Source organism: Hyphomonas sp. BRH_c22 (genome assembly GCF_000961795.1).
Taxonomy (GTDB): domain Bacteria; phylum Pseudomonadota; class Alphaproteobacteria; order Caulobacterales; family Hyphomonadaceae; genus Hyphomonas.
On record NZ_LADU01000030.1, the window covers coordinates 1 to 49798 of the forward strand.

The following is a 49798-nucleotide window of genomic DNA, read 5'->3' on the forward strand; positions in this document are numbered from 1 at the left end:
AAGGCCTTCCGCGGCGCCCTCGCCCTGCCCGCGCCGGTCCGCGTCGCCGATCTCGATGCCCGCATCGCCGGCGAAGTCCAGTCCGTGCTGACAGGTCAGGCCGTGCGCGAAGCACTGGACCCGGCCAGCCTGCCCGATGGCGCCTTCTTCGCGTCCGGTGGAACGGCCTTCCTCAAGCAGGGCCAGACCGGGCGGCCATGGTCATTTGGCGGCTATGGCGCCCCCACACCCCTGCCCCCGCAGGCCACACGCCTCACCCCTCAGGCCACCTGCACCGCCCTTGCAGCGGGCTACAGGCCCGCGCTTCACGCCACGGCGGCCTGACTGCGCAGAGGGCTCAGGAGGATTTCAGCCGGTCGCTCACCAGGCCCAGCGGCAGGGCGGTCGTCCGCTTCGCCACGCGTACCACAATGCGCGACTGCACGTCCGACACCAGCGCTGAGCCCAGCAGCTTGTCACGCAGGAAATTGTCATAGGCGTGCATGTCCGTCGTCACGACATGGATCATGTAGTCCACCGCGCCGGTTACCGTCATGCACTCGATCACTTCCGACCAGTTCTGGACGATGGATTCGAAGGCTTCGAGATTTTCCCGGCTCGGCAAGGCCAGTTTGACGCTCGCCATTACTTCAAAGTTCAGGCCGAGGGCAAAATTATCCAGCAGCGTAACGCGCCCGGTAATGAAACCGGCCTCTTCCATACGCTTGATCCGACGCCAGCACGGCGAAGAAGAAAGTCCGACCCGATCCGCAATATCTGCAACTGAAAGACTCGCGTCGCGTTGGATAATATCGAGGATTCGGGCATCGATCGCATCAAGATCTTGGGCCAATTTTCTGCATCCCTCCCGGTTTCAAGGCATATTATGCCTCGAATTACACGGAACGGCGCAAGAAAGGCAAGCAATTTCGTTCGAAATGCCCAATAATCTGCCTTAATGCTATTCAGGATGACACATCCATGAAACACCGTGAAGTTACGCTGGACGACAAATACGAGCTTGTCGAGGGCAATGCCTTTATGACGGGCATCCAGGCCCTCGTCCGCCTGCCGCTTGACCGCAAGCGCCTCGACCGGGGCGCCGGCTACAATACGGCCGGCTTCATTTCCGGCTATCGCGGCTCGCCGCTCGGCGGATATGACCAGCAGTTGCGGGCCGTGCAAGGCCTGCTCGACAGCCATGACATCAAGTTCTGGGAAGGCCTGAATGAAGACCTCGGCGCCACCGCCGTCTGGGGCAGCCAGCAGCTCGGCCTGTTCCCCGGTGCCCGCTATGACGGCCTGTTCGGCATCTGGTACGGCAAGGCCCCGGGCGTTGACCGCACGGGTGACGTGTTCAAGCATGCCAATGCCGCCGGCACGTCGGCGCTGGGCGGCGTGCTCGCCATCATCGGCGACGACCATAATTGCAAATCCTCGACCCTGCCGTCGCAATCGGAATTCGCGATGGCGGACGCAGAGATTCCCGTCCTCAACCCCGCCTCGATCCAGGACGTGCTCGACTATGGTATCCATGGCTGGAACATGAGCCGCTACAGCGGCGCCTGGACCGGCCTTGTCGCCCTGGCCGACACGATGGATTCCGGCGCGGTCGTCAATATTGATCTCGACCGGTTCAGCTTCGTCGCGCCCTCCTTCCACCTGCCTGAATCCGGCGTGCACATGCGCCGCGGCGACACCCCGCTGGAGAAGGAAGCGCGCCTGCGCCATTTCAAGCTGCCCGCCGCGCAGGCCTATGTCCGTGCCAACCGGCTCGACCATGTCATCCTTCCCTCACCGAAGCCCCGTATCGGCGTCATCGTCACCGGACAGGCCGCCCGCGATGTGTTCGAGGCCCTGGCCGCCATCGGCCTTACGCCGGAAGAGGCAGGCCGCCTCGGCCTCACCGTTTTCAAGGTGGCGATGCCCTGGCCGCTGGAACCGGAAGGCGTGCGGGAATTCTGCGCCGGTCTCGAACGTGTTGTCGTCATCGAGCACAAACGCCCGCTGATCGAGGAACAGCTGAAGGCTGCCCTCTATGACCTGCCGGATGCAAAGCGCCCGGTCGTGGAAGGCAAGCGCACCGCAGGGGGCCAGCCGCTCCTGTCCGACGTCGCCTCCATCACAATCCCCGAAATGGCCGCCGCGCTGATGAAGATCATCCCGGCAGGCTGGGACACGTCCCGCGCCGATGCCTATTTCGACCGCGTCGGCCGCGCTGGCGAGGCGGCGCGCAGCAATGCGTCGCCCACCATCCGCAGCCCGCATTTCTGCTCCGGCTGCCCGCACAATACGTCCACCACCGTGCCCGAAGGCTCGCGCGCGCTGGCCGGTATCGGCTGCCATTACATGGCGAACTTCATGCCCGACCGGAAGACGGACATGACCAGCCAGATGGGCGGCGAAGGCATCGCCTGGGTCGGCCAGCATTGGGCCACCGATGAAGACCATGTCTTCGTCAATCTCGGCGACGGCACCTATTCGCATTCCGGCAGCCTCGCCATCCGCGCGGCCGTCACGTCCGGCGCGAAGATGACCTACAAGATCCTCTACAATGACGCGGTTGCCATGACCGGCGGCCAGCATGTCGAATCCGGCCAGACACCTGCGCAGATCGCCCAGCAGGTCGAGGCCGAAGGCGTCGAGACAATCGTCATCGTGACCGAAGACACCACCCGTTATGCCGGCGTGAAACACCTGCCCCGCCGCGTGAAGATCTATGACCGCGAAGACCTTGAGGACGTGCAGGTCATGCTGCGCGCCACGCCCGGCGTCTCGGTGATGATCTATGACCAGATGTGCGCCACCGAGAAGCGCCGCCGCTCCAAGCGCGGCCTCATCGCGCCCGACCGCGTGCGCGTCATCATCAACCAGGAAGTCTGCGAAGGCTGCGGCGACTGTTCGGTCAAATCGAACTGCCTGTCGGTGGAGCCGGTCGAGACCGAGCTCGGCCGCAAGCGCCGGATCAACCAGTCGACCTGCAATACCGATCTCTCCTGCCTCACCGGCTTCTGTCCGAGCTTTGTCACCGTCAAGGATGGCGAACCGGCCTGGACCGGCGAAACCCGCCGCGCGTTCGACGCCTCGAACCTGCCTTTGCCCGAGACACCGCCCCTCGCCACCCCCTGGAACGTCCTGTTCACCGGCGTTGGCGGCACAGGCGTCACCACTGTCGCCGCCGTGCTGGCCATGGCCGCCCATGTCGACGGCAATGCGGCCTCCTCGCTCGACATGACGGGCCTTGCCCAGAAGGGCGGCCCTGTCCTCTCGCACATCCGCTTCGCGCGCGAACCGCAAGACATCTCCACCGGCCGCGTTCCGCCCGCCAGCGCCGACCTCATTATCGCCTGCGACCTCGTCGTTGCGGCGGGCGGTGACGCGCTCCTGCTGATGGACCCGGGTCGCACGGCGGCCTATGCCAATTCCGACGTGACACCGACCAGCGAATTCATCCGCAACCGGTCCAAGCGTTTCGAGAGCGATCTCCTCGCTGCCCGCGTCAAGCGCCAGGCCCGCGATTTCGGCGCCTTCGATGCCGAGGCACTCGCCGTCGGCTACCTGCATGACGCGATCTACACGAACATGATCATGGTCGGCTATGCGTGGCAGAAAGGCGCCGTGCCCGTTTCGCTGCGCGGCCTTTACCGCGCGATCCGCCTCAACGGCACCAAGACCGATGACAATATGGCCGCGTTCAATATCGGCCGCATCGCTGCCGCCGCGCCGGAACGCCTCGCCCAGCAGCATGACCCGCGCGGCCATCTTGAGCCGAAAACGCTGGACGAACTGATCGACGACCGCGCCGCCCGCCTCGTCGCCTACCAGAACGAGGCCTATGCCCAGACCTATCGCGACGCCGTTGCGCAGGTCCGCGCGGCCGAGGAGGCTGCCGGCCTCGGAGACAAGCTCTCGCGCACGGCTGCGACCTATGCCTACAAGCTGATGGCCTACAAGGACGAGTATGAAGTCGCCCGCCTCTACACCAATGGCGCATTCGCCACCCAGCTCGCGAGCCAGTTCAGGGGCGGCAAGCTGCACTACTGGCTGGCGCCGCCCATGATTTCGAAGAAGGACAGCCACGGCCACCTGAAGAAGAAGCATTTCGGCGGCTGGATGATGCTCGGCTTCAAGGTTCTGACGAAACTGAAGGGCCTGCGCGAAACGCCGTTCGACCCGTTCGGCCGCACCGAAGAGCGCCGCATGGAACGCGCCCTGCGCGACACCTATCTTGAAACCCTGCACACGCTGGCCACCGGCCTGACCGCGAAGAACCACGCGCTTGCCGTGTCTCTTGCCGAAATTCCCGACGACATTCGCGGCTATGGCCACATCAAGGACGCCGCCGTGGCCGTCGCCAGCGAAAAGGAAGCCGCGCTGTGGAAGGGCTGGCCGACTGGCGACATGCCGAAAGAGAAGACCACGCTGATCGCTGCGGAATAGACCGGCTTAATCCGCCTTGGTGACCTCCACGTCCACGATGCGGCCCTTCTTTTCGATCTTCTTGAGCTCGCGCTCAAGATACTTGACCTTGACCGTCTTGCGGATGTGTTTCGTGCGGCCGGAACGGGTTTTCAGCGTGACGTCCAGATGGGCCATCTCGTCCTGCCCGTCCAGCACATCGCCCGTGGTCCGCACCGCAGTGCCCCCGACATAGACCACGCCCTTGCCCGCCACCTCCGCCGCATCCACAGCAAGACCCACAGGCACCGTGACGATCTTGGTCGCGATACAGGCTGGCAGCGAGAGGAAGAGTGGCACAAGCAGGAGCGCCTGGAACGGTTTCATGGGCAGGGTCACTTTCCGGTTTAATGGGAGCCTAGGCGGCCCGTGTCTGGCGTCCCAGATAAAACCCCGTTACCGCGCCAGCGCCTCGTCGATCAGTCGGGCCGTATTCCCGGCGCCATAGAGCGCCGCGAAACTGCCAAAGCGCGGCCCCTGGCTTTGCCCGAGCAGCACTTCATAGAGCGCCTGGAACCATTCGCGCAGGTTCTCGAAGCCATGGTCCTTGCCGATGGAGAAGGTCAGCGTCTGCAGGTTTTCCGGCGTCGGCTCCTCATCGAAAGCTGCCAGCCGCGCAGAGAGGTCCGCCATGGCGGCGCGCTCCTGCTCCGTCGGCGCACGGTATGTCTTCGCGGGCAGGATGAAGTCCTGATAGTAGCGCATGGCATAGCCTGCGAGACTGTCGAGCAGCGGATGCGTCTCGGCCGAGGCCTCCGGCGCATAGCGCGAAATGAAGCCCCAGAGCTGGCTCTTGTCCTCCGGATTGGCCACGGCCACGAGATTGAGCAGCAGCGCAAAGCTGACCGGAACATCCGCCTTCGGCGGGTTGCCGGAATGAATGTGGAAGACCGGGTTTTCAAGCTGCCGGGCCGGTTCCTCGTTCGGATAATTTTCGAGGAAGGTCAGGTACTCGTCCACGGTTTTCGGGATCACGTCGAAATAGAGCTTCTTCGCCACGCGCGGCTTCTGGAACTGGAACAGGGACAGGCTCTCGTCCGGCGCATAGGCGAGCCATTCTTCAACAGAGATGCCATTGCCCTTGGACTTGGAGATCTTCTCGCCCTTCTCGTCCAGGAACAGTTCGTAGACATATTGTTCCGGCGGACGGTGGCCGAGTATGCGGGCGATCCTGGAATAGATCGGCGCATTGGCCTGATGGTCCTTGCCGAACATTTCGAAATCGACGCCGAGCGCGGCCCAGCGCATGCCGAAATCCGGCTTCCACTGCATCTTCACATGCCCGCCGGTGACCGGCAGCGTTACCTCGCTGCCATCCTCGTCCTCGAAGGTCACTTCACCCTTGGCCGCATCGACATGCTTCATCGGCACATAGAGGACCCTGCCCGTCGTCGGCGAGATCGGCAGGAAGGGCGAATAGGTTGCCTGCCGTTCGGCGCCAAGTGTTGGCAGCATCACCGCCATGATCTCGTCGAACTTTTCGGCCGCGCGGCGCAGCATCGGATCGAAGCGGCCGGACTTGTAGCATTCGGTCGCCGAGACGAATTCATACTGGAAGCCGAACTGGTCGAGGAAGGCACACAGCCGCGCGTTCATGTGCGCGCCATAGGAGGCATGGGTGCCAAACGGGTCCGGCACCGAGGTCAGCGGCAGTTGCAGGTAGTCTTCGAGGCTTTCAGGGTTTGGCACCGTTGGCGGCACCTTGCGCATGCCGTCCATGTCATCGGAAATGCAGATGAGGCGCGTCTGTATCTTGCCACCTGTCAGCACTTCGAACGCATGGCGCACCATTGTCGTGCGCACGACTTCCCCGAATGTGCCGATATGTGGCAGGCCTGACGGCCCATAGCCGGTTTCGAACACGACGGGATCGCCCGTCTTGCGCTCTCCCGCCTTGACCTGCTGGCCGACCCGCTTTTCCAGCGCGCGCGCCAGTTCAAACGGCCAGGCCTTGGCAGATTGGGCGAGCGTGGACAGTTCGGTCATGTCGGTCAGGTTCCGTGGCTGTTTCAAGCGGACAGCCTGTAGTCACAGGCCCGGCAGGGGTCAACTCGGACACGACGCCTGATGCGTAAAACGCGCTTGACAATCATTCGCAAGTTACTGCAAATGGTTCTCATGATCATCTGTGTCTGCAACCGTATCAATTGTTCCAGCGTCCGCGCCGCGGTCGATGCCGGTGCGCGCAGCCCTCAGGCCGTGCAGGCACATCACGGGTGCAAGTTCAATTGCGGAAAATGCAGCTGCTCGATCGGCGAGATCATTTCGCAGGAAATGGACCGCAAGGCGCCATCGCCTGCCCTCATGGCCGCTGAATAAATCATCTGGTTGAGACTGCGTTTCAACACGATGTGAGACTGTGTCTCACTTGCAGATGAACTTGTTTTTATTCGAGAATTCGTTGCTATCGCCGAGCGATTCACCTATTCCGCGAACAGACCCATTACTTGCGCAGGAGTGCCCCATGAAAGGCGACACCAAAGTCATCGAGTTCCTGAATCTCTGTCTCAAGAACGAGCTGACAGCGATCAACCAGTATTTCCTGCATTCCCGGATGCTCAAGGATTGGGGCGTGAGCAGGCTCGCGGAATACGAACACAAGGAATCGATTGAAGAAATGCATCATGCCGACTGGCTGATCGAGCGCATTCTCTTCCTCGGCGGCCTGCCCAACCTGCAGGACCTCGGCAAGCTGCACATCGGCGAGAGTGTGCAGGAAATGCTGGAATGCGACCTGAAGATGGAAATGATGGCCATCCCCCTGCTCAAGGACGCAATGGAACATGCCGAAAAGGTTCGTGACTATGTCAGCCGCGACCTGTTCGGAAAAATCCTCCACAATGAGGAAGAACATGTCGACTATCTCGAAACCCAGTTCGACCTGATCGAACGCATCGGCATCGAGCGCTACACGCTGCTGCAATCCGAAGCGAACGGCTCCTGACATAAAAAAGCCGGCCCTACATATGGGGCCGGCTTGATGTCTTCCTGGCGCCGCGCGCTAGTTGAACGTGTCGGTCGGATTGAGCCTTGCGTGGATCGGCCACTTGGCAAAAGCCAGGTAGGCAAAGGCAATCAGGTTCACGAGCGGGATGAGCATCAGCAGCGACCATGCGCCGTTGAAGCCCGCCTTGCTCCATATCTTCCAGTAGCAGACGATGAAGAAAATGATCATCGCCAGGTAGATGATACCAATGACCACAAATGCGGCTGAATTTCCGGAATCCATGGGTGCGTCCTCCTCTGCATGGCCCGGGGCGGATGAAACCAAGCTTTGCGGCATTTGCCAAGCGCCTTGCCGGGGCGACGGGCCGCTCTGCAGGCGCTAAATGCTCACGGGACGGAATGATGAGGCCTGCGCCATGGCCCATTCAGTGGCGAGATTGGTATCATCCGGGGCGTCAAGCAACGCGTCCCTTTCAAGCAGGTCATAGGCCTGGTGGGCCGGCTGCACCAGGTCCTCCGTAACCCGGTGCATGACGTGGCGCGGCGTCAGCTCTGAGGGATGATGGCACCCGGCCGCGCCAACAACTTCCATCAGGGCCTTCACCGTGTTGCGGTGAAAATTGTAGACGCGTTCCGCCTTGTCGGCGACGACGAGCCCGCGCTGGCGCCCCTTGTCCGTGGTCGCAATCCCGGTCGGGCAGGTATTGTTGTGGCAGTTGAGCGACTGGATGCAGCCAAGCGAGAACATGAAACCGCGCGCCGTATTCACCCAGTCGGCTCCGAGCGCCATGGATGATGCCAGCGCAAAGGCGCTCGTCTGCTTGCCTGCACAGGCAAGACGGACATGATCCTTCAGTCCCGTGCCGATCAGGGCGTTGCGTGTCAGAACCAGTCCCTGACGCAATGGCGCGCCGACATGGTCCAGGAATTCTGCCGGCGCAGCGCCCGTGCCGCCCTCCCCGCCATCCACGACCATGAAGTCTGTCCGGATGCCTGTCTCGAGCATCGCCTTGCACAGCGCCAGGATCTCCCAGCGATTGCCGACGCAAAACTTGATACCGACCGGCTTGCCGCCTGACAGATCCCGCAGGCGCGCAACAAAGGCCATCATTTCCAGAGGTGTCGAAAACGCCGAGTGTGCGGGCGGAGAAAAGCACGTCTCGCCAATCGGTATTCCCCGAGTCGCAGCGATCTCGGCCGTTACCTTCGCGCCCGGCAGAACGCCGCCATGGCCGGGCTTGGCCCCTTGGCTCAGCTTGATCTCGATCATCTTGATCTGAGGGTCTTTCGCAACGTCTTCAAAACGCGCTGGATCAAACGAGCCATCGCGCGCGCGGCAGCCGAAATAGCCAGAGCCGATTTCCCAGACAAGATCAGCGCCGCCTGCGCGGTGATATGGCGATACGCCGCCCTCGCCGGTATCGTGGTAGAAGTTCCCCTTCTTTGCCCCGGCCGACAGCGCTTCGATCGCATGCGCACCCAGCGCGCCGAAACTCATGGCGGAAATGTTGAACACGCTGGCAGAGTAAGGCTGCGCCGTACCCGGCGCACCGACGCTGATACGCGGGCAGTCTTCGACATTGTGCTTCGCCGCGATTGAATGCGCGAGCCATTCATAAGGCGGCTTGTCGATGTCGAGCTGGCTGCCAAACGGTTCGACCGACGACACGTTCTTCGCGCGCCGATAGACAAGCGCGCGTTGCTCATGATTGAACGGCCGGCCCTCCGTGTCGCTCTCGACGATGTAGGACCGGAAGAAAGGCCGCAGCTCTTCCGCAATCCACCTGATATGCGCAAGGATCGGGAAGTTGCGCCACAAGGTGTGACGCCGCTGAAAAAAGTCATAGAGGCCAAGCAGCGCCAATGGTGACGCTATCCCTCCCAGCACGACCATCAGGGGCGACAGGCTTCTGCCTGTCATCAGGGCAAGAACAAAACTGATCGCAAAAAGGAGAATAAAAGCGGATGGCAATAGGCGCGTCATTGCGTTTTCCTGAGTCGGAGAGAATAGTCAGAAGCATGCCAACCCTAGCCTGCCTTGGATACGCCACAAGGGAAGATATGCGCTAAGAGCTCCACCCATCCTGTCACGGAAAGGCCGAACACATGAAACTCCTTATGCCACTCGCAGCGCTCACCCTGCTTGCACTGCCCGCCTTCCCCCAAATCGCTACCAGCATCCCAAGCCATGACTATCAGGAAGACATGTTCGTGACGCCTTACTGGACGCGGCAGCCCGTGATTGAGGCAATGGGCCAGGCGAATATGGAGGTCGCCCCGAACCGTGCAAACTTTGACGTCACTTATCTTGAAATCGACAAAGATGCGAATGACGCCATGAAGCTGGCTGTCGAAAGGGGGCGGCTGGCCTATGACACGATCAAGGCCGTCGCTGGGGACAGCGCAATCGTTCAGACATCCGTCGACGTGCGCCCATACTACGAACAGTATCGCGACAAGACTGGCAACCGGATTGAAAATGAACGCGCTGACAAGGTGAAAGGATACGAAGCCCGAGTCAGCGTGTCAGTCGAGGTCGATGATGTCAGTCTTGCTGGAAAAGCACGTGCGGGCGCTTTGGCCCTTGGCCCGGAAAACGCGTCGCGGCTGAATACATTTCTGCAAGCCACGACCGAGTTGAACCGGGCGGCCTATGAAGAGGCCATAAAGGACGCCGCCCTGCGCGCAGGGGCCAGTGCGGCCGCGTCCAATGCGACGCTTGGGCGCCTGCTGGTCGTGCAGGAGGGGAACGGACCTTGTCTTGGCAAATGGTCGAACACTCCAGGCATGGTAAGCCGCAGCCCATCTCCGGCTCCGGCAAGAGAACAGGAAGAGTATTCAACATCGCGCTTGCAGACGGTAACTGTGACGGCCTCGAAAATAGGTGGCGAAGAAGTGACGATCACGCAAGCCGACATTGATGCGCTGAACCTGCCATCGGATGAACCTAAACAGACGATCTCCTCAAGTGTGTGCACCATCTACGCAGTAAAGGGCGATTAATTCATTCCGTCTACAGATTTTCCCGTTGAGGCATTTGCTTTAATTCAGCTGCCGGGGTTGCCGACCTGTGGAAATCACGTTTAAAGCACCATACGCATCAAGAGATTCGTGTAGTCAGATTACGTAAGACAAAAACCGCCCGCTTCCGGGCCCATTGAGGAGACACTCCCATGGCAAAAGCAACCAAGCCAAAAACCAAGAAACCCGCCGCCGCAAAGAAGGCAGCACCTGCACCGAAGATCGCTGCGCCAGCCAAGGCGCCAACAGCGAAAGAAGTGCTGATGGAAAAATACGTCACCGACCTGAAAGAGAAAGTCGGTGAAGCCCGTCCCGACATGGCGCTGCTCGAGGCTGCCGTGAAGGCGTCTGGCCCAACCATCTACAAATCGGACACGGCAACGATCGCCGCTTCCGACAAGGACGAACTTGCACGCGTTCGCAAGGGCTTTGTCGCGAAGAAGCTGGGCGTCACGGACGAAGCCAAGGCAGATGCCGCCATTGCTGACGCCATTGCGAAGTATGGCAAGTCGGTTCGCGCCAAGCACCGCCCTGTCATGTACTACCTGATCGCCAAGGCGCTCAAGAAAGGCTCAGCCCTCAAGGGCTAGCCGTTCGATCCGCTCGCGGAAAAATAAAAGCCGGGCACAGCATGGCTGGCCCGGCTTTTTCATGTCTGGATTCGAAGGGGGATCAGAAACCCTGTAGCCGCGCGTAGCGGTCGCGATGCCAGCTGGCGCTGCCATAAAGTGCTTCCTGTACACGCGCGCGTTTCATGTAGAGGCCGGGATCGGCCACGTCGGTCATGCCGATGCCGCCGTGCATCTGGACGCATTCGTTCGACACAAGGTGCACAAGCTCGCCCGCCTTTGCCTTGGCAAGGCTTGCCAGTTCGGCCACGTCACCCTTGCCGGAATCAACGGCGGCCAGGGCCGCAGCCACGCAGGACCGGGTCATTTCCAGTTCGACGAACATTTTGGCGGCGCGATGCTGCATCGACTGGAACGAGCCGATCAGCTGGCCAAACTGCTTGCGGCTCTGCAGGTATTCCAATGTCATCTCGAATGCGGCCGCAGACGATCCGAGCATCTCGGCGGCCAGGCCAATGGCGGCACGGTCCAGCACCGGTTCCAGCACATCCGCACCTTCATCGACGGGGCCAATCACAGCGCCTTCCTTGACCATGACATCCTCGAACGTCACATGCGCGGCGCCATGGGAATCGACCGTTTTCAGTTCCTGCACCGTCACGCCCTTGGCATTTGCCGGCACGAGAAACAGGGTAATGCCGTGGCGGTCGCCAGCCTCTCCGAATGTGCGGGCAACGACGATGAACATTTCGGCATCATGGCCGCCGGGCACGAAACGCTTCATGCCGTTCAGCGTATAGCCCTGGCCATTGCGTTCGGCCTCAGTCGCGACATTCAGCGGCGAGAAATGCGCGGACTCGTCAAGCGCCAGTGCGAAAGTCGTCTCGCCGGTTGCGATCTTTGGCAGCCATTCAGCCTGCAGCGCCTTGCTGCCGCCGAGCTGGATGGCTGACGCAGCGATCAGGGCCGTCTGCAGCAATGGCGTCGCCGCCAGTGTGCGCCCCTGCGCTTCGAGGATCTGTCCAAGACCCACGAGGCCAAAATGCTCGCCGCCCGGCTCGTCCGGAATGATGACACCGAAGAAACCAAGCTCTGCCAGTTTCCTGCGGGTGTCAGCGTCGTGGCCATTGGCACCCTTGTCGCGCAGGGTGCGCAAATGGGTCACTGGCAGCTCATCGCGTACAAATGCCAGGGCGGTGTCGCGCAGCATTTCCTGGTCTTCAGTCAAAACGAAGCTCATTTCGGCCCTCCAATGGACATTACTTTGCGGGGCGCGTCTTGCCATGCCATGGCGTCTTCCAGACGGTCATTGCCCCAGAACATTTCGCCGTCACCGGCAAAGAAAGTTGGCGAGCCAAACACGCCGCGGCGGATGGCTTCTTCTGTATTGGCCTTGAGTTCGGCCTTGATCTCGTCAGTGCCGGATCGCGCCAGCACCGCGCCTGAATCCTGCCCGGCCGATTCAATGCAGCGGGCGATGACGTCCGGTTCGGAAATCAGCGCGCCGCGCGCGAAGTTCTCAGTGTAGACCGCCTTGACGAATGCAGCGCGCGCTTCCTTCGCAAGCGCGAGCGTACAGCGCGCCGCGAGAAGTCCACTCTGCGGGAACGCCACAGGCGTCTGCAGCGGCAATCCCTCTTTCGCGCAGACGCGCGCAAGATCGCGCCACATGTATCTGCCCTTCACGGGAACGGCATTGAACGGACTGTCGGTCAGCCCCTGCTGCGCATGGAACAAGGGCCCGAGCAGGAAGGGTGTCCACTCGACCATGTGCCCCGCCTTGCTGGCGAGCGCCTCTATCCGCATCGCTGCCGGATAGGAATAGGTCGATGCAAACTCGAACCAGAACTCGATCACGCCCATGGCTACTGATGGTCTTTCAGTCCCAGAACGCGCTTGGCGATGACATTCAGGTTGATTTCGCTGGTGCCGCCCTCGATCGAATTGCCTTTTGAGCGCAGCCAGCCACGGGTGGCCTTCATCGCGCTTTCGTCAAAGCCCTCCCCTTCCCAGCCGAGGCCTTCCGAGCCGAGTGCCTCGATCAGGAGTTCATGGCGATCCTGGTTCATCTTGGCCGCGCCGTATTTCAGGATCGAGGCTGTGTGGCCAACCTGCTGGCCGGCCTTGGCCTGTTCGGTCTGGCGCTGGACGGTGAGATTGAAGGCCTTGGCATACATCTTGTGGTCTGCGATGCGTCCGCGCAGATCGCCATCGGCGATCCGGCCTTCGCTGTCCGTGCCGACATGCATCTTGGCATATTCTTCCGGGCCGAGAATGCCAGAGCCGCCGGTGCCGCCAAAGCCGCCAGCCGAAATCGACGAGCGTTCGAACTGGAGCAGGCGTTTGGCAATTTCCCAGCCGCCATTCACCCGGCCGACCAACTGGTCCTTGGGCACTTTCACATCGGTGAAGAAGGTTTCGCAGAAGGGCGACGAACCGGAGATCAGAAGGATCGGCCGTGCTTCAACGCCCGGGCTCTCCATGTCGAACAGGATGAAGCTGATGCCTTCATGCTTTGACGATGTGTCGGTGCGCACAAGGCAGAAAATCCAGTCGGCCTGATCAGCATAGGAGGTCCACACCTTCTGGCCGTTGATCAGGTAATGGTCGCCCTTGTCTTCGCACCTGGTCTGCAGGCCGGCAAGATCGGAACCGGCGCCCGGCTCTGAATAGCCCTGGCACCAGCGCGTCTTGCCTTTGACGATATCCGGCAGGAACCGCTTCTTCTGTTCCTCATTGCCAAACTCGAGCAGGGCTGGACCGAACATCCACAGGCCGAAGGAAAAGAGTGCAGGACGCGCCCGGATGCGGCGCAACTCTTCCTGCAGGACACGGTTCTGTTCCTTGTTCAGTCCGCCGCCGCCATACGCAGCTGGCCATTCCGGGGCCGTCCAGCCCTTCTCGCCCATCCGTTCCAGCCAGATCTTGGAGTCCGGGTTGACGAATTCTCCCTTCCTGCCGCCCCAGACGATTTCCTCGTCTGTCATCGGCGTGCGCATTGAAGGCGGACAATTCGCTTCCAACCAGTCACGCACTTCGGCGCGAAACGCGTCCAGATCTTCGGTGACGTCATAGGCCATGGCGGCGACTCCTCAATTGTCAGGCATTGTGTCTGAGGAGACCCTAGTTCTCCATCGCAGGCTCGCCAAGCCTGACGCCGGGTAAAATTGGCCGTGCGGGCTTCGGGCGTGCGGGGGCGCCATGCGGGGTCTTCGCCCAGAAATGCGGCGCGTGGCACAGACCATAGATGGCACGGGCCATCGCGACGGATTGCAACGGCCAGTAAAACGGCGATGTCAGTGCGGACAGAACCTTCCCTGCTGTCGGCCTGCCCGGCGCCGCAAGGCCCGCGCCGATACCGCAGGCATAGGATACCAGCATCAGGCCCATCCCCAACGGACCCAGCGTCAGTCCCGGCACCAGGCCGCAGACCAGGCACCAGACCGCCCAGGGCCCGTGCACTCTCGCAGACAGGATCGCTGCCCCAAGCGTCAGCTGCATGGATACAAAGCCGGCGACGCCCATCTCCCTCATCGAACTGCGCGGCCGCAGCATCAGGACGAGCCGGGTCTGCAGGAAGCCCTTGAGCCAGCGCGAACGCTGCGCCAGCCACACGCCAAACTGGTGCGGCGGCGCCTCCAGCGTCGGCGGCGAAATCATGCCGACGCGTGCGCCGCGCCGGGCGAGGCGCAGGCCGAGGTCGGCATCCTCGGTGACGTTCCATGCGTCCCAGCCTCCACGAGCCGGTCGCGCCGGAAATGGTTGCTGGTGCCACCCAGCGCAATCGGCCTGGAACGCCCTCTTGCAGGCAGACAGCCGATAAGCACAAGCGCGACTCGAAAGGCGAGGATGGCGGCAAACAGGATGAGGCCAAGCCACATCAGGATGCTGACCGCAGCGAGCGGGGCCAACAGGCCTGCAAGGCCGGCCAAAACCAGAATCCGCCTGGCAATCACAACCTGCGATGGCCGAAGAGCGATGCGGGCGGACTGTCCGGGAAACGCCCGGCCAAAGCCAAATGCCGCTTCATCCGCCACACGCGCGTCCGGCTCCGGCAGGGTCACAAATCCTTGCCGGGCGGTCCATTTCGCTCGAATGAAAAGAACCCATCCGCACCCATCACCGTAGAAAAGGCCTGTGGATAAGTTCGGCTACAACCCAGAAGCAGTAATCGTTTCGGTTACGAAACAATCTTCTAAAAAATCGCTCCGGTCGAACGCTGATGCAGAAAAAGCTTGAGCGTTTGCTAGAATGTTCTATGTTTGTTCCATGACTGACCTGCACGTTGTCTGGTTCAAGCGCGACCTCCGGGTCCACGATCACGCGCCACTTCTCGCAGCAGTGGCCAGCGGCGCGCCCGTGCTGCCGCTTTACATTTTTGAACCCGGCTTCTGGGCACAGGCCGAACATTCCCGGCGTCAGTTCGATTTCCTGATGGAAAGCCTCCAGAGCCTGGACGAAGCGCTGAAGGCGCGGGGGTCGGCATTGTGCCTGCGCGTCGGCAGCGCGGCAGACGTGTTGGCCGACCTTCACAAGCGGCATGGTCTCGCTGCGATCCACGCGCATGAGGAAACCGGCTCACAATGGACCTATGACCGTGATCGCGCTGTACAGCGATGGGGCCTCAAGGCAGGCGTCGCGTTCCGCGAGCAGCCGCAGAACGGCGTTGTCAGGCGCCACAATGACGCCGAGGCCTGGAACCGGCACTGGGAAGCTTTCATGAGCCTCCCGCGCCCGAAGGCGCCCGAGAGTCTCATGGCCGCGAACGTACCGGCGGGCGAATGGCCCATCGCAGAGGATTTCGGCCTGCCGCAGGATCCCTGTCCCGGTCGCCAGCCCGGGGGCCGGGCCGAAGGGGTTGAACTGCTGCGCTCTTTCCTTGCCGCGCGCGGCCGGCGCTATCGCATCGACATGTCGAGCCCCCAGGCCGCCACCGGCGCGTGCTCGCGCCTGTCGCCGCATTTCGCATTCGGCACCGTATCGATCCGGGAAGCCTGTCAGGGCGCGATGCGCGCACGGGCCGACCTGGAACTTGATGGCGATTCAACGTTCGCTGCATCACTGGACGCGTTTCTGTCGCGACTTCAATGGCATTGCCACGACCTTCAAAAGCTCGAGAACCAGACTTCGCTGAGCGGACGCAACCTGATGGGCGAACCCGATGTGCGGCGCGACGTGTTCTCTGACGGTGACCCACGTCTCGAAGCATGGATCAACGGCCGCACGGGCTTTCCCTTCCTTGACGCATGCATGCGTTCGCTCAACCAGACCGGTTGGCTCAACCACCGCGCACGCGCCATGGTCATGGCTTTCGCCTCACAGCATCTCTGGATGGACTGGCGCCATCCCGCCGCACGTCTCGCTGCCCTTTTCACCGATTTCGAACCGGCAATCCATTATCCCCAGGCGCAAATGCAATCAGGCGCAACCGGATCGGCTATCCCGAGAATCTACAATCCTGTGAAGCAATCTCTCGACCACGACCGCGACGGCACGTTCATCCGGCATTGGGTGCCGGAGCTGGCCACGCTTGCGACGGCCCACATTCATGCGCCGTGGGACGCGCCCAAGGCTGAACTGGCCCATGCCGGGATCGTTCTGGGGCAGACCTATCCGATGCGCATCGTCGATCACATGGCGGCGGCCCGGGAAGCCCGGGACCGAATCTATTCGGGCAGGGCGCGCCCCGCCCGGTCCCATGGTGCCGTGCCGGAAGCGGCACGTTCCCGGCAGCCCAGCCCGGCCAGGAAACAGAAAGCGGTCGCCCCGAGCCGGGCTCCGCAGCAACTCGCCTTTGATCTTCAAATGCCTGACAGGGCCGATTCGGGTCATTCTCCGTCCGTCTGAAACAGAATCAGGCGCGAAGTTTTCATAATGAATCCGATTTAACGGGCCTTGAACCGGCTCCCCATGCTACCATATCGAAAAACAACGAGGCATAAGTCCCGGATTTATCTAGAATTTATCTTTTTTCGATAAATTTTTATTGCTTTTCGATAATTCCTATCCTATCTTGTTTGTGTCGACGGCGGAATGGTTCGCCCAAGACAGTCAAACCAAGCAAGAAGGACTAGAAGAACATGCCCCCCCGCGCCCGTCTTAACGACATCGAAACCCCTGCCCCGGCCGCCAAGATGGCTCATGCCATCCTGACCGGCGCGGCAACCGCCCGGTCAATGCCGGCCAATGATGTCAGCCTCGGGGGGCGACCTGCCTTGCTCGTCCGCCGCCGCCGCCGCCTCGCACGCCGCGAAGCCCGCTGACACGTCTGCACCTGACCGGCGCTGCGCCATCTGCCCCTCGGGGCGCAGCGCCGGTTTTTCTTCCCAAACAATAAAAAGGACCAAAGAGATGAAACGCCCCCTTATCGCCGCCGCCTTGGTCGCTGCCTTCCTTGCCGCTCCGGCGCTCGCTGCGAGCAATGACTTCGAGATGGCGGTCACGTTTGACCGCGCCAATGCCGAAACGCCTGAAGGCGCATCCGTGGAGTACAGGAAAATTCGTGCGGAAGTCGTCGAACGCTGCGCGGCTGAACACGCAAACTTCCAGGTTGGACAGGATCTGGCTACGACGCTTTGCACCGCGCAAACGATGAACAAGGCCATTAGCGCGATCAACATTCCCGCGCTGACGGAAGTTCATGCCGCCAGAATGGCTGGCTGAACACGACAGGAGCCGCGCTCTCCGGCGACGCCGCCTCTCCCCTGACCCCGCTCGCCTGTGGCTCCCGACGCCATCCTGCTTCTTCTCCAACAAGCAGGGTGGCGTCCTCGTTTGCGGGATATATCAGGCTGTACCGGCTTCCCGATAGTCCCTCGCCCGCAGGACATCCGCCAGCCGGAAATGCACCGGCAGAAATGCGCCGTCTTCATCGGCCTCGAACAGGGCAGCGCACGAGGTCGGGAATTTTTCCAGCAGGCGTTCTGAACTCGTGAAGTCGCTGCTGCCACCTTCCCGCATGATATTCAGAGCAAAATCGTGCAGGCCCGGATTGTGGCCGATCACCATCAAGGTCGACGCACTGTCATTCTGCCGAACGGCATCGGCGATACCGCGGAGGCCCGACAGGTAGAGCGACTCCATTGGCCGCACGCGTTCCCCTTCGACCACTTTGGCAACTTCGGAACAGGTCTCGCGAGCCCGGCGGGCCGTCGACACCAGAATGCGAGCCGGACTCCAGCCCTGCGAGACGATTTCCTCGGCGATGCGGCGGGCATCCAGATGTCCCTGTTCGGTCAGCGCCCGGCCGAAATCGTCGATGCCCTCGGCCCAGGCCTCGGTCTTGGCATGCCGCATCAGGATCAGGCGTTTCATGGGCGCTTCTTGCTCGCTTTGCCGGGACCATTAGAAAAACTGATCGACACCTTCAGGTGCCGCGCATTGGTTATGCTGACCTTAGGCACCATTTTCGCTCCAGAAATCAAGTGATAGGAGTTTGAATAATGAGCCTTCTGATTGGCGATGTAGCCCCCGACTTTGAAGCCGACACCACGGAAGGCCGGATCAAGTTTCACGAATGGGCTGGGCAGGACTGGGTTGTGTTCTTCTCCCACCCCGCTGATTTCACCCCTGTCTGCACGACAGAGCTCGGCTACACAGCAAAGCTGAAGGATGAATTCGCCAGGCGCGGGGCCAAGGCGCTGGTTGTATCCGTCGACAGTGTTGAGGATCACAAGCGCTGGATCAAGGATATCGAAGAGACCCAGAATGCCAGCGTGCAGTTCCCGATCATCGCCGATACCGAACGCAAGGTCGCCACACTGTACAACATGATCCACCCGAATGCCGACGCAAAGGTCACAGTGCGCGCGGTCTATGTGATCGACCCAAACAAGAAGATCCGCGCCTCGATCGTCTATCCGCCAAGCGCCGGCCGCAACTTCGACGAGGTCCTGCGCCTGATCGACAGCCTGCAACTGACCGACAATTACAAAGTGGCGACGCCCGTGAACTGGCGCGATGGCGAGGACGTGATCATCGTGCCGTCCCTGACCGATCCGGACGAGATCGAGCGGCTGTTCCCGAAAGGCTACAAGGCCGTGAAGCCCTATCTGAGATACACGCCGCAGCCCGGCAAATAGCGGCGGCTTCACCCCCTTCCCACCCTCCCACCGCCACCCGGACCTCCATCGCTTTCCATACGCGACTGCCACCTTGACGATCCTGCAGGCCTAACCGCTAGTAGGGTAAAAGGCGGGAGAGCAGGATGGGCAAGTTTACACGGCGGGCCGTGCTGGGTGCGGGTGCCGCGCTTGTCGCCGGAGCCGCCTATGGTGTCCATTCACTGCGCAAGCGGCCAAGCGCCGCCCCGCTTGGATTTGAGCTAAGTGCAGAAGAGCGCGACCGCGGAGCGGCTTTCCTGAAAGCCCATCCAGCCGTGGATGCCCATGCCCATCCCGGACAGACATTCGTCCGCGGTGGCAGTGGCCTGCCGCCCTTGCTGCAGGTCTATTCTGCCAAGGGCACTTTCGAGGCACGCACCGTGCGCGACATGGTCGAAGGCGGGCTCGCCGCATCCAGTTTCGCTGCAGTGGCCGATTTCAACGTGCTTGACCTGTCAAAGGAAGAAGGGCTCATCGAGCGCCGTGATTTCAATGAAGGCGAGGCCTGGGCGAGCTACAAGATCCAGATCGCCAATCTGAAGAAACTGGCGAGCGACGGACTGGTGACGCCCCTGTCCGCGCCGGGCGAAATTGACGCCGTGAGGGCGACCGGCCGTCCGGGCGCGATCTGGACTGTTGAAGGTGCAGATTTCCTTGGCGGCTCCAGCGATCGGCTGCAGGAAGCCCATGCGGATGGCGTGCGCTCGATCACGCTGGTGCACTACCGCGCCAATGAGATAAGCACTCCGATGACCGACGCGGGCGATGATCGCACGCTTTCACCAGCAGGCGAATCCATCGTGCGCGAAATGAACAGGCTCGGCATGCTGATCGACCTCGCCCACATGCCGGAGACCGCTGCGCGCCGCGTTCTGGCGCTCACGGACAAGCCCGTTATGTTCTCGCACACGCACATCAACAGCGCGGACATGAGCCATCCCCGCTTTATTTCGGCAGGCCTGGCCCGGGACGTCGCCGCGACCGGCGGGCTGATCGGCGCCTGGCCGAGCGGTATCGGCATCAGCGACCTGTCCGGTTATGCCGACCGCATCTTCCAGCTGATCGAGGCCGTTGGCATCGATCATGTCTGCATGGGCACCGACATGGATGCCAATTACAAGCCGGTCTTCGACGATTACCGCCGCCTGCCGGACCTTGCCGGCCTGCTGCTGAAGCGCGGCATGGGCGAGCCGGAAGCAGCGCAGTTCTTCGGTGGCAACCTGCTGCGCGTATGGCAGCAGGGCATGGTCGCCTGAAACCCGTGACGTGTGAACAGCGGACCGGCCGTGTGCAGGCGCCTGAAACGTCCTCTTGAGTCCGGCCCCCGAAGCAGGCAAAGAGCTTTCCCATGACAGACACACTCCCCGACCGCCTGAGCGTCAATCCGAAAAGCCCTTACTATGACGAGGCCCTGCTGCTGCGCGGCGTTGGCGTGCGTTTCAAGGGCGAAGAGAAAACCAATGTCGAGGAGTATTGCGTCTCCGAAGGCTGGATTCGCGTCTCCGCCGGCAAGGCCGTCGACCGCAAGGGCAATCCCCTGACAATGCTGCTCAAAGGGCCGGTCGAAGTCTGGATCAAGGACGACCAGGCCGAAGCCTGATTGCGCTAGAGCGCCAGTTCCATCTTGCCGTTCACAAGCCGCGTGTAGTCGTCGACCAATGCGTGGCTGATTTCGGCCGGCTTGTAGGTATGCGCGCCGATCTCCGCAACCGGCGTGATCTCGGCGGCGCTGCCCGTGATGAAACATTCCGAAAAGCTCGCCAGCTCGTCCGGCATGATCGCGCGCTCGATGACTTCAATCTGGCGGGCCCTGGCGAGCTTGATCGCCGTCTGGCGCGTCAGCCCGTTCAGGAAGCAGTCAGGTGTCGGCGTGTGCAGGACATTGTCGCGCACGAAGAAGATGTTCGCGCCTGTCGCTTCGGCAACCTGTCCCCGGTAATCGAGCATCAGCGCGTCAGCATAGCCTGCCTTTTCGGCGGCATGCTTGGACAGAGTGCAAATCATGTAAAGGCCGGCCGCCTTGGCGTGGCATGGCGCGGTGTCGGGGGCCGGGCGGCGCCACTCGGCGTGCGTCATCCGGATGCCCTTCATCTTGTCGGCAAAATAGTCGCCCCAGGCCCAGACGGCCACGGCGAGGTGGATCGTGTTGTTCTGCGCCGAAACGCCCATCATCTCCGATCCGCGCCAGGCGATGGCGCGAACATAGGCGCTGTCCAGCCCGGACTTTGCCAGGGCTTCCCGCTTGGCCTCTTCCAGCTGCTCGACGGTAAACGGGATCTCAAACCCCATGATGCGGGCGGAATTGTGCAGGCGCTGCGAATGGTCGAGAGAACGGAAAATCCTGCCGCCATAGGCCCGCTCGCCTTCGAACACCGCGGACGCATAGTGCAGCGCGTGCGTCAGGATGTGTACCTTGCTGTCACGCCAGGCGACGAACTCGCCGTCCATCCAGATGTACCCGTCGCGGTCGTCAAAAGGGATACTTGCCATGGATTTCAGCGCTCCTCGCTTGCACTTTTTATGTATTCGCGTTCATTTCAGACTATGGCCCCTGACGTCAACCTGAACAGACCATTCGATCCGCGCCTTTTCCTGATGGATCAGGAACTTGACCGCGGCGTCGGCCTGCTGCTGGCGGGTGGGCGCGAACTCATGTCTGCCGCAGAATCGGCCCGCAGGAAAGCCGGACTGAGCAAGCCAGAGATGCAAATTCTCATATCGATCCGGTATGAACCCGGCCGGACCGTGAGTGAAATGCGCGAAGCGCTGGGCATGACGGTACCCACTTTTGCGCGTCTGATCGGCGAGCTCGACACCCGCGGCCTGATTGAGCGCGAACGCGAAGAACGGGACGGACGCCGCCGCACACTGATCCTGTCGGATGCCGGGGTCACGCTGACCACCCCGATTGCCATCGTCCTGCGCGAACGCCTGCGCCTCGCCTTCCGGGCAGCGGGCCCGGACTCTGTGGCCGGCATGCGGCTCGCGCTTGAGGCGCTGTCCAGGTGAGACGGTCATGAAGGATCCTGCCCACATTCTCGTTGTCGATGACGATGACCGCATCCGCGACCTTTTGAAACGGTTCCTGGCGCGTGAAGGCTACCGAGTCACGACCGCCAGCGATGCCGCATCGGCGCGCCGCATGCTGTCCAGCATGGCGTTCGATCTGGCGATACTGGACGTCATGATGCCCGGCGAGGACGGCCTCTCCCTGCTGGCCGGCATGCGCGAAGGCAAGCAGAAGGATACGCCCGTCATGCTTCTGACCGCCCGGGACCAGGCGAGCGACCGCATAGCAGGCCTGAAAACCGGTGCAGACGACTATCTGCCAAAGCCATTTGAGCCTGAAGAACTGGCCCTGCGCTGTGCGGCCATCCTGCGCCGCTCGCAAAAGGACACGCCGCCCGAAGAGGTCGAAATGTCGGGTCTCGTGTTCAATGCGGCCCGCGGGGAATTGCGCGAAGGCGACAAGCGCATCCGTCTGACCGATGCCGAACTGCAATTATTGACCGTGCTCGCGGCGAAAGCGGGTGAGCCCGTTGACCGTGAAGACCTTGCTGCACTCACATCTGCAGGGATGGAACGCTCTGTCGACGTGCAGGTCACCCGGCTGCGCCGCAAGATCGAGCCCAACCCGCGTGAGCCCATCCATATCCAGACCGTGCGAGGCATTGGCTATCGCCTGATGCCGGATTGAGACGCCGCATGCTTCGTCTGAGAGACATCACGCCGCGCGGGCTGTATGCGCGCAGCCTGCTTTTGGTTGTCGTGCCCGTCGTGCTGATCCTAGCGCTGATGACCTGGTACTATTACAATAGCCATCTCGCCGAGGTGAACCGCAAGCTGGCCCAGTCGATCGCCCGTGACGCTGCGCTGATCCAGTCCTATTGCGATGCCCGCCCTGACACGCCCATCACGCGCGAGCGCCTCGAAGGCGACCTCGACGTGACGTTCGAATGCGACCATGTCGATCCGGAGTCAGGCGCCCCGGATCTGACGCGCACCTTTGCCTATGGCCGAACCCTGCGGGAGGAACTCGAAACACGCCTGGGCGTACCGGTTGACGTCAGTCTCGACCCGGCGACCATGCTCCATTTCCGCTTCCCTTCCGGCAACGATACCGTGGAAATCCTGATCGAACGCAAACGGGCCCTGACGGTGAACTCCCACTTCTTCATCGTCTGGGTGATCGCATCCTCCCTGCTGATGCTTGGCCTCGCTGTCGCCTTCCTCAACCAGCAGGTCCGCTCGATCCTGCGCCTCTCCGAAGCCGCGCGCGCCTTTGGACGGGGGCGCGATGCCCCGGGCTTCCGGCCGTCCGGGGCGACCGAAGTGCGCGATGCCGCCCGCGCGCTGCTCGACATGAAGAGCCGCCTGACCGCATTTGCCGACCAGCGAACAGCCATGCTGGCGGGCGTCAGTCATGACCTGCGTACGCCGTTGACGCGCCTCAAGCTCTCGCTCGCCATGATGGAGCCGACCGAAGAACTCCGCGCCGCCCAGTCAGACCTTGATGACATGGCCATGATGCTGGACGAATACCTGACCTTCGCCCGCGGCGAGGAGGGAGACGAGGCCGTCACGCTGGACCTCGCCCAGCTCGTCCGCGAAGCGGCCTCGGGGTTTGGGGCGCATGTCGCCGTTGTCGGCCCGGACGCCATGCGCGTGACCGGGCGCCCCCTCGCCCTCAAGCGGGCAATCAACAACCTGATCTCGAACGCGGTCAGATACGCGACCGACATCCGTGTCACCCTGGTCGACGGCCCCCACGCTGCAGAGGTGCACGTTGACGACAATGGCCCCGGCATCGCCGCCGAGCGCCGCGAAGAGGCGTTCCGCCCATTCTCACGACTGGACGAAGCGCGCACCCAGAACACGTCGGGCACCGGACTGGGACTGACCCTTGCGCGCGACACGGCAAGGGCGCATGGAGGGGACCTGCGCCTGTCGGACAGTGTTCTCGGGGGATTGCGTGCCAGTTTGCGCCTGCCTCATTAGCCGGAACGCATTGCAAGACAGCACCCCTTTTCACGCCCCCGTCATCTGGAGACACCATGTCGACATCCGCTGCCAAACTGATCATCCGCAACGCAACACCCGCCGATGCAGGTGCGATGATCAGCCTGTCGGAACGCATTTACGGCCCTGGCATGGGCTATACGCGCGACAACCTGCTCGGGCATATCAACCGCTTCCCCGAAGGCCAGTTCGTGGCCGAATACGAAGGCAGGATTGTCGGCCATTGCGCCACATTCATGATCAATTCCGAAATCGCCTTCGCCCCGCATACGTGGGACGAAATCACTGGCGTCGGGTTTGCCGCGCGGCATGATCCGGAAGGCGATGTGCTGTATGGCATGGACGTCGGTGTCGATCCGGAATTCCGCCGCCTGCGGATTGGCCAGCGTTTCTACCGGGTTCGCCAGGAATTGTGCCAGTACCTCGAACTGAAGGGTATCGTGTTCGGCGGCCGCATGCCCGGCTATGCCCGGCGCGCCAAGGAGTATCCGAACCCGGCCGATTATGTGGCCGCAGTGGTCGGATCGAAACTGAAGGACCAGGTGATTACCTTCCAGCTCCGGCAGGGATTTGAACCGATTGGCGTGCTGAAAAACTACCTCGATGGCGACACGGCCTCGATGAACCACGCCACGCACATGTTCTGGAAGAATCCGCTGGCTCAGGAAGAAATCAAGGCCAAGCCAAGCCTCGGTGGCACCCATCTGCCTGAAAGCGTCCGCATAACCACGGTCCAGTTCCAGATGCGGAAAATCCAGGCGATCAGCGAATTTGAGACCCAGGTCGAATATTTTGTCGACATCGCATCTGACTACCGGTCGGACTTTGTCGTCTTCCCGGAACTCTTCACACTGCAATTACTGTCGCTGGAGAAAACACCTCTGGCGCCGATCGACGCCATCGAGAAGATCTCCGAATATACACCGCGTTTCATCGAATTCATGGAGAAGCTCGCGGTCTCCTACAACATCAACATCGTTGGCGGATCGCACCCGAGCAAGATGCCGAATGGCGACATTCTCAACATCTCGTATGTCTTCCTGCGCGACGGATCGGTCCATACGCAGCAGAAGCTCCACCCCACACCGTCCGAACGGCGCTGGTGGAATATCCAGGGCGGCAAGGGCAACACCGTCATCCAGACCGATTGCGGCCCGATCGGCGTGATGATCTGCTATGACAGCGAATTCCCGGAACAGGCCCGCCACCTCGTCGATCAGGGCGCTCTCATCCTCTTCGTACCGTTCTGCACGGACGAACGCCGCGGATACCTGCGCGTGCGCTATTGCTGCCAGGCCCGCGCAGTCGAAAACCAGTGCTATGTCGTCATGTCCGGTGTCGTGGGCAACCTGCCGAATGTCGAGAACATGGACATCCACTACGCTGAAAGCTGCATTCTGACACCGTCAGACTTCCCGTTCTCGCGTGATGGCATTGCAGCCGACACACCGGCCAACACGGAAACGGTTGCCCTTGCAGACCTGTCCCTCTCCGACCTGCTGACCGCACGCCAATCCGGCGCCGTGCAGAACCTCAAGGACCGCCGTTTCGACCTGTACCAGGTGGCGTGGACCAAGGGCAGCTGACGCTGAGGCAACCTGAAAGTACGCTGTTTTCTGACGCGATTTTACCAACCTTACATACATTCAGCCTAGTCTTCGGGGAGGGTGACCCGTGGACCAGCAGAATGACCGAAACAGCATCGACGCCGCCTGAAACGGATTGGCGTTCCCTCGACAAGTTGCAGGCAGGATTCACGGTCTTCCGCCCCGATCTGAGCCTGTTGTTTGCGAACAAGACTGCGCGGTCTCTCTGGCCGATCATGTATTCCAGCATGGATGATGGCGCCTCTCTGTTCGATGCCGTAGGCCTGCAGATACGCAGCCTGTTCCCGCGCCTCAACGAAGCCACTTTCCAGGTCCGGCAATCGCTTGTGATGGATGCGATCCGCAAGTGCAGCGACCTCGATATGGTGACGGCGACCGGGCGGCATGTTGTGACGACCTATTCCCGGCTCGACGATGGTCTCGTGGTCGGTATCGCCCACGACGTCACCGACCTGGTGAAACGGGAAGTCACGTTGAAAGACGCCCGCCGCGATGCGGTGACTGCCAGCGAAGCAAAATCTGAATTCCTCGCCACAATGAGTCACGAGATACGCACGCCGCTGAATGGTGTCATCGGCATGTCTGAAGCCTTGCAGCACAGGCAGCTGGGTGCTGTCGAAAGGGAAATGGTCGACACGATCGTGGACAGTTCCCACACGATGCTCGTTCTTCTCAATGACATCCTCGATATGTCGAGGATCGAAGCGGGACGGCTCGATATCAATCCTGTCGTGGAAAACGTCCGCGAGCGCATAGGCTGGCTGAAACGCACCTATACACCCATTGCGCGCAAGAAGGGCCTCACGCTCGAGGTCGTATTCGATCCCCAGCTTCCGGAGTTTCTGGCCTTCGATACAATCCGTGTGCGCCAATGCATCGACAATCTGGTCTTCAATGCGCTCAAATTCACATCGAAAGGCGGCGTGACGATCGCCGTCATGGCCGGCGGCATGTCGCGGGACGGCCGCATCACGCTCACCGTACACGTCTGCGATACAGGCATCGGCATCGCGCCTGAACAGCGCGAGCGTGTGTTCAGCAGTTTCGAACAGGCCGACGGCTCCACCAGCCAGCGATTTGGCGGATCGGGCCTCGGACTCGCGATTTCACGCAAGCTTGCCCGCCTGATGGGCGGAGACATCACTTGCACCAGCGAGCCGGGTGAAGGATCGGTCTTCTCGCTTTCTTTCGAGACGCGCCTCGCCGACACGCCGAAAGAGGGTACGGCCTCATTGAGGGTCAGTCCCCTGCGGGAGACTTTTTCGCTCAAGGGCATCCGCGCGCTTGTGGCTGATGACAATGAGATCAACCTGCGGGTCGCGCGCGCAGCACTCGAACCGCTTGGTGTCGAGGTTATGGACGCAGCCAGCGGCCAACAGGCCCTCGACATTCTGGCCAGGAATGAGGTCGACATCGTGCTCCTCGACTCCCACATGCCCGGCATGGATGGGCCGGAAACCCTGAAACATATCCGGCAAAGCGGCATGCCCTGGTCCATCGTACCCGTGATCGCGGTGACCGCTGACGCCATGGCAGGCGACCGTGCGAAATATCTCGCGATGGGTATGGACGACTATATAGCCAAGCCGATACTCGAGCGCGATCTCATGACAGCGCTGTCGCGGATCAAGAGCAAGCTGCGCACACGATCAAGCCGCCGCTCGCCGGCTTTCAGCGACATTGTCCTTGACGCATCAACCGCATCCAACCTCCACAAGCTGCTGCTGACCACCTGATCCCGGCCCGGTCCGGCAGGCAATCAGCCCAGCTTGCCGGCCAGCGCGTCCATGAATGCCGCCAGTTCCACATCCTTGTCCGACACACCGTCCACATCGTGCGTCGTCAGGGTCACCTCGACCTTATTGTAGACGTTGAACCATTCGGGATGGTGATCCATCGCCTCGGCCTTGAGGGCCACCGATGACATGAATCCCCACGCCGTCTTGAAATCGGCAAACTTGAACGTCTTCTTGATGATGTCGCGGTCGCCGCTTCCCGCTGCCCAGCCGTGTAGTTTTCCGAGCGCAACACTCGCGCCGATCCTGCCTGCCATAGACTTATTCCTCTCCGTCGAGGCCGAGCACGAAATATACCCAGCGACCATCTTCCGCGATTGCGGTGCGCATGCCCGGATACCCTTTCCCGTCGCGTATAAGGGCAATGCCGTCATCACCGATCAGTTCCCTCAGCCGCTTGCGGTCCTGAAACGACATCTTCTCGGGGATCAGGTCTGCCGCATCGCGGGCGGCAAGGTCCGGCCAGACATACCAGCGTTCACCATCCACCTCCCGCACGCCAGCCGGTTCATCGAGCAACTGACGAAGCTTGAGGTTGGGATCAAGGCCTGTGCGCCGCAGCAGGTCCCAGAAATCCTTGTGCGGCTGTCCGCTGAAATTGGAGATGAACCCCTCGCTGGCCGCCGCCGTTCGCGCCAGGCCGCCCAGTGAGCCAGCCTTGGCATGTCTCAGCAAGATTTCGCGCGTTTTGCTGACCTCACCGGAAATCTCGACAGGCTCGGGTGCGACAGGCGCCCGTGTCAGGCTTTCCTCTGGAATAGCCGGCACCGGCTCATCGCCGCCCCGGCTGCATGCGGCGAGGCCAAGGGCCGCGACCGCAAGGAGGACGCTACGCCAGCGCATAACCGGTCACGGCCTCGAGGTCGCTCAAGAGCTGGTCCTCGCCGATCACCTTGATTGTTGTCATACCCATCTGGCGTGCCGGTTTCAGGTTGATGCCCAGGTCATCCAGATAGACGCACTCTTCAGGTGCCACGTCGAGTGCCTCGCACATCAAGGCATAGATACGCGGGTCCGGCTTGCGAATGCCGAGCTTCGAGCTTTCGATGACATGATCGAACCGGGCGAACACTTTTTCCAGTTCTGCCGCCTTTGCGGCATCGTTCGTCATCGAGGCGCCCTTGCCGATGGGCGCATTGTTCGTGATGCAGCCGACCTTGCCCTTCGCCTTGCAGGCGTCCAGCGCAGCGACGACCCGGGGGCGCAGCGATCCCGACAGCAGGGACAACACGTCGCGGCCCGGCACTTCATGCCCCAAAGACCGCGATTCAGAGCGGAACATTGTATCGAAACCGGCTGCATCCACCTCGCTGCGCTCGAGAAGCGCCCAGGCGTTTTCAAGTGGATTCACTGCATTTACCGAGCGGATGAAGTCCCTTGGCAGGCTATTTTCCTCTTCGTATCGCGTGAAGGCATCGAAGGGAGAGGAGGTAAAAACGCCCCCGAAATCCCAGATTACTGCTTTGAACGTTTTATCCATGCGGCAGCTTTAGCCTTCCTCAAATCGAGTTTCAAACCTTGAACATTGCTTGGCCGTATCTAGGGTGCCCGTCAATCACATCGAAACTGCAAAGGAATGGCAATCATGGGCGTGCTTGAAGGCAAAACAGTACTCATCACAGGCGGCGGCAACGGTATCGGGCGCGAGACCGCGCTGCTCGCGGCACGCGAGGGTGCCAAAGTGGTTGTCAACGATCTCGGCGGCGGTCTCACGGGCGGTGACGAGGGTGACGCCGGACCGGCCGAGAAAGTCGCCGCCGAAATCCGCGCGGCGGGCGGCGAGGCCGTGTCAAATTCGGAGAGCGTCACCGACATGCGCGCCGTCGAAGGCATGGTCGAACAGGCGAAGGACACGTTCGGCTCGCTCGACGCCATCATCAACCCGGCCGGCATCCTGCGCGACGGCATGTTCCACAAGATGAGCGAAAATGACTGGGACAGTGTCATCGACGTGCACCTGCGCGGCAGCTTCAATGTCACGCGCGCAGCCATCGAGCTGTTCCGCGAAAAGGAAAGCGGGGCCTTCGTGCTGTTTACGTCCACATCCGGCATCATCGGCAATATTGGCCAGGCCAACTATGCCGCCGCCAAGATGGGCATTGTCGGCCTCTCGCGCATCATCGCCATGGAAGGCGAACGCAAGAATGTCCGCTCCAACGTCATCGCACCTTTCGCATGGACCCGCATGATCGCCTCCATCCCGGTCAAGGATGAGGCCGGCGCCCAGCGTGTCGAGCGGATCAAGAATTCCATGCGCGCTGACCAGGTGGCCCAACTGGCCGTCGCGCTGTGCGCCGACAAGGCCAAGCATGTCAGCGGCCAGATTTTCATCGTGCGCGGGAATGAAGTGATCCTCTGTGACCAGCCCCGGCCGGTCAAATCGCTCGCCCGTATGGAAGGCTGGACACCTGACAGCCTGATCGACAACGCCTTCCCTGCCATGCAGGGCAGCTTCACCGATCTCGGTGCATCGGCCAGCGTCTTCCCCTACGACCCGGTCTAGGCACCGCCGCGGCGACCCGCCCTATTGGGGTGGGTCGTCCGCCGCAGGTTCAGGATCAACGACGATGTCGTCGCGCGGACGCAGGTCCACGGGGCCGGACGGTTCGCCGGGCGCATCAGTCCCGGGCCCTGATGGCGAGGCAGGCACGTCCTCGGGCATGGTGAAGGGCTCAGGCTCTTCGGTCACCTCCGGCGCGGGTTGCGCGAAGGACTCGTCCGCTGCATCCAGCACTTCGCTCAGCGGGTCATCGCCCCCGACTTGAGGGGCCGGACCGCTCTCGTCCGGCACCGGCGCCGGCTCAGGCGGCAGGTCCGGCATCACCTCGGGTGGCGGCGGCGGAGTGCCTTTGACGGGCGGTAGCGGCGCAGGTCGCTTGTCGCCGAACACGCACGCATCCAGCCCCTGATTGCGCACAACGCGCATGCGCGCCTGAAGGGTGCCGGCACGGCTGGAGACATATGGCCCCGGCGGATCAACCCGCCACTTGTTCGGGCTGGGCAGTACGGCCGCCAGCAAGGCGGCTTCGCGTTCTGTCAATGCTGCTGCAGATTTGCCAAAGCGCGCCTGCGCAGCTGCTTCCGCTCCGAAGATGCCATCCCCCCATTCAGCGACATTGAGATAGACTTCCATCACGCGCCGCTTGCCCCAGGCATGATCAATGAATGTCGCCATCCACATGTCACCGGCCTTGCGCGGCGCGCCGCCGCCATTCCAGAAGAACACGTTCTTGGCTGTTTGCTGGGTAATGGTCGACGCGCCACGCGCTTTCTTTCCGCGCTGATATTCGTCGATCGCCTTCTCGATGGCATCCGGATCAATGCCGTGATGCTCGCAGTAGCGCGTGTCCTCTGCGGCAATCACGGCGCTGACAAGATGTGGGGAAATGTCTTCGAGCGGGGTGATGTCCCGGCGGATCGTTTCGCCGCCTGCCGCCCGCTGCACCATCAGGATCGTGCCGGGCACGGGCAGGAAGATCAGCGCAGCCGCATACAGGTGCAAGGCCACGAACAGGCCAGCGGCCAGCTTTACCAGCCGCCCGAGCCAAACGCGCACTGGTCCCTTGCCGCCTGTTCCAACCGTCATGCTGCTTCGTCCCATTCCGCCACAACGCCCGGATCACGCTCGCGATCCCGGCGCTCAGACTTCTCGGTCTGAAATCTGTCAGGATCAAGACGGCTGAGCGCCCATACCGCTGCCCCGCGCACCTCCGGCGCCGTATCGTCGAGCAGGCGCAGCAGCGGTGGGACAAGCTGCCTGTCGCCCGAATTGCCGATGGCAATGCAGACATTGCGCACAAACCGGTTGCGGCCGCTGCGCTTGACTGGCGAACCGGAAAACACGTCACGGAACGTGGCATCGTCCAGTGCTGCCAGTTCATCGAGGCCAGGCGCTTTCAGTTCCACCCGCGCATGCAATGCCGACTCCGAGGCCGCAGCGGCAAACTTATTCCACGGGCAAACCGCCAGGCAATCGTCACAGCCATATATGCGATTGCCCATCGCCCGCCGGAATTCACGCGGAATCGGTCCGGCATGCTCAATGGTCAGGTAGGAAATGCACCGGCGCGCATCGAGCTGGTAGGGCGCGGGAAAGGCCGCGGTGGGGCAAACATCAAGGCAGGCCCGGCAAGACCCGCAATGGTCGGTTTCCGCCATATCCGGAACCAGTTCGGCTTCAGTCAGCATCACGCCGAGGAAAAACCAGGAGCCCAGCTCGCGGCTGACCAGGTTCGTATGCTTGCCCTGCCAGCCCATGCCGGCCTTTGCCGCCAGCGGCTTTTCCATCAGCGGCGCCGTATCAACGAAGACTTTCACCTCCGCGCCGGTCTCCGACACGAAGGCGCGCGCCAGCTGTTTCAGGCGTGACTTGAGCAGGTCGTGATAATCCTTGCCCCTGGCATAGACTGAAATATTGCCAAGGCTGCGCTCGGCCAGCATCTCCATCGGATCGAGTCCCGGCCCGTAATTCAGCGCCACAACGACAGCTGATTTCGCATGCGCCCACATGGCTGTCGGGGCCTTGCGCCGCTCCAGCGTCGTTTCCATCCATTCCATCTGGCCATGACGGCCTTCCGAGACAAAGGTCTCCAGCCGCTCGCCTGCCGCCCAGGGCTCATCGGCACGGGCGATACGCACGCTGTCAAAGCCGAGCGCGCGCGCCGTCTCTTTCAGGAAGGCTTCGGGCGAACCGGCGAGGGGATCAGAAGTCGAGGTTGGCATAATGGGCCACCGGCCGGGTCCCGTCGATGCGGTCACCCAGCAGCGGGCGGAAACTCGGGCGGGACTTGATCCGGCCATACCAGGTCTTCAGGTCCGGAACGGCATCCCACTCGACATCGCCGAAATAGTCATAGGCCGACAGGTGCGCCGCAGCCGACAGGTCTGCAATCGACAGCGTCCGACCAGCCAGATTGCCATTCAGTTCCACCATGCCGTTCAGGAATGTCAGCCGCCCCCGCAAGGCATGCGCGCCCCGGCGCAGCTTTTCCGAATCCGGCTGGCGGTCCCGCCGGACCCATTGCATCACGCGCTCTGTCAGCAGCTTGTCTGTCACCTCTTCACACCCCGCCTCGACCCAGGCCCAGAGACGCCGCGCCTCTGCGCGCTCATTGCGGTCTGTGGGCCACAGCGCCGGTGCCGGCTGAAGCTCTTCGAGCTGCTCGCAGATCGCGCGCGTCCCGCAGGCAAACAGCTTTCCGGCTGGCGTGGTTTCGACCAGTGCGGGCGCGACAGCGCCATGTGCGAGGGCCGCCACATCCGGATGGGGCGCCCAGGGCGCAGAAGCATACGACTCAAATGCTTCGCCCTTCTCTCCGAGAACGAGACGCACCAGCCGTCCGGCTGGATCAAGAGGCCAATGATAGAGCCGTTTCATGATGGCGTTCACTCATAGCAGGCTTATCGCGCCTGTTAAGCAAAGCCTTTGCGGCTGCCGTCACCTGCGCTCCGGCCCTGTGTATAACTCGCCAGCTCTTACCGTCCCATGAATTGCCGCACGGCATCGGTCGACAGCGTGAATTTCGCGAACGACCAGTCCTTGCCCTTGGTCAGGGTGCCAAGCGTCGTCAGCAGGTGACGGCGGGCGTCGGTGCGCTCGCTGAGCCAGACATCAACGCCGCCGCTCGCAATCGCTTCCTGCGCGGCGCTGGCCTGCAGGCGCACCAGCTCACTGACCAGGCGCCGTCCGGCCACGCGATCCCAATAGCCCGCCTTGGCCAGGCCTTCACGTGCCGATGCCCGCAGGCGATCCAGCCGCAGGGAATCGCCAATGGCATAGAACGCCGATCCTGCCTTGGGCACGTCAACAGAGGCCGTCTTGGCAAGGTCGATGACGACGAGACCCTGCGAGAAATGGCTCATCGCTGCGGTCCACCGTGCCAGTGCTTCGGGCGCGCCGCGCTTCACGAAGCCACGGGCCGCGCGCTCGATCCTTGCCGCAGGGAACGGGGAATGCACAGTTGAGAGCGCGGTCTTGAATTCGTTCAGCGGCGCGTGTGTCCGGGAAACGGCCTCGCCTACGGAAACGCCCGGCATGAACCGCACATACCATGCAGCCGCCTCGCTCATTGCCTGCATGGCCTGTATGCGCATGTCCGTTTGCAGGTCTGCACCAACCTTGTTGTCGAGCGCCTCGACTTCCCGGCAGAAGGATCCGAAATCCAGCACGGCGCGGGATGCCTCAAGACCGCGAACAATGGCTGCGTTCTCATTGTCAGTCATTTCGCGCAGGCGCAGCAAGGGCACGGGGCCGGCCATGTCGAGCGCCCGGTTGGCAATCACGGTCGCGATGATTTCCCGCTTCAGCCGGTGATTGAGGATGGCGTCTTCATACCTGTCTATCGGGCGGGTAAAGTAGGACTTCAGGACGGTTTCGAAATACGGGTCATCCGGAATATCCGACGCGACCACGTCATCGATCAGAACGATCTTGGTCCAGGCCAGCAGCACGGCCAGTTCCGGCCGTGTCAGCCACTGGCCGGCCTCCTGGCGCACACGCATCTGCGATGAGCTGGGCAGGCCTTCGAGCGCCCGGTTCAGGACACCGCGCTCTTCGAGATAGGCCATCAGGCGTTCGAGCGCATCATGGTCACCGGCGGCTGTGGATTCGGCGAGCGTCAGTGCACCGGTCTGGTCGTAATTGTGGCGCAGAACGTGCGCCGCCACATCATCCGTCATCTCGGCCAGCAGCGCATTGCGATCCTTCGCTTTCAGCGATTTCAGGCGTATGGCCTCCGCAGCGAGAATCTTGATGTTGACCTCATGGTCGGAACTGTCGACGCCCGCCGAGTTGTCGATCGCATCCGTATTGATGCGCCCGCCGCTCAGCGCGAATTCGATACGCCCCGCCTGCGTCATGCCGAGATTGGCGCCTTCGCCGATGACTTTTGCCTTCAGTTCCCGTCCATTGACGCGCAATGCATCGCTCGAACGGTCGCCTGCCTCGGCATGGGTCTCGGTGCTTGCCTTCACATAGGTGCCAATGCCGCCGAACCAGAGCAGGTCGGTTTCCGCTTTCAGCAGGGCATGGATCAGTTCATCCGGCGTCACCGCATCTTTCGACAATCCGGTCAGCGCCTTGGCCTCATCACTCAGCCTGATTGACTTGGCTGAACGCGCGAACACGCCGCCGCCTTTCGAAATCAGCTTGGTATCATAATCCGCCCATGACGATCCCTGCAGGTCAAACAGGCGCTGGCGCTCGGCGAGATTCGTCTTCGAGTCGCCAGGATTGGGGTCAAGAAAGATGTGCATATGGTTGAACGCCGCCACCAGCCGGGTTTCGGGTGAAAGCAGCATGCCGTTGCCGAACACGTCGCCGCTCATGTCGCCAACGCCGATGACCGTGAAGGGTTCGGTCTGGATGTCCTTGCCCAGTTCGCGGAAGTGGCGCTTGACCGCCTCCCACGCACCGCGCGCAGTGATACCCATTTTCTTGTGGTCGTACCCGACCGAGCCGCCGGACGCGAACGCATCGCCCAGCCAGAATCCGTGTGCCTCGCTGATGGCATTCGCGGTGTCGGAGAAGGTCGCCGTGCCCTTGTCGGCAGCGACGACGAGATAGGGGTCTTCCCCGTCCCATATGACCGTATTGTCCGGGTGGATGACCTTCGCCCCGTCAAGGTTGTCCGTCACGCCGAGCAGTGCCGTGATGAACTGCTTGTAGGCGTCGCGTCCGCTTTCAAACCACGCATTGCGATTCGACCGGTCGGCCAGCTGCTTCGGGAAGAACCCGCCTTTGGAACCCACCGGCACGATGACCGCGTTCTTGACCTGCTGGGCCTTTACGAGACCCAGGACTTCGGTGCGGTAATCCGATGGGCGGTCAGACCAGCGCAGTCCGCCGCGGGCAACCGGCCCAAAGCGCAGGTGAACCCCGTCAACCTGCGGGCTCGACATGAAGATTTCCCGATAGGGTTTTGGCTCTGGCAGGTCTTCCAGTTCGCGGCTGGCCACCTTGATGCTGATGAACGGCCGGGGATGGCCGTTTTCATCAACCTGGTAGAAGTTCGTCCGCTGCACGGCGCCAATCAAATCCGTCAGACGCCGGAGTATCTGGTCATCGGCCAGTGCCGCAACATCGCGCAATGCAGTCTCGATGGACGCGCGGATACTGTCGGCCGCCGCACGGCGCGCGTTCAGTGTATTATGGGCGGCAGGATCAAACCGGGCAGCAAAGAGGTCAAGCAGCAGACGGGCAATTTTGGGATGGTTCGCCAGCGCGCCTTCCTGCACCTCCTGGGGCTGTTCGAGGCCGGATTGGCGGCGATAGGCAGACAGTGCGCGCAACAGGGCCGCTTCGCGCCAGCTTGCGCTGGCCGTCAGCACAAGGCGGTTGAAGCCGTCATTCTCTGTCAGGCCGCCCCACACCGCAACAAAGGCATCCTCGAACCCGTGCGCCAGCGTGCCGAGGTCAACCGGCGAGCCGTCGACCGACCGCATGGACAGCGAATGCACCCAGTAAATATCCGGCGCATCCGCTGCCGGCTTTTCAGTCGGCCGGATCGGGTAGCCCGTCTCGAAATTCACGAACAGGCCCATGTGCTCGAACACGGGTACACAGCGCGACAGCGGAATGCTGCCTTCGCGGGCGTAGATCTTCACGCGGAGCTTGTCGGCATCATCGCCGTCGGCCCGGAAGGCGCGGGCGAGGACAGGTGTGTCGGAATGCAGCTGCGCCATGGCGGTCACATCGCGCAAGGCTTCCTCAGGCGTGAACGCCTCGCGATAGGCGGCGTTGAATGCACCGATAAAGGCGCGCGCGCCTTCGCGGTCCGTGTCGGCCAGCGGACTTTCCATCAATGCCTGCCGGAACCCCTGATCCCATGTGCGGGCCAGCTCGGCAATTTCGTTCTCAAGCACGTCCAGGTCCGGCTGGGGATGATTGCGGTCGAGTGAAATCTCGAAATGAACGCGGGCCAAGGGGCCAGTGTCGAAATAGGGCTGGAACTTGACAAGCGATCCCGCAAAGGCGCGCGTCAGGACGTCGGTGATCCGCAGGCGCAACGCCGTATCATAGGCCTCACGCGGCACGAAAACGATGGCCGTGACGAACCGGTCGAACTGGTCGCGGCGCAGGAATAGGCGGGTGCGCGGGCGGCCGACCAGGTGCATGGCCCCGATGATCATCGGCGCCAGCATGCGTGAATGGGTCTGGAACAATTCATCGCGCGGCCAGGTTTCCAGCAGGTTGGCAACGGTTTTCTCCGTATGCCCGCCCGGTGTCGCCCCAGATGCCTCGATCACCTTCTTCACCCGGCGGCGAACGAAGGGAATGGAGCGCGCGGTTTCGTCATAGGCCTCAGCCGTGAACAGACCAAGGAAACGCACCTCGCCATTCACCTTCCCGTCCGCATCATACTTCTTGATGCCGATGTAGTCGCATTTGACCCGTCTGTGCACGCGGCTGACCAGGGTCGACTTGGCCACGAACATCGGGAACGGCTCGGCCAGCAGGTCGCTGATTTCGGGCGTCAAGACCAATGGTTCGCTGTCACGCGACAACACGTTCAACTGCTCGTCACGCAGGATACCGAGGTTCGACCCCTCGACCATGATCGGCTCTTCGGGCAGCACCCGGCCATTCGCATCTGTCTCGAAATGGTATTCCCGGCAGCCCAGGAAAACGAAATGCTCCTCAAGCAACCATTCGAGGAAAGCGATGGTCTCGCGCGTATCATCATAGGCAAGCGTCTTGAGTTGCGCGATGCCGTCAATCTCGGCCCGCATCCGCGCCTTCATCGGCTCGAAATCACGGACAACTTCCTGCACCGATGACAGCGTCTTGCGAACTTCCTGCGACAGCTTTCTGGCTTCGGCAGCGGTCACCAGCGGCAGGTGAATCTGGATGACCGAAACGCGCTGCCCGTCGTCCAGCTTCACGATGGGGTGAAACAGGGTTTTGACCTCGTGTCCCGCAGCGGCGCACTCCGCGAGCATCGAATCGACCAGAAAGGGCATATCGGGACCGGCTGCCTCGAGGATGGCGCGCGGCAGCGGTCCTGCCTCACCCTCCGGCTCAACCACGACCCGGGCGTCCTGCTTGCCCGGCGGGACAGCACTGGCCCATGTCCACATGTCCGTCGCCAGGCGGCGGATATCGCCCCCCGTCAGGCCGGTCAGGTCCTCATTGCTGGATTCCTGTTTGACCTGCTCCAGAACTTGCTGGAGCGGGTCGGTCTTGGTGAGGGTTCGGGACATCGGAAAGGGCTCGCGCAGCAATGGAGGAGACTCAGTTTGGTCTAGCCTGAGCCGACAGCACCATCAATGGCTTGTTGCAAACGAAACCAGTTGGCCAGATCGCATTTGGCACCGCCTGAAAATAAGCGGGCCCGCCGAACGGGGACGTGTCCGACGGGCCCTACAGGCGTTCCGCAGGCTGGGTGGGGGGACGCACGCGGAGGCCTGATCTCTTATTTCGGTTCTCACTCTGGATAAGCAAGGATACCTTCTGTCATTGGTACATTACAAATCATGAAGGCTTCACTGCCCTGAATGCGAAACCTTGGACGATGTTCTTCTGAAGTTGGCCGGATGCCATACTTCAAATCATTTCACCATGATCTTTGGCAGTTGGAACTGCGACTGGTTGCCCGCCCTTCCCTTGCGGGTTTCCGTCGGCCGAAAGCAGGATCGCGATCCATCTGGTCCCATCCGATTGCGCAAACAGGATCATCATCAACACAGTCAGAGGCGCCGACAGGAACATCCCGGGAATGCCCCACAGCACCCCCCAGATAGCAAGCGCCAGCAATACAATCAGAGCGGACAAGTTCAGCGATTCGCCCATCATCCGGGGCTGGATGAAATTGCCGATCGAGAATTGCCAGAAGCTGACAATACCGAACACGATGGCGGCATATACGTATGTATTCTGCGGAGCGGCCACCGGTATCCAGGCTGGCACATCCGGCTGGACCAGCGCGAACAGTGGCGGCACGAGCGCGGCGACGATCGAGCCGACGGTTGGAATATAGTTCAGCACGAAGATCAGGGCCGCCAGGAAGATCGCGTTCTGCACGCCCAGCAGAAGCAGTGAAATATAGGTCAATGCCGTGATCAGTGCCGAGATGACCGTCTGGGTCCACAGATAAGTCTCGATGCTGCGACGCGCCTCATCGCCGATCCCGCGCACCTGCGCACGCTGCTCGTGTTCCGGAAAGATGTTGTCCAGCTTCCGCGTCCAGCCCGACTGGGCAATGAACAGGAACGCGACATAGATGAAGATCAGCACCAGGTCCGCAGACAGGTCACCTGTCGCGTTGGCGATGGTCGCAAAAAAGCGCTGGCCCTGGGCGTTGAACAGGAGATGGGTCAAGGTCGGCGCGTCGCTCATGTTGACGAGGCCATAGGCTTCCCGGATCAGCGCGTTGATCTTCTCCTCATACTCGGCGGCGTCGCGCCCGAATTGCGACATGCCGTGGGCCATCAGGGCGATAAATCCGACGAACCCGCCCAGCACGGTCAGCACCGCAATGGCCCTGGCGGCCCCCCTGCGCATCGTATGCGACCAGTTGTCGATCGCAGTCGCAAAGCCTTCCATCACGAGAAACAGGAACACGGCCATGGCAAACGTGGAGAGAATGCCGCGGCCAACATAGAGAAAGGCCACGATCACGCCTGTGGCAATGATCCAGATACCGGTTTTCGTCGCGCGATCCATGCAAGCCCCTAAAAGCTGCTGCAGGTTGCGAGCAGCCTGCCTTGGCGTCAAGACGCATTTCTGCCTCTTTCTAAAGTCGGGGGCCAAGCTCAGCCGCCCCCTTGCCGAATCCTGCGAAACCACTAGCGTTCCGCCGCAATCAGGGGAGATTTGGCCAGCATGACGGACTCATTATTCATCGGCGGCGCAGACGCGGACGGAACCGGCACCCCAAATGCCGCTCAGGACATGCTGCTGAAAGTGGCCAACCGTCACGGCCTCGTGGCGGGCGCGACCGGCACCGGCAAGACGGTTACCCTGCAGATCCTCGCCCAGGGCTTTTCCGATGCGGGCGTCCCGGTCTTCTGCGCCGATGTGAAGGGCGACCTGTCCGGAATCTGCGTGCCTGGAAGCGCCGACAACAAGCTGCACGAAAAGCTCGTCGCCCGCGCGCAGCTCATCGGCCTTGAGGATTACGGCTACTATGCTTCACCCACCATCTTCTGGGACGTCTTCGGTGAGAACGGCCACCCCATCCGCGCCACGATTTCCGAAATGGGCCCCCTCCTCCTGTCGCGCCTGATGGGACTTACCGATGCGCAGGAAGGCGTACTCAACATCGCGTTCGAATACGCCGACGACAACAACCTTCTCCTGCTCGACCTGAAAGACCTGCGCAAACTGCTTCTCCACCTGTCGCAAAAGGAGGTTCGCGACGAGATCAGCCAGGAATACGGCAATGTCGCTGCCGCATCCCTCGGCGCGGTCCAGCGCAACCTGCTGATGCTCGAGCGCGAGGGCGCAGAACATTTCTTCGGCGAACCGGCGCTCGAACTGGCAGACCTCATGCGCACCACGCAGGACGGACGCGGCTACATCAACGTCCTCGACGCTACCCGGCTGATCAACAGCCCCAAACTCTATTCCACCTTCCTGCTCTGGCTCCTGTCGGAACTCTTCGAGCAGCTTCCCGAAGTCGGCGACCCGGACAAGCCGAAGCTCGTCTTCTTCTTTGACGAAGCCCACCTCCTGTTCAACGATGCGCCACCGGCCCTGCTTCAAAAGGTCGAGCAGGTCGTCCGCCTGATCCGGTCGAAAGGAGTCGGCGTTTTCTTCGTCACCCAGAACCCGCGTGACCTGCCCGAGAGCGTCCTCGCCCAGCTTGGCAACCGGATGCAGCACGCCCTGCGCGCCTATACGCCAGCCGAACGCAAGGGCGTGCGCGCGGCGGCCCAGTCGTTCCGGCCGAACTCGTCCTTCGACACTGAAGAAGTGATTACCCAGCTCGGAACCGGCGAGGCGCTCGTCTCGACCCTCGATACAAAGAGCGCGCCATCCATGGTCCAGCGCACCATGATCCGCCCGCCGGCCTCCCGCCTCGGGCCCGCCACGCCTGCCGAACGCGCTGCCGTTCAGAAGAACAGTCCATGCGCCGGAAAATATGAAGAGGTCATCGATCGCGAGTCCGCCTACGAAATCCTGGAGGCAAAGGAGGCGGAAGCCGCCGAGCAGGCCGAAAGACTGGCGGCAAAGGAAGAGAAGACCAAGGCCGCGCTCGAAAAGAAGACGGCGCGGACCAAATCCACCCGATCCCGGCGCCAGACGCCGCTTGAGGCCGCCGGAAAGCAGGCCGCCCGTACCGCCTCGCGCGAATTCACCCGATATATCCTGCGCGGCATTCTGGGCGGAATGAAGCGATAGGCGGCGCCTGTCCTTGATGAATTCCCTGTTAACACCCAGATTTCCTTTGCGTCAGGACTCGCCGGTGACGTGCGCGTCACCTATAGTCCCGGCAGAACCATAGACATCAAAGGGAGGCTCCGGCCCATGAAAGACTATCTCAAATTCTACATCAACGGTGAGTGGGTCGATCCGGTGGAGCCCCGCACACTCGAGGTCGAAAACCCGGCCACTGAAGAGCCGTTTGCGCGCATCTCGCTCGGCTCGAAGGCCGATGTCGACAAGGCCGTCGCCGCCGCCAAGGCCGCGTTCCCTTCCTTCTCGCAAACTTCTGTCGAATACCGCGCTGACCTGCTCGACAAGATCGCGGCCGGGATCCAGAAGCGCCTGCCCGAACTCGCATCCGCCATTTCCGACGAAATGGGCGCGCCCATGTGGCTCGCCAATGCAGCGCAGGTTCCTGCCGGCATGGGCCACTTTGCCACCACAGCGGCGATCCTTCGCGGCTATGAATGGGAAGAACTCAAGGGCACGACCCTGCTGCGCAAGGAACCGATCGGCGTGTGTGGTTTCATCACGCCCTGGAACTGGCCGCTCAACCAGATCGCCTGCAAAGTGGCGCCTGCCCTTGCCGCCGGTTGCACCATGGTGCTGAAACCTTCTGAAATCGCACCGCTCGACGCGCTGATCTTCGCCGAAATCCTGCATGACGCCGGCGTGCCAAAAGGCGTGTTCAACCTCGTCAATGGCGACGGCCCAGGCGTGGGCGCAGTGCTCTCGGCCCACCCGGACGTGGACATGATGAGCTTTACCGGCTCGACCCGCGCAGGCGTGCTGGTCGCACAGGCGGCCGCACCAACGGTCAAGCGTGTTGCCCAGGAACTCGGCGGCAAGTCCCCGAACATTGTCCTGCCAAGCGCAGACCTGAAGAAAGCTGTTTCTGGCGGCGTCATGCAGATGATGACGAATACAGGCCAGTCCTGTAACGCCCCATCGCGCATGTTCGTCCAGAAAGACCAGCAGGACGAAGCCATCGCGATTGCCAAGGCGACAGCTGAATCGGTCAAGGTGATGATGCCGGGCGAAGCCACGCCGGGCGCCATTGGCCCGATCTCGAACGGTAACCAGTTCCAGAAGGTCCAGGACCTGATCCAGACCGGTATCGACGAAGGCGCGACGCTCGTAGCAGGCGGAACGGGCCGCCCTGAAGGCTTCAACAAGGGTTACTTCACCCGCCCGACCGTCTTCGCGAATGTCACCAACCAGATGACCATCGCCCGCGAGGAAATCTTCGGCCCGGTGCTCTGCATCCTGCCTTATGACACGCTGGAAGACGCCATCGAGATGGCAAACGACACGGTCTATGGCCTTGCAGGTTATGTCCAGGGGCCGGACAAGGAAGCCCATGAAGTGGCCAATCGCATCCGCGCCGGCCAGATCCTCGTCAATGGCGCAAGCCCTGACTTCTCGGCACCGTTCGGCGGCTACGGCCAATCCGGCAATGGCCGCGAATGGGGCGAACTCGGTTTCGAGGAATTCCTCGAAACCAAGGCTGTCATCGGCTACAAGGCCGCCTGATCAGGCTGTCCGGACCAGATACATTCAAGGGCGGCCCGCAGGGTCGCCCTTTTTTTATGCGCACTGCCCCCGTCCGGCCACAGAGGCTGATCCGGAGCGCGTTGCCGGGAACAGATCGCACAATCGTGATTGTGCTGCGACGACCGGGACAGTTGGCCGCCGTCAATTCAACTGGCATTCATGCAGGATATACTCACATATAGAGCAGATGATGTTCTGAGGAGGATTGCCCCATGCACGTGTCCAAGATTGCCGCCGGCTTTGCTGCCCTCGCCATGCTGGTCGCATGTACCACCGCGACCCCCTATCAGGCGGCATATGATTCAGAGCGCGGTTACTCGGAACAGCAGATCGAAGCCAACCGCTTCCGGGTCCAGTTTGCCGGCAACAGCCTGACAGACCGCAAGACGGTGGAGACCTACATGCTGTTTCGCGCGGCAGAGCTGACCCGGCAGAACGGGTTTGACCATTTCCGCGTCCTCCAGCGCGCCACGGATGCTGACAGCCGCGTCGTGCCGACGACCACAGGCTACTCGCCCTTCTACAGCAATTTCTATCTCGACTATCACTATTACGGCCCGCGCGCGGGATACTTCTACAATCCCCACCGCCAATGGGCCTATCCGCGTTCATTCTACGCGTCCCGCTTCGGCTATTACGATCCCTTCTGGGATGGCCCGCAGGAATATCGCGAGATCACCAGCTACGTCGCCTCGGCAGAAATCATCATGGGCAAGGGTCCGAAGCCCGATGATCCGGCCTATTTCGACGCGGACCAGGTGATCTTCAATCTGGGCAGCCAGATTCAGCGCCCCCAGCCCTGATCGACCTTGAAAACGTATTGAACGCCGCCCTCTTCCGGGCGACGTTTACATAGGGCCCCGGTTTTTCTGTCCCGGCCCCTAGGCAAGCCCGCAGGCATGACCCAAATTGGCGCCTTGCTCTCCCACCGCATCTGAAGGAAAGGCGGGTCCATGGCCGACACCGAACCCTCTGCCGTTCCGCCAAAGGGTGTGTTGCCGGACGCAAAGCGTCCGGTGCCGGGGCGCAGCGAACTTGTCGTGATGATTGCCGGCCTGATGGCCCTCAATGCCTTCGGGATCGACATCATGCTGCCGGCACTCAACGAGATCTCCCATGCCGTGGGGCTCACTGCCCCTGGCACCGAGAGCGACAATCGCCAGCAGATGATCATTTTCTCCTATGTGCTGGGCTTCGGCGCCCCGCAAATCATCTGGGGCCCCATCTCCGACCGGTTTGGCCGGCGCGGACCGCTTTTCGTCGCCCTCGTCGGCTATATCGTCACTGCCTTTGCCTGCATCGTCATGCGCGATTTCATGGCCCTTCTGGTCATGCGCTTCCTGCAGGGCGTGTTCGCCTCCGGGGGCCGTCTCGTCGCCGTGTCGATCGTGCGCGACCTGTTCGCCGGCCGCCAGATGGCCCGGTTCATGTCACTCGTCATGACCATCTTCATGGTCGTCCCCATCCTTGCACCGGGGATTGGCCAGATCGTGCTGTTCATCGCGCCATGGGAAGGCATATTCGTCGTGCTGGGCGTTTTCGGCATCATCATGCTGAGCTGGACCTGGATACGCCTGCCCGAGACCCTGCCCGAAGCGGCGCGACAGCCACTCAGCGTCCGCCATGCAGCCAGTGCATACGGGCAGATCATCCAGTCACGCGTCACGTTCGGCTACATGTGCGCTTCAGGCGTCATCTTCGGCGCGCTGTTTGCTTTCATTGCATCCTCCGAACAGATCTTCCGTGAAGTCTTCGGACAACAGGAAACGTTCGCGCTCTGGTTTGCCGGTGTCGCCGGCACGCTCGCCTGCGCCAATTTCCTGAACTCGCGCATTGTTGAAAAGGTCGGCATGCGCCGCATCAGTCACGCAGCGCTTCTGGTCTTTACCGCCGTGGCCGGGATCCTCGCCGTGGTGACATATTTCACGACAGACAATCTCTATGTCTTCTTCCCGATCTTCGCGCTCTGCTTTGGCTGCTTCGGCCTGATGGGATCGAATTTCAGCGCGCTGGCCATGGAGCCGCTCGGCAAGATCGCGGGCACGGCCTCTGCTGCCTATGGCTTCGCCACGACCACGGTCGCCAGCCTGATCGGCATGGCCATTGCCAGCCGGTATGACGGCACGACAGTCCCGCTCATGCTGGGCTTCGTCTGCCTCGGCCTTGCGTCGCTGGTGATCGTCCTGATCACCGAGAAGGGCAAGCTGTTCAGTTCACGTTGATGTGGCGGCGCGGCTTGGCATTGCTCTCGCGCACCTTGGACAGCGGCCGCACCTGACGCTCCAGGTGTTCGATAATCATGCCTGCAATGTCCTTGCCGGTCGCGCCTTCGATTCCCTGCAGGCCGGGCGAGGAATTGACCTCCAGCACTTTCGGGCCGTCATCGGTGTGCAACAGGTCCACACCCGCCACACGCAGGCCCAGCACACGCGCCGCATCGCGCGCAATATCGCGCTCGGCCCGCGTCAGCTTCACCGCGCTGGCCGTGCCGCCGCGATGCAGGTTGGACCGGAACTCCCCCTTGGCCGCCTGGCGCTTCATCCCGCCAACCACCTTGTTGCCGATGACGAAGCACCGCGTATCGGCGCCCGCTGCCTCATTGATGAATTCCTGCACCAGGAAGTTCGCCTCAAGGCCCCGGAAGGCATCGACAAGGCTCTCGGCCGCCTTGCGTGTTTCGGCCAGCACCACGCCCTTGCCCTGCGTCGAAGACAGCAGTTTCACCACGACCGGCGCGCCGCCGGCCAGCGAGATCAGGTCCTTGGTGTCCTTCGGGCTATGCGCAAAGGCTGTGATCGGCATGCCGATCTGCGCCCGCGCCAGCAGCTGGTGCGCCAGCAGCTTGTCGCGCGACCGCCCGATAGCCCCTGCCCCGTTCAGGCAGAACGCGCCCGTATTGGTGAATTGGCGCAGCACCGCCATGCCATAATCGGTGATCGACGCTCCGATGCGCGGGATAACCGCATCAAACCGTGCCAGCGCCTTGCCGTCATAATGCACTTCCGGATCAATCGTCCCGATCTGCATGTAACAGCGCGCCGTATCGATCATCTCCATGATGTGCCCGCGCGCCTCGGCCGCTTCCATCAGGCGCCGGGAAGAATAATTGTTCGGCTCGCGCGTCAGAAGTGCAATCCGCAGGGGCCGCTTCACGGGCGTGCGCTTCGGCAGGCCGCTATAGCGGGCATAGTCCAGCAAGGGCTGGCTGAACGAGACGTTCGGGTTGACGATCATGTCCGGCTGGATGGCGCCGCGCCCGAACAGCATCCGGTAGGTCATGTTCTCGCGGTTCGACAGGGTCAGCTGGATCGGCCAGCGCCGCCCACCCATCTCGGCCTCGGTCTCGATCACGTAACGCAGTTCGGTATCGCCGTTCGAACTCGTCACCTCGCGCCGGTCGATGACGCGCGCCGAACAGGTCACTTCGAGGCCGGGATCGTTCGGGTCCGGCTGGATCAGGAAGCGCACCTGCGGCTTGGTGTTCGGCCCGAACGGCTCGATCACGCTGGCATGCAGCGCCGAGGTCTTCGCCCCGGTATCCACTTTGGCCTTGATCGCAGGCAGGCCAAGCTCCGGCAGCGCCAGCCATTCTTCCCAGCCGAGTTCAAACTGTCCCATGCCGGCTCCTGATTGTTCTGAATTGTATGTATTCGCCGCCCCATAACCGGGTTGGCAGCGCACCGCAATCTTGCGCGCGCATCAAGCGCCCCCTCCGGCCCATTCGGGCCCACCTCCCCCGCGTTACGAGGGAGGATAAGGCAATGCTAAGCCGGCGCCAGCCAGGCCTTCTCGACCACTTTCACCACATCACCCATGATGCCGGTGATCTTGAAGTCCTTCGGCGTGTAGATGCGGGTCACGCCCATCTGGCCGAGGGCGCGTGCGTCTTCCGGCGGAATGATGCCGCCGACAACCAAAGGCACATTTTCCAGCCCCACCTTGCGCAGCTCCGCGATCGTCTCGCGCACCAGGTCCAGATGGCTGCCCGACAGGATCGACAGGCCGACGACATGCGCATTGGCCGCTTTCGCCTGCGCCGCAATCTCTGCCGGCGTGAAACGGATGCCTTCATACACCACATCCATGCCCACTTCGCGCCCGCGCGCCGCAATCTGCTCGGCGCCATTGGAGTGGCCATCGAGGCCCGGCTTGCCCAGAATATAGGTCAACCGGCGGCCCAGCGCCTCCGACACGCGGTCCACATCGGCCTTCACCGCCGCGATGTCCTCGTCGCCGCCCCCGCTGATAACCATGGCCACGCCCGTCGGCGCACGGAATTCGCCGAACACTTCGCGCAGCACACTGCCCCATTCGCCGGTCGTCACGCCCGCCTTGGCGCAGGCAATGGACGGCTCCATGATGTTTACCGAACTCGCCGCCGCCGCCTTCAGATTGACCAGCGCCGCCTCAACCGCCGCAGTGTCGCGTTTCGCGCGCCATTCCTTCAGGTCACGCACCTGCGCGGCCTCTTCGGCCGGGTCGACCGTCATGATGGCGCCATCGCCGGTGCCCAGCGGACTTTCTTCCGTCGATGTGTATTTGTTGACGCCCACAACGCTCAGCGAACCGTTCTCGATGGCCTTGATCCGGTCGATATGCGCGCCGACCAGGCTTTCCTTCATATGGGTAATGGCATTGGTTGCCCCGCCCAGCGCGTCGATCTCGGCCAGTGTGGCGCGGGCCTTCGCCTTCAGCTCCTCGGTTTTGCCATCAATCACATGGCTGCCATCGAAAATGTCCTCGAACTCCAGCAGGTCTGTCTCATAGGCGAGGATCTGCTGCAGGCGCAGGCTCCATTGCTGGTCCCATGGCCGCGGCAGACCCATGGCCTCGTTCCAGGCGGGCAATTGCAGCGCGCGGCAGCGGGCGCGCTTCGAGAGGGTCACGGCCAGCGCCTCGATCAGGATGCGGTAGACATTATTCTCCGGCTGCGGCTCGGTCAGGCCGAGGGAGTTCACCTGTACGCCGTAGCGGAACAGCAGCGCCTTCGGGTCTGTCACGCCATAGCGTTCGCGGCCAATTTCCTCCCACAGGTCCACGAAGGCCCGCATCTTGCAGAGTTCCGTAACGAAACGCACACCCGCATTCACAAAGAAGGAAATCCGCCCGAATACGGTTTCAAAGTCTGATTCCGGAACCTGCCCCCCGGCTTTCACCCGGTCGAGCACCGCAATCGCCGTCGCGAGGGCATAGGCCAGCTCCTGTTCCGGCGTCGCGCCGGCTTCCTGCAGGTGGTAGGAGCAGACATTCATCGGGTTCCATTTTGGAACTTCGGTATAGCACCAGCTGACCATGTCCGAAATCAGCCGCATCGACGGTTCCGGCGGGAACACATAGGTGCCGCGAGACAGATATTCCTTCACGATGTCATTCTGCGTCGTGCCGCGAAGCTGGGCACGGTCGTCGCCGCGCTCATCGGCCAGCGCCACATACATGGCCAGCATCCAGGCTGCCGGCGCATTGATCGTCATTGACGTGTTCATCTCTTCCAGCGGCAGCTGGTCGAACAGTTTCGCCATGTCGCCCATATGCTTGACCGGCACGCCCACCTTGCCGACTTCGCCGCGTGCCAGGATATGGTCGGCGTCATAGGCCGTCTGGGTCGGCAGGTCGAAGGCGATGGACAGGCCCGTCTGACCCTTGGCCAAATTGCCCCGATACAGCTCGTTCGATTTCTGCGCCGTCGAATGGCCGGCATAGGTCCGGAATATCCAGGGCGCGTCCGGCGCGTGCTGGATCGGTTTCTGTGTGTCGGCCATGCCGGGGCTCCCCAATTGTTTTGTTGCGGCGCAACATGCCGTGTGGCGTTCGCGAGTGCAAGCGGCCAGACCCCCGCCCTTGTGCTATCGTGTCATCATGGCCACATCTGACCAGACTCACCACACCCCCGCCGCACCCGGACTCCACCCTTGAACCACCCCTCCTCCCCCCTTCAGCTGGCGCTCGGCCTGCGCCTGGCCACATTGCTCGCCTTCCCGTTCGGCGTGGTCCTTGTGGCCCTGATGCAGCGCAGCTTTCTGATGATCTTACTGCTGGCGGCCGCGATGGTTGGCGTCAGCCTGGTCGAACGCGTCCGCCTTGCCCGGCTCACCGGATTGCCTGCCCCCCTGTCACTGGCCGCCATCCTGCCCGGCTTCGCCGTGCGCCTCGGCGGGCTTGCGGGCCTGTTCATCGTCCTGCTCGGCATGCTCGCCCTGTTCCGCGACACATCGCTCGCCCGCAGCTTAGGCCTTGAAGATGCAGCCATTTTTCTCGGCGTCACCGGGTTTGCCCTCGCCGCCAACGCCATCAGCGCCCGCATCGCCACGCGCGAAGTCGGATCGGCCCTGTCAGCCCTGAACGCAGCGTACGATCAGGCCGGACCGGGCCCAGCCTCCATGGACGGCGAGATCATTGAGGGCGAGTTTGCCGAACCGTATAACGGGGCCGATACTTCCGCTCGCTCCTGACGCAGGCTTGCTGTATATAGCGCGCGTATCCTGGCGGAGCCTCCCCTCAAATGACTGAATCCATTGGATTTTTAGCAGCAATACTCACCACGTTCTCGTTCGTGCCGCAGGCCGCGCATATCCTGCGCACCCGCCAGACAGATGGCATTTCCCTGCTGATGTACGCAATGTTCACCGTGGGAATCGTCACCTGGCTGGTCTACGGCCTGATGATCGCCAGTCTTCCGGTCATCCTCTCCAATATCGCGACCCTCGCGCTCGCCGCGACGATCTTGTTCCTGAAGACACAAGCAGTCATTGCCGCGCGCAGACCTATCCCTCAGCCCATCGCCCAGGGCGCATCTGTGGACGGCGGCCCCTTGGCAAGAGATTTTTTGGCGGTCATTTGCAGTTTGGCCGATAGCGGGCATCTGTTCGGCCTATTTGGGCGGCTTTCAGATGCCGCTGGCCATCATGCGTTCCGCAAGATGAGGTCCCTTACAAAAGCCCGCACTTGAAGGTGCTTGCGCCCAGGTGGGTTGTCCTCACTTGTTGAACCTACGGGTCTGCATGACCTCCTTTTGCTCTCACCAATCTCGTTTTGCGCCTTAGCGGCTCGGCGACCTTATGCCGGCATCAACTTTGCCGGATTGAACTTCTCCCCTTTCACCATCAGGGCCCAGATCATTCGGCCCATCTTGTTGGCCATCGCGATTGCGACAACCATCATGGGCTTACGCTCCAGCAACCGGCTGAGCCAAGGGTGGCGCGTAAATCCGAGTTGCTTTGCTCGGATGATCATCGACATTGCACCTGCAACCAACAAGCGCCTTAGCTCCGAATTGCCCTTCTTGGTGATGCTCCCGAGCCGCTCTCGTCCACCGCTTGAGTGTTGCCTGGGCACGAGCCCGACCCATGCAGAGAAGGCTCGACCGGACTTGAACATGGCGGGG

The 49798-nt window shown here is 61.9% G+C and carries 46 protein-coding genes and 1 pseudogene; 24 read left to right on the forward strand and 23 right to left on the reverse strand.

Translation table 11 applies throughout. The annotated features are described in order from the left end of the window. Window positions 1-324: pseudogene (locus VR74_RS04210) on the forward strand (hypothetical protein); the annotation flags it as partial. Between the two features lie 13 nt (window positions 325-337). Here the strand turns inward: VR74_RS04210 and VR74_RS04215 are convergent. After that, the gene (locus VR74_RS04215) at window positions 338-832 is read right to left on the reverse strand and encodes an Lrp/AsnC family transcriptional regulator (protein ID WP_045694677.1); all 495 of its coding nucleotides are present in this window, start codon (window positions 830-832) and stop codon (window positions 338-340) included. Between the two features lie 128 nt (window positions 833-960). On the opposite strand from VR74_RS04215, the gene VR74_RS04220 reads away from it, so the two are divergent. Further along, entirely contained in the window at window positions 961-4419 is a 3459-nt protein-coding gene (locus VR74_RS04220; protein ID WP_045694679.1) for an indolepyruvate ferredoxin oxidoreductase family protein, read from the forward strand. Between the two features lie 6 nt (window positions 4420-4425). Here VR74_RS04220 and VR74_RS04225 read toward each other — a convergent pair whose 3' ends face one another. Next, window positions 4426-4764, reverse strand: a complete 339-nt coding sequence (locus tag VR74_RS04225; protein ID WP_045694680.1) for a DUF6726 family protein — start codon at window positions 4762-4764, stop codon at window positions 4426-4428. A 69-nt stretch (window positions 4765-4833) separates the two neighbouring features. Further along, window positions 4834-6423 carry a lysine--tRNA ligase gene (locus tag VR74_RS04230; protein WP_045694682.1) on the reverse strand — a complete coding sequence of 530 codons (1590 nt, stop codon included), beginning with the start codon at window positions 6421-6423 and terminating at the stop codon, window positions 4834-4836. A 123-nt stretch (window positions 6424-6546) separates the two neighbouring features. Here VR74_RS04230 and VR74_RS04235 point away from each other — a divergent pair, with 123 nt between their 5' ends. Together VR74_RS04235 and bfr are read left to right on the forward strand one after the other, a co-directional pair. Next, complete coding sequence (locus VR74_RS04235) at window positions 6547-6756, forward strand: (2Fe-2S)-binding protein (protein WP_299949573.1); 210 nt, start codon at window positions 6547-6549, stop codon at window positions 6754-6756. A gap of 145 nt (window positions 6757-6901) precedes the next feature. After that, complete coding sequence (gene bfr / locus VR74_RS04240; RefSeq protein ID WP_045694683.1) at window positions 6902-7381, forward strand: bacterioferritin; 480 nt, start codon at window positions 6902-6904, stop codon at window positions 7379-7381. A gap of 57 nt (window positions 7382-7438) precedes the next feature. On the opposite strand, the gene VR74_RS04245 is transcribed toward bfr, so the two are convergent. Together VR74_RS04245 and VR74_RS04250 are read right to left on the reverse strand one after the other, a co-directional pair. Then, window positions 7439-7666, reverse strand: coding sequence for a hypothetical protein (locus VR74_RS04245; protein WP_045694685.1), 228 nt, complete (start codon window positions 7664-7666; stop codon window positions 7439-7441). Between the two features lie 96 nt (window positions 7667-7762). After that, on the reverse strand, window positions 7763-9367 hold the full coding sequence (locus VR74_RS04250; RefSeq protein ID WP_045694687.1) for an FMN-binding glutamate synthase family protein: 1605 nt from the start codon (window positions 9365-9367) through the stop codon (window positions 7763-7765). A gap of 122 nt (window positions 9368-9489) precedes the next feature. Between VR74_RS04250 and VR74_RS04255 the strand changes: the two genes are divergently transcribed. Both VR74_RS04255 and VR74_RS04260 read left to right on the forward strand, forming a co-directional pair. Beyond that, window positions 9490-10386, forward strand: coding sequence for an SIMPL domain-containing protein (locus VR74_RS04255; protein ID WP_299949575.1), 897 nt, complete (start codon window positions 9490-9492; stop codon window positions 10384-10386). A 170-nt stretch (window positions 10387-10556) separates the two neighbouring features. Beyond that, on the forward strand, window positions 10557-10994 hold the full coding sequence (locus VR74_RS04260) for a DUF2853 family protein (protein ID WP_299949577.1): 438 nt from the start codon (window positions 10557-10559) through the stop codon (window positions 10992-10994). Between the two features lie 82 nt (window positions 10995-11076). Here VR74_RS04260 and VR74_RS04265 read toward each other — a convergent pair whose 3' ends face one another. From VR74_RS04265 to VR74_RS20495, 5 genes are read right to left on the reverse strand one after another with little or no spacing between them, the layout of a single operon-like run. Next, window positions 11077-12213: an acyl-CoA dehydrogenase gene (locus tag VR74_RS04265; RefSeq protein WP_045694689.1), complete on the reverse strand. Its 1137-nt coding sequence runs from the start codon at window positions 12211-12213 to the stop codon at window positions 11077-11079. Continuing rightward, entirely contained in the window at window positions 12210-12836 is a 627-nt protein-coding gene (locus VR74_RS04270; RefSeq protein ID WP_299949579.1) for a 2-hydroxychromene-2-carboxylate isomerase, read from the reverse strand. The genes VR74_RS04265 and VR74_RS04270 overlap by 4 nt, the downstream gene beginning before the upstream one ends. Window positions 12837-12838: 2 nt before the next feature. Continuing rightward, the gene (locus VR74_RS04275; protein ID WP_045694691.1) at window positions 12839-14053 is read right to left on the reverse strand and encodes an acyl-CoA dehydrogenase family protein; all 1215 of its coding nucleotides are present in this window, start codon (window positions 14051-14053) and stop codon (window positions 12839-12841) included. A gap of 43 nt (window positions 14054-14096) precedes the next feature. Continuing rightward, window positions 14097-14666 carry a hypothetical protein gene (locus tag VR74_RS04280; RefSeq protein WP_299949592.1) on the reverse strand — a complete coding sequence of 190 codons (570 nt, stop codon included), beginning with the start codon at window positions 14664-14666 and terminating at the stop codon, window positions 14097-14099. Next, window positions 14630-15037 (reverse strand): hypothetical protein, encoded by a 408-nt coding sequence (locus VR74_RS20495; RefSeq protein WP_299949594.1) that lies wholly within the window; start codon window positions 15035-15037, stop codon window positions 14630-14632. Before VR74_RS20495 ends, VR74_RS04280 begins: the two co-directional genes overlap by 37 nt. Before the next feature lie 205 nt (window positions 15038-15242). Between VR74_RS20495 and VR74_RS04285 the strand changes: the two genes are divergently transcribed. The 3 genes from VR74_RS04285 to VR74_RS04295 all read left to right on the forward strand — a co-directional run bounded on the left by VR74_RS04285 (window position 15243) and on the right by VR74_RS04295 (window position 17636). Beyond that, complete coding sequence (locus VR74_RS04285) at window positions 15243-16820, forward strand: FAD-binding domain-containing protein (RefSeq protein ID WP_045694731.1); 1578 nt, start codon at window positions 15243-15245, stop codon at window positions 16818-16820. A gap of 233 nt (window positions 16821-17053) precedes the next feature. Then, the gene (locus VR74_RS04290; protein ID WP_045694693.1) at window positions 17054-17236 is read left to right on the forward strand and encodes a hypothetical protein; all 183 of its coding nucleotides are present in this window, start codon (window positions 17054-17056) and stop codon (window positions 17234-17236) included. A gap of 88 nt (window positions 17237-17324) precedes the next feature. Further along, window positions 17325-17636, forward strand: coding sequence for a UrcA family protein (locus tag VR74_RS04295; protein WP_045694694.1), 312 nt, complete (start codon window positions 17325-17327; stop codon window positions 17634-17636). 123 nt (window positions 17637-17759) lie between these two features. Here the strand turns inward: VR74_RS04295 and VR74_RS04300 are convergent, their stop codons facing one another. Further along, window positions 17760-18287 (reverse strand): histidine phosphatase family protein, encoded by a 528-nt coding sequence (locus VR74_RS04300; RefSeq protein WP_045694696.1) that lies wholly within the window; start codon window positions 18285-18287, stop codon window positions 17760-17762. 128 nt (window positions 18288-18415) lie between these two features. Between VR74_RS04300 and VR74_RS04305 the strand changes: the two genes are divergently transcribed. The 3 genes from VR74_RS04305 (at window position 18416) to VR74_RS04315 (ending at window position 20675) form a co-directional block, all read left to right on the forward strand. Beyond that, entirely contained in the window at window positions 18416-19054 is a 639-nt protein-coding gene (locus tag VR74_RS04305) for a peroxiredoxin (protein WP_045694697.1), read from the forward strand. 125 nt (window positions 19055-19179) lie between these two features. Continuing rightward, window positions 19180-20331 carry a membrane dipeptidase gene (locus tag VR74_RS20500; RefSeq protein ID WP_299949581.1) on the forward strand — a complete coding sequence of 384 codons (1152 nt, stop codon included), beginning with the start codon at window positions 19180-19182 and terminating at the stop codon, window positions 20329-20331. A 92-nt stretch (window positions 20332-20423) separates the two neighbouring features. Next, complete coding sequence (locus tag VR74_RS04315) at window positions 20424-20675, forward strand: DUF3297 family protein (protein ID WP_045694699.1); 252 nt, start codon at window positions 20424-20426, stop codon at window positions 20673-20675. Window positions 20676-20680: 5 nt separating this feature from the next. Here VR74_RS04315 and VR74_RS04320 read toward each other — a convergent pair whose 3' ends face one another. Further along, a complete protein-coding gene (locus VR74_RS04320; RefSeq protein WP_045694700.1) occupies window positions 20681-21565 on the reverse strand; it encodes a branched-chain amino acid aminotransferase in 885 nt (294 codons plus the stop codon). Between the two features lie 54 nt (window positions 21566-21619). Between VR74_RS04320 and VR74_RS04325 the strand changes: the two genes are divergently transcribed. The 5 genes from VR74_RS04325 to VR74_RS04345 all read left to right on the forward strand — a co-directional run bounded on the left by VR74_RS04325 (window position 21620) and on the right by VR74_RS04345 (window position 27437). After that, the gene (locus VR74_RS04325; protein ID WP_045694702.1) at window positions 21620-22084 is read left to right on the forward strand and encodes a MarR family winged helix-turn-helix transcriptional regulator; all 465 of its coding nucleotides are present in this window, start codon (window positions 21620-21622) and stop codon (window positions 22082-22084) included. 7 nt (window positions 22085-22091) lie between these two features. Continuing rightward, complete coding sequence (locus VR74_RS04330) at window positions 22092-22772, forward strand: response regulator transcription factor (protein ID WP_045694703.1); 681 nt, start codon at window positions 22092-22094, stop codon at window positions 22770-22772. A gap of 8 nt (window positions 22773-22780) precedes the next feature. Next, window positions 22781-24073, forward strand: coding sequence for an ATP-binding protein (locus VR74_RS04335; protein WP_299949583.1), 1293 nt, complete (start codon window positions 22781-22783; stop codon window positions 24071-24073). A gap of 56 nt (window positions 24074-24129) precedes the next feature. Beyond that, a complete protein-coding gene (locus VR74_RS04340; protein ID WP_045694706.1) occupies window positions 24130-25680 on the forward strand; it encodes a bifunctional GNAT family N-acetyltransferase/carbon-nitrogen hydrolase family protein in 1551 nt (516 codons plus the stop codon). A gap of 101 nt (window positions 25681-25781) precedes the next feature. Then, window positions 25782-27437 carry an ATP-binding protein gene (locus VR74_RS04345; RefSeq protein ID WP_299949585.1) on the forward strand — a complete coding sequence of 552 codons (1656 nt, stop codon included), beginning with the start codon at window positions 25782-25784 and terminating at the stop codon, window positions 27435-27437. Window positions 27438-27460: 23 nt separating this feature from the next. Here the strand turns inward: VR74_RS04345 and VR74_RS04350 are convergent, their stop codons facing one another. From VR74_RS04350 to VR74_RS04360, 3 genes are read right to left on the reverse strand one after another with little or no spacing between them, the layout of a single operon-like run. Continuing rightward, entirely contained in the window at window positions 27461-27754 is a 294-nt protein-coding gene (locus VR74_RS04350; protein WP_045694707.1) for a 4a-hydroxytetrahydrobiopterin dehydratase, read from the reverse strand. A 4-nt stretch (window positions 27755-27758) separates the two neighbouring features. Next, a complete protein-coding gene (locus tag VR74_RS04355) occupies window positions 27759-28340 on the reverse strand; it encodes a hypothetical protein (protein ID WP_045694709.1) in 582 nt (193 codons plus the stop codon). Continuing rightward, a complete protein-coding gene (locus VR74_RS04360; protein ID WP_045694710.1) occupies window positions 28327-28977 on the reverse strand; it encodes an HAD-IA family hydrolase in 651 nt (216 codons plus the stop codon). Before VR74_RS04360 ends, VR74_RS04355 begins: the two co-directional genes overlap by 14 nt. A 105-nt stretch (window positions 28978-29082) precedes the next feature. On the opposite strand from VR74_RS04360, the gene VR74_RS04365 reads away from it, so the two are divergent. Beyond that, entirely contained in the window at window positions 29083-30000 is a 918-nt protein-coding gene (locus VR74_RS04365; protein WP_045694736.1) for an SDR family NAD(P)-dependent oxidoreductase, read from the forward strand. A 21-nt stretch (window positions 30001-30021) separates the two neighbouring features. Here the strand turns inward: VR74_RS04365 and mtgA are convergent, their stop codons facing one another. The 5 genes from mtgA to VR74_RS04390 all read right to left on the reverse strand — a co-directional run bounded on the left by mtgA (window position 30022) and on the right by VR74_RS04390 (window position 39159). After that, window positions 30022-31083: a monofunctional biosynthetic peptidoglycan transglycosylase gene (mtgA, locus tag VR74_RS04370; RefSeq protein ID WP_299949587.1), complete on the reverse strand. Its 1062-nt coding sequence runs from the start codon at window positions 31081-31083 to the stop codon at window positions 30022-30024. Further along, window positions 31080-32219, reverse strand: coding sequence for a tRNA epoxyqueuosine(34) reductase QueG (gene queG, locus VR74_RS04375; RefSeq protein WP_045694711.1), 1140 nt, complete (start codon window positions 32217-32219; stop codon window positions 31080-31082). The genes mtgA and queG overlap by 4 nt, the downstream gene beginning before the upstream one ends. Next, complete coding sequence (locus tag VR74_RS04380; protein ID WP_045694713.1) at window positions 32200-32874, reverse strand: glutathione S-transferase family protein; 675 nt, start codon at window positions 32872-32874, stop codon at window positions 32200-32202. Before VR74_RS04380 ends, queG begins: the two co-directional genes overlap by 20 nt. A 98-nt stretch (window positions 32875-32972) precedes the next feature. Next, a complete protein-coding gene (locus VR74_RS04385; RefSeq protein ID WP_045694739.1) occupies window positions 32973-37697 on the reverse strand; it encodes an NAD-glutamate dehydrogenase in 4725 nt (1574 codons plus the stop codon). A 343-nt stretch (window positions 37698-38040) separates the two neighbouring features. Then, window positions 38041-39159 carry an AI-2E family transporter gene (locus tag VR74_RS04390; protein WP_045694714.1) on the reverse strand — a complete coding sequence of 373 codons (1119 nt, stop codon included), beginning with the start codon at window positions 39157-39159 and terminating at the stop codon, window positions 38041-38043. Window positions 39160-39318: 159 nt separating this feature from the next. Here VR74_RS04390 and VR74_RS04395 point away from each other — a divergent pair, with 159 nt between their 5' ends. From VR74_RS04395 to VR74_RS04410, 4 genes are all read left to right on the forward strand, one after another. Further along, window positions 39319-40839, forward strand: a complete 1521-nt coding sequence (locus tag VR74_RS04395; protein WP_045694715.1) for a helicase HerA-like domain-containing protein — start codon at window positions 39319-39321, stop codon at window positions 40837-40839. A 126-nt stretch (window positions 40840-40965) separates the two neighbouring features. Further along, window positions 40966-42396: an aldehyde dehydrogenase family protein gene (locus VR74_RS04400; protein ID WP_045694717.1), complete on the forward strand. Its 1431-nt coding sequence runs from the start codon at window positions 40966-40968 to the stop codon at window positions 42394-42396. 233 nt (window positions 42397-42629) lie between these two features. Then, window positions 42630-43220 carry a hypothetical protein gene (locus VR74_RS04405; protein ID WP_045694718.1) on the forward strand — a complete coding sequence of 197 codons (591 nt, stop codon included), beginning with the start codon at window positions 42630-42632 and terminating at the stop codon, window positions 43218-43220. A gap of 150 nt (window positions 43221-43370) precedes the next feature. Further along, window positions 43371-44639, forward strand: a complete 1269-nt coding sequence (locus VR74_RS04410; protein ID WP_045694720.1) for a multidrug effflux MFS transporter — start codon at window positions 43371-43373, stop codon at window positions 44637-44639. Here the strand turns inward: VR74_RS04410 and rimK are convergent. Together rimK and VR74_RS04420 are read right to left on the reverse strand one after the other, a co-directional pair. Then, on the reverse strand, window positions 44626-46035 hold the full coding sequence (gene rimK, locus VR74_RS04415) for a 30S ribosomal protein S6--L-glutamate ligase (protein WP_045694721.1): 1410 nt from the start codon (window positions 46033-46035) through the stop codon (window positions 44626-44628). The two genes, VR74_RS04410 and rimK, sit on opposite strands and share 14 nt — an antisense overlap. A gap of 146 nt (window positions 46036-46181) precedes the next feature. Then, the gene (locus tag VR74_RS04420) at window positions 46182-48176 is read right to left on the reverse strand and encodes a methylmalonyl-CoA mutase family protein (RefSeq protein ID WP_045694722.1); all 1995 of its coding nucleotides are present in this window, start codon (window positions 48174-48176) and stop codon (window positions 46182-46184) included. A gap of 150 nt (window positions 48177-48326) precedes the next feature. Between VR74_RS04420 and VR74_RS04425 the strand changes: the two genes are divergently transcribed. Beyond that, on the forward strand, window positions 48327-48866 hold the full coding sequence (locus VR74_RS04425; RefSeq protein ID WP_045694724.1) for a hypothetical protein: 540 nt from the start codon (window positions 48327-48329) through the stop codon (window positions 48864-48866). Between the two features lie 50 nt (window positions 48867-48916). Next, on the forward strand, window positions 48917-49363 hold the full coding sequence (locus VR74_RS20505; RefSeq protein ID WP_299949590.1) for a SemiSWEET transporter: 447 nt from the start codon (window positions 48917-48919) through the stop codon (window positions 49361-49363). A 107-nt stretch (window positions 49364-49470) separates the two neighbouring features. Here the strand turns inward: VR74_RS20505 and VR74_RS04435 are convergent. Further along, window positions 49471-49798: IS110 family transposase (locus VR74_RS04435; RefSeq protein ID WP_045694741.1), on the reverse strand; the 328-nt coding region annotated here is incomplete at its 5' end.

What these genes read in the sequence shown, in the direction of transcription:
- VR74_RS04335 (WP_299949583.1), top strand. Translation starts at nt 22,781, where the DNA reads ATGCTTCGTCTGAGAGACATCACGCCGCGCGGGCTGTATGCGCGCAGC.
- VR74_RS04270 (WP_299949579.1), bottom strand. Translation starts at nt 12,836, where the DNA reads ATGGGCGTGATCGAGTTCTGGTTCGAGTTTGCATCGACCTATTCCTAT.
- VR74_RS04380 (WP_045694713.1), bottom strand. Translation starts at nt 32,874, where the DNA reads ATGAAACGGCTCTATCATTGGCCTCTTGATCCAGCCGGACGGCTGGTG.
- VR74_RS04405 (WP_045694718.1), top strand. Translation starts at nt 42,630, where the DNA reads ATGCACGTGTCCAAGATTGCCGCCGGCTTTGCTGCCCTCGCCATGCTG.
- VR74_RS04305 (WP_045694697.1), top strand. Translation starts at nt 18,416, where the DNA reads ATGAGCCTTCTGATTGGCGATGTAGCCCCCGACTTTGAAGCCGACACC.
- VR74_RS04235 (WP_299949573.1), top strand. Translation starts at nt 6,547, where the DNA reads ATGGTTCTCATGATCATCTGTGTCTGCAACCGTATCAATTGTTCCAGC.
- VR74_RS04330 (WP_045694703.1), top strand. Translation starts at nt 22,092, where the DNA reads ATGAAGGATCCTGCCCACATTCTCGTTGTCGATGACGATGACCGCATC.
- VR74_RS04365 (WP_045694736.1), top strand. Translation starts at nt 29,083, where the DNA reads ATGGGCGTGCTTGAAGGCAAAACAGTACTCATCACAGGCGGCGGCAAC.
- VR74_RS04285 (WP_045694731.1), top strand. Translation starts at nt 15,243, where the DNA reads ATGACTGACCTGCACGTTGTCTGGTTCAAGCGCGACCTCCGGGTCCAC.
- VR74_RS04300 (WP_045694696.1), bottom strand. Translation starts at nt 18,287, where the DNA reads ATGAAACGCCTGATCCTGATGCGGCATGCCAAGACCGAGGCCTGGGCC.
- VR74_RS04360 (WP_045694710.1), bottom strand. Translation starts at nt 28,977, where the DNA reads ATGGATAAAACGTTCAAAGCAGTAATCTGGGATTTCGGGGGCGTTTTT.
- VR74_RS04395 (WP_045694715.1), top strand. Translation starts at nt 39,319, where the DNA reads ATGACGGACTCATTATTCATCGGCGGCGCAGACGCGGACGGAACCGGC.
- rimK (WP_045694721.1), bottom strand. Translation starts at nt 46,035, where the DNA reads ATGGGACAGTTTGAACTCGGCTGGGAAGAATGGCTGGCGCTGCCGGAG.
- VR74_RS04340 (WP_045694706.1), top strand. Translation starts at nt 24,130, where the DNA reads ATGTCGACATCCGCTGCCAAACTGATCATCCGCAACGCAACACCCGCC.
- VR74_RS04230 (WP_045694682.1), bottom strand. Translation starts at nt 6,423, where the DNA reads ATGACCGAACTGTCCACGCTCGCCCAATCTGCCAAGGCCTGGCCGTTT.
- VR74_RS04410 (WP_045694720.1), top strand. Translation starts at nt 43,371, where the DNA reads ATGGCCGACACCGAACCCTCTGCCGTTCCGCCAAAGGGTGTGTTGCCG.
- VR74_RS04350 (WP_045694707.1), bottom strand. Translation starts at nt 27,754, where the DNA reads ATGGCAGGCAGGATCGGCGCGAGTGTTGCGCTCGGAAAACTACACGGC.
- VR74_RS04315 (WP_045694699.1), top strand. Translation starts at nt 20,424, where the DNA reads ATGACAGACACACTCCCCGACCGCCTGAGCGTCAATCCGAAAAGCCCT.
- VR74_RS04385 (WP_045694739.1), bottom strand. Translation starts at nt 37,697, where the DNA reads ATGTCCCGAACCCTCACCAAGACCGACCCGCTCCAGCAAGTTCTGGAG.
- VR74_RS04250 (WP_045694687.1), bottom strand. Translation starts at nt 9,367, where the DNA reads ATGACGCGCCTATTGCCATCCGCTTTTATTCTCCTTTTTGCGATCAGT.
- VR74_RS04290 (WP_045694693.1), top strand. Translation starts at nt 17,054, where the DNA reads ATGCCCCCCCGCGCCCGTCTTAACGACATCGAAACCCCTGCCCCGGCC.
- VR74_RS20505 (WP_299949590.1), top strand. Translation starts at nt 48,917, where the DNA reads ATGACTGAATCCATTGGATTTTTAGCAGCAATACTCACCACGTTCTCG.
- VR74_RS20500 (WP_299949581.1), top strand. Translation starts at nt 19,180, where the DNA reads ATGGGCAAGTTTACACGGCGGGCCGTGCTGGGTGCGGGTGCCGCGCTT.
- VR74_RS04295 (WP_045694694.1), top strand. Translation starts at nt 17,325, where the DNA reads ATGAAACGCCCCCTTATCGCCGCCGCCTTGGTCGCTGCCTTCCTTGCC.
- VR74_RS04255 (WP_299949575.1), top strand. Translation starts at nt 9,490, where the DNA reads ATGAAACTCCTTATGCCACTCGCAGCGCTCACCCTGCTTGCACTGCCC.
- queG (WP_045694711.1), bottom strand. Translation starts at nt 32,219, where the DNA reads ATGCCAACCTCGACTTCTGATCCCCTCGCCGGTTCGCCCGAAGCCTTC.
- mtgA (WP_299949587.1), bottom strand. Translation starts at nt 31,083, where the DNA reads ATGACGGTTGGAACAGGCGGCAAGGGACCAGTGCGCGTTTGGCTCGGG.
- VR74_RS04390 (WP_045694714.1), bottom strand. Translation starts at nt 39,159, where the DNA reads ATGGATCGCGCGACGAAAACCGGTATCTGGATCATTGCCACAGGCGTG.
- bfr (WP_045694683.1), top strand. Translation starts at nt 6,902, where the DNA reads ATGAAAGGCGACACCAAAGTCATCGAGTTCCTGAATCTCTGTCTCAAG.
- VR74_RS04265 (WP_045694689.1), bottom strand. Translation starts at nt 12,213, where the DNA reads ATGAGCTTCGTTTTGACTGAAGACCAGGAAATGCTGCGCGACACCGCC.
- VR74_RS04400 (WP_045694717.1), top strand. Translation starts at nt 40,966, where the DNA reads ATGAAAGACTATCTCAAATTCTACATCAACGGTGAGTGGGTCGATCCG.
- VR74_RS04325 (WP_045694702.1), top strand. Translation starts at nt 21,620, where the DNA reads ATGGCCCCTGACGTCAACCTGAACAGACCATTCGATCCGCGCCTTTTC.
- VR74_RS04260 (WP_299949577.1), top strand. Translation starts at nt 10,557, where the DNA reads ATGGCAAAAGCAACCAAGCCAAAAACCAAGAAACCCGCCGCCGCAAAG.
- VR74_RS04245 (WP_045694685.1), bottom strand. Translation starts at nt 7,666, where the DNA reads ATGGATTCCGGAAATTCAGCCGCATTTGTGGTCATTGGTATCATCTAC.
- VR74_RS04225 (WP_045694680.1), bottom strand. Translation starts at nt 4,764, where the DNA reads ATGAAACCGTTCCAGGCGCTCCTGCTTGTGCCACTCTTCCTCTCGCTG.
- VR74_RS04220 (WP_045694679.1), top strand. Translation starts at nt 961, where the DNA reads ATGAAACACCGTGAAGTTACGCTGGACGACAAATACGAGCTTGTCGAG.
- VR74_RS04320 (WP_045694700.1), bottom strand. Translation starts at nt 21,565, where the DNA reads ATGGCAAGTATCCCTTTTGACGACCGCGACGGGTACATCTGGATGGAC.
- VR74_RS04420 (WP_045694722.1), bottom strand. Translation starts at nt 48,176, where the DNA reads ATGGCCGACACACAGAAACCGATCCAGCACGCGCCGGACGCGCCCTGG.
- VR74_RS04355 (WP_045694709.1), bottom strand. Translation starts at nt 28,340, where the DNA reads ATGCGCTGGCGTAGCGTCCTCCTTGCGGTCGCGGCCCTTGGCCTCGCC.
- VR74_RS04275 (WP_045694691.1), bottom strand. Translation starts at nt 14,053, where the DNA reads ATGGCCTATGACGTCACCGAAGATCTGGACGCGTTTCGCGCCGAAGTG.
- VR74_RS04345 (WP_299949585.1), top strand. Translation starts at nt 25,782, where the DNA reads ATGACCGAAACAGCATCGACGCCGCCTGAAACGGATTGGCGTTCCCTC.